Origin of the sequence: Thalassotalea sp. Y01, assembly GCF_012932945.1 — a bacterium.
GTDB lineage: Bacteria > Pseudomonadota > Gammaproteobacteria > Enterobacterales > Alteromonadaceae > Thalassotalea_A.
The window spans coordinates 224,510-282,180 of record NZ_JABBXG010000002.1 but is presented as its reverse complement, the minus strand read 5'-3'; the positions used below and the strand labels follow the sequence as shown (position 1 = coordinate 282,180).

The following is a 57,671-nucleotide window of genomic DNA, read 5'->3' as shown; positions in this document are numbered from 1 at the left end:
GGCGCCAGTAGTTACCGACGGCATACGACCGTGTACGGTATTGAATCCATGGGAGTTATTCAAAAAGTAATTTGGCGCTTTTGAAGAACAGCCAATGCCCGACATTTTGACAATATGATGCGGTTCTATAGATAATTCATGACAGGCATGAACAATGGCGGACGAAATTGAGTCATGACCACAACCAGCGCACAGTGTTGAAATAGCGCCTTCGTAATCGCGGTAAGTTAACCCCAATTCGTTTATAGGTAACGCTTTATGGTGAAATTTCGACTTGGCAAAACTCATTAGATCACCTCCTGCTGTTGTTGGTCCATTTGTGCTTGAACACCGTCAACGATGGCATCTGCTGTTACCGCTAAGCCATCAAAATTTAAAATGCTATCGAGATTACTTGGGTTAATTTCTAGTTCATTGATGAGCAAACTGCGCATTTGCCCATCGCGATTTTGCTCAATAACAAATACCTGTTCGTGATGATCGACGAAGTCTTTTATTTCATCACCAAAAGGGAAGGCCAATATACGCATTAAATCAACGGGAATGCCTTGTTGTTGCAGCATAAAACGTGCCTCGTTAATCGCTTGCGACGTCGTACCGTAGTACACCAAACCAACTTTTGTGTTTTGTAAGCCTTTAGATATTTCCGCTTTTGGTAAGTAGTGCTTGGCGGTTTCAAATTTTCGCGTCAGGCGCTCCATGTTTTCAACATAATCCGCAGATTTTTCAGAATATACGGCGTCTTGGTTACGTGACGTTCCGCGGGTAAAAAACGCGCCTTTATTAGGATGAGTACCGGCAATTGTTCGATAGCAGATACCGTCTCCGTCGACGTCGCGATAACGACCGTATTGCTTCATGTTATCGAGTTCACGAATGCTTAATACCTTACCCAAATCGTATTTCTGTTTGTCAGTCCACTGAAAGGGAGGTGACAGGTGATCGTTCATTCCTAAGTCGAGATCACTCATGATGATAATAGGCGTTTGTAGCCTATCGGCTAAATCAAACGCCATGGCCGATAATTCAAAGCATTCCGCGGGAGAGTCTGGAAATAACAAGACTTGTTTGGTGTCACCGTGTGACGCATACGCACAGGCGGTAATATCAGATTGCTGGGTTCGAGTTGGCATTCCCGTTGACGGGCCGGCACGTTGAATGTTCATCAACACCACTGGGATTTCAGCAAAATAGGCTAGACCTAAAAATTCAGCCATTAATGAAACACCAGGGCCACTGGTTGCGGTAAACGAACGAGCGCCATTAAAGCCACCACCAATAGCCATACCAATTGCGGCTAATTCGTCTTCAGCTTGGACGATGGCGTAATTCTTTTTCCCGCTGGCGGGATCAATTCGCAAACGTTGGCAATAACTGGCAAACTTTTCAATCACTGAGGTTGACGGTGTAATAGGGTACCAACCAACCACAGTTGCACCGCCATAAAGGGCGCCCAACGCACATCCGGTGTTGCCATCAACCATAATACGACTGCCAATTAAGTCGCGACGTTCGATACGATAGTTAATCGGACAATCAAAATGATTAATGGCGTATTGATGACCAAGTTCAAGCGCAAAGATATTCGGTGCTATTAATTTTTCTTTGCCTTTAAATTGGTCACGAACCAAAGTTTTAAGTACGTCAAACTCAATATTGAGCAACGCCGCTAACGCACCAACATAAATGACGTTTTTAAATAGTTGTCGCTGTCTCGGGTTTTGAAACTCTTTCAGACAAATTGACGATATTGGGATCCCTAAAAAGTGGATATTGTCTCGCAACAAGGTTTCCGGAAGCTGTTTGGAGTTATCGTATATTAGGTAACCGCCATCACATACATTATTGATATCAGCGACAAAGCTTTGTGCGTTCATTGCTACGACAATATCGGATTTTCCTGCACGACGACCAAGAAAATTATGTTCATTGATGCGTACGTCATACCAAGTTGGTGCACCTTGAATATTCGATGGGAATATATTTTTAGCGCTCACTGGGATGCCCATGCGCATTATGGCTTTGGCAAACATATTGTTGGCGCTGGCAGAGCCAGTACCATTGGTGTTCGCAAATTTGACAACAAGATCGTTTATTTTAATTTCACTCATAACTGCTTCTCACTTACTTGATTGTCGCCTCAATATTATCCAATACCAGCTTTTGCATGTCCCAAGCGCCAGTTGGGCATCGCTCAGCACATAAACCACAATGTAGACACATATCTTCGTCTTTAACCATGATGTTGCCGGTTTTGAGGTTGTCAGAAATCAGGTAATCCTGATCGCTATGCATTTTGTCGACTCGCAATTTACCCTTGAGTAATTGTTCTGGCGCGGTGTTGTCGTCTTTAATATCGGCAATAAAGTTAATGCAGTCGGTAGGGCAGATATCTTCACAAGCCGAGCATTCAATACAAGCCGGTTCACTAAAGATGGTATGGATATCGCAATTTAGACAGCGCTGTGCTTCATTAAAGGCAAGTTGTTCATCGAAACCTAATTCAACTTCAGTGGCCAACTCGGTAGCGGCTTTTTGCCAATCAATATGTGGCACAAGGTGTCTGTCTTCATGGTCGACAATATTGGTGTAGCTCCATTCGTGCATGCCCATCTTTTGACTGACAAGATTAAAATCACTGTCTGGCCTTTGACCTGGATCTTTGCCTTGGCAAAATAAATCGATTGAAATAGCGGCTTTGTGACCATGGGCCACTGCGGTGATAATATTCTCAGGGCCGTAAGCGGCGTCACCACCAAAAAACACCTTGGCAATGCTCGATTGTAAGCTCGATTGATTTAACGCTGGTTGATCCCACTCATTGAATTCAAGACCAATGTCTCGTTCAATCCAGGGGAAAGAGGTATCTTGTCCGATGGCGACCAACACCAAATCACATTCAGCTAATAAGGTTTTGCCGGAATTTCTTAATACGCGTTTGCCATTCTTATCGTAAATCGATTCAACTTCGTTAAATAACACACCTTTAAACTCACCGTCTTCAATGATGAATTTGCTAGGCGTATGATTACAAGTGATGTCGATATTCTCAGCCATGGCATCTTCTTTTTCCCATGGCGAAGCTTTCATAGCTTCATAGGTTGAGCGAACCACGACTTTGACATCAGTGGCGCCAAGTCGTTTCGCGGTACGACAGCAATCCATGGCGGTATTACCACCACCTAATACAACAACTCTTTTCGGCGCGTTATCTAGATGACCAAAACTGACGCTGGATAACCAATCAATACCAATGGCGATGTGCGAATTGGCTTCCTCTACGCCTTCAATATTTAATGCCCGACCTTTGGGCGCACCTGTACCGACAAAGATGGCGTCATAATCATCCTTTACAAGCTTTTCAAGACTGGTTATTGGCGTGCCAAAGTGAGCTTTTACGCCCATATCAATAATGTAGTCAACTTCTTCATCGAGTACGGACTCGGGTAATCTGAACGCAGGTATCTGACTGCGCATCATGCCGCCACCTTTGATGTCGCGGTCAAACATGGTGATTTCATAACCTAGTGGCACAAGATCACGTGCGACTGTAAGTGACGCCGGGCCTGCACCTATCAGTGCCACCTTTTTGCCGTTACTTTGAGCTGGCGCTTTTGGTAATCGGTCACGGATATCGTCTTTATAATCGGCGGTAACACGTTTGAGTCGACAAATTGCCACAGGCTCTTCTTCAACTCGTCCGCGACGACATGCAGGTTCACACGGCCTATCACAGACGCGACCGAGAATGCCGGGAAAGACATTTGATTGCCAATTAAGCATATAGGCATCGCTATAGCGTTTATCAGCGATAAGACGTATGTATTCGGGGACAGGCGTATGTGCTGGACACGCTTGCTGACAGTCGACAACTTTTAGGAAGTGTTGATATTGAGTTACATCAGTTTTTTTCACAGCGCCACCACAATGTTACAACAAGGTTAAATATTAATGTACACAAAATATTCGATTTGGTAAGTGCTTTTTTTCAATTAATTGAAAATTTTCATAATGACTTTCATTTTTAGTGGTGACAATATCCAGGGTTACTGGGTTAATCGCAGGATGAAATTGACGGCATTTCTCGTTAAATGCTGTTTGTTAAATGTTGATTTTTAATTGGCTGAGTACAACGAAACATCGTCGGTTTAAGCTAGTGCGCCAACAAGCACATCGCAGTATTGGCGCCAGTAAAAGCTTATTTAGGCGTAGCGTTTAAACGGTAATTGTAAAGCGTTAAGGATGATATGTAACACTGAACTTATCAAAATTGCACCAATCACACCGGTCGCTATCGCCGACGACTCTAGTGGAATACTTGGTTGAAAGTCTTGCAGTGTTGCCGTAAAGATAGAGTGTTCAATTTCACTGACAAAATAATACACTTGCTGGATATAATCACCGGTTTGCAAATGTTGCAACTTAGTGGAAAACACGCTGATGCGATCAACCAATTGGTAAACGAGGTCGCCTGCGGCGTTAATGCCAGGATCGGTATTCTTACGGTATTGTTCAATTAATAACGCAATGTTGCCTTGATAATGCTCATCGGCAATTTGTTGGTACTTGCCTAATTGGTATTGTGCTTCCGATAAATGGCCGGAAAGACGTTGTTGGTATTGCTGCATCAATGCCGGTAATTGCATTGCGGTGACACCCGCAATGGCAAACACCAATTTATCAATTAAACGGGCAAAAAACGTTAACATAGCACACCTCTTAATTATTGCTGTTGTCGACACTCGGCTCTTGTTAGAATGACCCGAAGCAGCTTTTTTATATTGTGTTGTATGTATACTGAACAGCAAATCATTGAAAACATCAAGGTCTGGATTGAAAAGATCATAATTGGTCTTAATTTTTGCCCATTCGCGAAAAAAGATTATGTTAATAATCGCGTGCGCTATCAGGTGCAGTCTGAACCGGGCATGGAACAGGCGTTAACGTCGTTACTCGCTGAATTTAAACACTTAGATAAACATGCGCATGTTGCCACAACGTTAGTGGTGTTACCGCAAGGTTTTGATGAGTTTGACGAGTATTTAGACTTACTCGATTTAGCCAATGCGCTATTGGAATCGCAAGGCTATGAAGGCGTTTACCAACTGGCCAGTTTTCACCCGAACTATTGTTTCGAAGGGGTACCGGCGGATGATGTAAGCAATTATACCAATCGTTCTCCTTGGCCAATATTGCATATCATACGAGAAGATTTGTTGACTAAGGTTGTCGAGTTGCATCCTGATCCCGAATCGATTCCACATATCAATATGGATATGTGTGATAGCAAAGGTCATGACTATTTTAGTCAATTGCTAACGTCGCTTAACAGCGCATTAAACAGCAAGCATAAAGGATAGCGAAGATGGATTTTTCCGCTTATTACAGCGAATTTTTAACCATTGCGCTTGCTCACTTATTGGCGGTTGCCAGTCCAGGGCCTGATTTTGCCATTGTTGTTAAACAAAGCCTGACTCGGGGACGGCAAGCAGCATTATTTACTAGCGCAGGCATAGGTACCGCAATACTTTTGCATGTCTTTTATTCGTTAGTGGGTATTGCCATCATTATCAAAAGCAATCCGCAACTGTTTACCTATCTTACCTATATTGCTGCAGCGTATTTGGCCTATATCGGCGTGATGGGCTTACGTGCAAAACCAGGTCAGAGTGACGATGCAAACAAGGCCATTCAAGCAAGTTCGCAAACTCGATGGAAGTCTTATGCGACGGGCTTTTTGGTCAATGGTTTAAACGTTAAAGCGACGTTGTTTTTTCTATCACTATTTTCGGTGGTTATTTCGACACAAACACCAACTCTAGTAAAATCTGCCTATGGTTTTTATATGGCGATGGCGACCTTTGCTTGGTTTTCGTTTTTATCGTGTATGCTGACGTTAGATAAGTTTCGCCATAAATTGCAGCAAAATGGTTATTGGATCGAACGCATTATGGGGGCATTGTTGATCATATTGGCGATAAATATTGTGGTAATGTAACGCGCGATAGTTAGCTGTCGTCGATATCGCTAAAACAGCCATCGGTTATGGTCTGCAGACGCTAATGGTTTGATTGCTTTACAACTTTTTATATCATTTTCAATTGTTGTTAGTGAATTGCCTGACCGTTATCAATAATTTTGTTATAATCGCGCCATAATTTCTTCTATTTCATCATTTTCGTGTCTGATAAAAAAATTATCCACATTGGCTCTACGGTAGAAAAAGCTGAGCAGGGCGATTACACACTCGATGTCGCTAGCATTTTAAAAGAAGGTTGGGCGATCACCAAGAATCATAAGACACCGATTATTTCCGGGTTGTTGTTTGTGTTTTTTATCGCGATTATCGCGGTATCTGTTATTGCCAGTTATTTAGGTGGGCCAGAAAATATGATGGCCGATCCGCAAGCGAACGTGATCGCCAACATGGTACTTACTGTGATCATTTGGCCATTTTTAGCAGGGGTTGAAATGATGGGCGTATCGCACGCTGTTGGCATTAAAACCCGTACCGGATTTGTGTTTGCGTTTTTAAAACGCAGCGCGTTTATCGCTTTAACGGCGATTATCGTTTGGTCGTTAACCTCATTAGGCTTTGCCTTGATTTTGCCAGGTATCTATATTGCTATTGCGTTGTCGTTAACGGTACCGTTGCTTATCGAAAAAAACATGACACCAATCCAGGCAATTATCTTGTCGTTTAAAGCCACTCGCTTTCAGTGGTTGCGCTTATTACAGATTTACAGTGCATTGTTCTCATTGGCGATTATGTCAATATTACCTGCGGTAATGGGGGCTCCTTTGTTGATCTCTTTACCTATCATGGTGGTTGCCTTGTTGTTGTTAGCACCGTATTACTACAACGTAAAAGGCATTTTGTATCGAGAGATATTTGGTGTTTCAATGCAAGTTGTAGATAATAACGGCCGAAAAGATACCTACTTTTCAGCCTAAAGGATGAAGTAAATTTAAGGGAATCCATGGTTAGTCCAAATCGAAAAAAGCATAAAACCATTAAAGGTATTTTGCTGATTGTTATCTTCTTTATGGCGCTATCGCCAATACTGTTTTACAGCGTTAGCGAAGTCGAAGTGAGCGATGTTGAAATAGCCAACAAGCCGCATTATAAAAAGCCTGAACAACCATTGCATGATGTTGAACTACCAGACTTTTTGTCTATTCGCCATATCCCTGATCGCAAACAAGCGTTCTTTGAGTTTTTAAAGCCTGCAATTGAAAAAGAAAATCAACGCCTGAATAAGCTAAGACACACCATTATGTTATTAGCTGAACAACATCAGCAGGGCGAAACCCTGTCAAACCAACAAGTGTTATGGCTGACAAAATTAAGTAAATCTTACCGGGTTAATCCGAAATGGAGCATTGCAGAGCAACTGAGTGCCTTATTGGTTAAAGTTGATGAGATCCCAAGACAATTGGTGCTTGTTCAAGCCGCGAATGAATCCGCATGGGGTAGCTCACGATTTGCCAAAATAGGGCTTAACTTTTTTGGTATTTGGTGCTTCAAACAGGGCTGTGGCATGGTGCCAAATGGTCGTGATGCTGGCTTAAGACACGAAGTGGCAGCTTTTGATTCGGTTGATGATGTAATCGGCCACTACTTTCTTAATATTAATTCCAATGCCGCATACAATATGCTGCGTCAGATCAGAGCGCAATTAAGAGAGCATGATGTACCATTGCAAGCGGATATCTTAGCAACCGGGCTATTGCCTTATTCTGAGCGAGGTATCGACTACGTCGTTGAAATCAATACTATGCTTAGACATAACCGTCGTTATTTATAATGAGTAAAATGAAGAAATTACTGTTAGCAACATCCATAATGCTGGGCGTTTCAGCGCCAGTCGCGGCTGTTGATCTAGAATATAAAGGCTTTTATCAGCGCCTTAATCTGATTGAAGAAAACAAGTTAGATAAAATCACTATGGCGTTTTATTTGGTTGATTCTTACACGCGCAGTCGTTGTGTTTTAACCGACGCGAAAATGCTTAATAAGAACGGTCAACATGATGCCATTGCCATCGCGGATGATGGTCAATTGTTGGTGCCGTTGTCGCAGTCATACTATGATAATTTTGCGGTATTGCGGGTAGAGCAGCAAGACCCAGGTCAAAACTGCATACTGCAAATGCAAATGCAGGTTAAAGACAAACAACAAAAAGCATTTAGTTTTAGCGAGTTGGCATTGATTACCTGGCAAATGCAGGAATTGGTCGATGAATTTGGTGGCTTACTATCGTTTATGATGCCAAATGTTCAAGGTTTGCATATTGAGATGAAAAAAGCAGATAGCTTGAAGTACATTGACTCTTCACTTCGCGACGCACTTAATTGTGACGGGACGGTGTGTAAACTGCTGATTGATATGGACGATAAGCGCGATGAAAACGCTATAGAGTTTTCATCGCCACCTGTTGTGGTTGCGCCTTGGGTTGAAGAATAGACGAAAGAAAACGACTTTCTAACCGGTGATATACAGACATAAAAAAAGCGAGCTTAGGCTCGCTTTTTATTTTCGAGTTTGGAAACTAGTCCCTTATAAATGCACCTTAACAAGGAAACTAAACGTCGATTCTGTATCTAGGCCTGGGTAATTCAAACCGAATTTGTTTTTCCAATAAGAGTATTCAAAACCTGCTTCAAATTTCTTCGGTACATCAAAGTATTTACCAACATCCAATCGAAGTTGCGGGTTAAAGTGAAAATCAGCTTTGTGGGTCTCTTCTGCAGATGACCAATCAATAAAACCGTCAAACATGAAATCAGCATTACCAACACTAAACGGGTAACCCCATACCAATGTTAATTGCTGATCATTGTCCGTTTGTTCGTTATTGGCTTGGTAGACATTGATATTGGCATAAGCAAAGCCCGGTAATTTTAAATCGGCACCTAAGCCCAATAAGTAGTTATCAAAACTATTAGAGAAGCCGTCTGAATCAAAGGTAGAGTGTTCCCAAGTGCTGGCGACAAACACATCGGTAATAATGCCGTAGCTTAACTTATTGCCGGTAACGTAGCTTAGGCTTAATCGTGGTGAAAGTTCAGAGTAGGTTTCTTTGGCCGCTTGATTGTCTGAATCTTGTTTGTAGTCTAAACGGTCAGCAAAGAAAAACAGGTCGCCCCAGTTGTGCCCTGACGCATGCTCTAAGGTGACCGTTACCACGTCTTCATGTTCGTTTACTTCGTACTCACTGGCATTTTTAAGCAATGAGATTGAATTGTCGCTCCAAAACATTTCTGCATTAGCATAGGCACAAACAAGTGCGGCACCTGCCAAAAGGGCAGATGAAAATAAAGTTTTAAAGGTGTTCATGGGATTCCCTGAAAAATAAAATAGTATTGTTGTCGAGCAAACGGACTCAGTCTATTGCTGAGATTGTTGGTTACTCGGGAGTCTTGTGGTTGCCAAAGACGTCATCTTACTGCCGCCTTTGGCTTGTTTTTATGTGCTTACATAAACATAAACTTGGCTACAAACAAGGCAGCCAAAAACCAGACGCTTGGGCTAATTTCGCCAAAACGGCCAGAGAAAATACGTACTGCAGCGTAGCTGATAAAGCCAAAGGCAATACCATCAGCAATCGAAAAAGTAAGTGGCATGGTAACTAAGATAACAACCACTGGAACCGCATCCATCAGATCGTCCCATTTTACATTAACAAGACCACCAACCATCAATACACCGACAAAAAACAACGCGCCAGCAGTCGCATAGGCTGGGATCATACCCGCAAGTGGAGAGAAGAAAAGCGCCAGTAAAAATAATACGGCAACGGTAACTGCGGTTAAACCTGTGCGGCCACCGGCAGCAACACCTGCGGTACTTTCGACATAGCTTGTGGTGGTTGACGTACCAAATAATGAACCGGCAATGGTTGCGCCAGAATCAGCGAATAATGCTTTTTTAAGGCGCGGTAAGTTACCGTTTTCATCCAGCAATTTACCACGTTGTGCAACGGCTACTAAGGTACCTGAGGTGTCAAACAAATCAACAAATAGGAAAGCAAAAATAACGCTAAGCATGCCAACTTCAAACGCACCAGCGATATCAAGTGCCATAAAGGTTGGTGCGATTGATGGTGGCATTGACATAACGCCAGTGTATTGCACATCGCCAAACATTAGGCCTAATATTGTGATCACTAAAATAGCGATCATTACTGCACCATGAACGTTTAAACTGACCAAACCAACGATTAGGAACAAGCCTAACACCGCCATCATAGGACCAAACGAGGTAATGTCACCTAAGGTTACTAAGGTTGCAGGGCTCGCGACGATGATGCCTGCGTTTTTAAGCGCAATTAACGCTAAAAACATACCAATACCTGCGGCAATACCAAAGCGTAGTGCATGTGGAATTGAATTTATAATCCATTCTCGAACTTTAAACGCACTCAAAAGAGTAAATATAACACCGGAAATAAATACACCACCAAGGGCAACATTCCAGCTATAACCTAACTCTAGAACCACGGTAAAGGTAAAAAATGCGTTGAGTCCCATGCCAGGTGCTAACGCAATAGGGTAGTTGGCATAAAAGCCCATTATGAGACAACCGATAGCCGCAGCTAAACAGGTTGCGACGAATACCGCGCCTTGGTCCATACCCGTCATTGCTAACATGCTTGGGTTTACAAAAATGATGTAACCCATGGTTAGAAAGGTAGTAAAACCCGCCAATATCTCTTGCTTTACATTTGTACCATGTTCAGCAAGTTTGAATAGTTTTTCAAACATTAGTTTGTTTCCTGAAGATGTATGCATTGTTTTTGCGTAGCCAGTCATACTGCTGTTAACATCGCTGTTACATAAGGACTGACCAGTTTTAAAAATCGCGGTATTTTACGTAATTTTGTTACAAATTGTAAGCTATTTTGTTCGTTTTTGCAGATTGACGCCTATTCTGACGAAATATAAAAACAAACGATAGATCTTGCTATGCAACTAGGATCTATCCGGCAATGCAATCGGTAATGAAACCGCCTTTAAAAACGCAATAAAAAAGCCCAAGCGCTTGCTCGGGCTGTGCTGGCTGATTCAATAGCTCTACAATCTATTAACTCAACAATGGTTAAAGATGGTTATTCGAGGAACGGAGATTGATAACCGTCTGGTTTTATCGCCATTAAATCACAATTGAGTCGATCGATAACATGCTCTGCGGTATTACCTATAAGCACAGCGGATAACCCCGTGCGGCCGACGGTACCTAAAATCACCAATTCGGCATCGATTTGGTTGGCAACTTTCTCGATCACATCTTCAGGTAAACCTTCTTCGACATGCAAATACTCAGCGCTGATATTAAATTTGTCGGCGTGTTGCTGCACTACATCAGCGTGGTGGTTTTTCATGGTTTGATTGTATTCATTAGCATCAAACTCTGGAATTTCAATGGCAATATTAATCGGAGTGCCTGGGTAAGAGTTTACCAAATGAACATCAGCTTTGACCAAGCGGCCAAGATTTTGTGCTTCTTCGGTGATTTTACGGTTCAGTGATTGATGCTCTTCTTCTTCACTGCCAGCATTGACGGCGGCAAGTATATGTCCGCCTTCTGGCCATTGATGATCTTTGACCAATAACAGAGGCACCCAACATTTTCGAATTAAGTGCCAGTCTGTTGGGGTAAAAATAACCGATTGCAATGTAGGGTGTTCATGGGTACTTTTTAATACCACATCGAATTGTTGGTCTCGTACCTGCGATAAAACGGCTTCAAACGGGCGATTATGCCAAATCACTTTAATGTCCATATCGCTTTCATACTGTTCGGTGATCTCTTTTAGCCAAACGCTGCGATCATTTACCACGGTTTCACGCATGGCTTCTCGCTCGTCTCCAGACAGCATGGTGGTCATCTCGTAAGAGAAATCATAAATAACCAATAACGCGGTAATACGGGCGCCAGTTTCCTTGGCTAGAGTACAGGCTCTTGCTAACGCCTTTTGCTCTTCTGTGGTGGGATCGACAACTGCAAGTATATTTTGATATTTTTCCATAACATGCCTCGTAACCTTAACGTGGTTCGTAGCACGCCTTGCTGGGCTATAAAGCCAGCATAGACGGCAAAGATCAGTACGCTATAGATAAGCTTAACTGGTCAATGAGGATGTTACAAATTTGTTAATGAAGTTTCCTGTAAGGTGTTGATTTAAATCAACCAATACAACACCTTACAGGTATAAAAACGGGTTATTTATTTAAGCCAGCCAATTTGAATAGGGCGTCTTTGTCGAGGATGGAGATCAACTTATTTTCAACTTTGATTAAGCCATCTTTTTGGAATCGGGTCATCAACCGAGAAATGGTTTCTATGGTAAGGCCAATGTAGTTTCCAATTTCGCTGCGGGTCATAGGCAAGTTAAATTGCGTCGGTGACAAGTGACGACTGCCTAAGCGACGACCGTAGTTCGCTAAAAATGTGGCGAGCTTCTCTTCCGCGTTTTTACGGTTTAGTAGCAGTAACATCTCATTATTACACTGAATTTCATCGCTCATTAGATTTAACATTTGCGACTTTAAGCGTGGGATCTTATTCGATAAGGTATCGAGAACCTCAAATGGGATTTCACACACCATGGATGTTTCTAATGCCTTAGCAAAGCTTGGGTGATGTCTTGACGCTAATGCATCAAAGCCCATTAAATCGCCTGCCAAGTGAAAGCCGGTGATTTGCTCTTCACCTTGTTCGGAAATAATAAAGGTTTTAAAGGTACCAGAACGAATTGCGTACAAGGTTTGCAGTTGTTCGCCAGCTTTAAAAATTTGCGTATTCTTTTGAATCGGTTTTTTACGTTGAATGATATCGTCTAATAAATTTAGTTCGTTTTCATTCAAGCTAAACGGTAAGCAAAGTTCGCTGATACTGCAGTTTTGGCACTTGATGTTTTGTGCTATAGAGATTGCCATAAATTGATATTTATCCAGTTAATGCGTCAATAACATTAGTAAACGTAAGGTTACTAAAATATTTGATTTAGAGCAATAAACAATGAATAAACACCATAGGCGATTAACAAAATGCCACTGATTTTCTTAAAAAGTAACGAACTTATAAGGTTGGTAACCGATTGAACACTGGTTGATAACACTAATAACGCTGGCAAGGTACCGATACCAAACGCCAACATGATCATCGCCCCTTGACTGGCACTGCCGGCAGCTAATGCCCATGTGAGTGTAGAATAGACTAGGCCACAGGGCAGCCAGCCCCAAATAACACCGAGTAATAGCGCTTGTTTAGCATTCTTTATCGGCAGTAAGTGTTTGGCAAATGGTTGAATATAGCGCCACAGGTATTTACCTGCAGTTTCGATATGCGTCAATACAAACCACATTCTTGCGATATACAAACCAAGTAGAATAATGAAAATGGCGGCGATGGCTTTTAACCATAAAACTTGGATACCTATCGACTTTATCGCTAGGGAGCCCGTAAAACCGGCGACAGCGCCAAAAAAGGTATAAGATGCTATACGGCCTAGGTTATAGCTTAACGCTTTACTCAGTTGATTTGAGCTATCACCTGTGGTGGTTAGCATAGACGAGATACCACCACACATGGCGATACAGTGCCCCGCACCGGCAATACCAATCAATAGGGCAGAGAGAAAATCTAAAGTCATTAATTATCGCTTGAGTTTGGTTTGTCGTCGGCGTGAGACTCGGCGTCTGGCATTTTTTGGCTTGGCTTTTGGCCTGGCGTTTGTTTTTTCTCTTCGTCAAACAAAATACTCATACCTTGCTTTTCCAGATCATCAAACTGTTCAGCTTTTACCGCCCAAAAGAATAGATAAATGGCAATGGCGGTAAATAAGATGGCGATAGGGATTAGGATGTAAATGACGCTCATGTATCAATAACCTAAAGTTAATTTATTTTAGCAATCTCAAAGAGTTGGTAACGACAATAATCGAGCTTGCTGACATACCTAATACTGCCATATATGGGGTAATAAAACCACAAACCGCCAATGGCAAGACAATGGCATTATAGGCAAATGCCCAGGCAAAGTTCTGTTTTATGATACGACCCGTTTTACTGGATATGGTCATTAAGTCGAGAACACTGCTCAGTTTATTATTGAGCAAAATTACGTCGGCACCGCTTTTTGCTATTTCGGTACCACTCCCCATGGCAATAGCAACATGCGCTTGTGCAAATACCGGCGAGTCATTAACGCCATCACCAACCATAGCCACGGTTTTACCTTGCGCTTGTTTACCTGCAAGGATTGTTAATTTATCTTGCGCAGAGCAGGTATGGTGATGCTCATCGAGTTGTAATGCTTGATTAAATTTATCCACGCCAGCCTGGTTATCGCCACTGATCAACAGAGTTTCGGTGTGCTGTTGTTGTAATGCATTAATGACGTTAACCGTGTCGTCACGCATCACGTCATCAAGGTAGAGTACCGCCACCACTTGTTGGTTTATGGTGAGTATGCATTGAGCATCTTTATATTGCTCATCGACATTAGCAAAGCTGGCAATCCAGTTAACTTTACCGATGGCCAACTGTTGTTTTTTTCGTACGGCTTTAATGCCACAACCTGGGACAATATCGACATGTTCGACATTGATGTTAAAATCACGATAGGCTGCGAAAGCTTTGGCTATAGGGTGCTCAGAATGACTTTCCATTGCGGCTATGGTGGCCAGAATCGTATTCTTATCAAGTTTGCTATCAAGATTGCCGTTCAACAGTTTGCAATCGACTAAGGTGAATTCACCATTGGTCAAGGTTCCTGTCTTATCAAACGCTATGCTATCGACTTTCGGCATTGCTTCTAATACGTGACCTGACTTGATCATTATGCCGTCTCGGTTGAGTCGGATGGTGCCACAGGTTAAGGCCGTTGGTGTTGCCAACGACAAAGCACAAGGGCAGGTAGCCACCAAGACCGACAAGGTGATCCAAAACGCTTCGGATGGCATGTGTTGTGACCAAAATATCGAGGTTCCTATGGCGGTAAGCAAGATAATACCGACAAAATATTGGGCGATACGGTCAGACAATTGCGCAATGGCGGGTTTATGAGCTTGCGCGTTTTCACTGAGTCGAATCAGGTTGGTCAAAAAACTGTCTGAATTGGTTTTATTGATTTCAATATTGATATTGCCATCACCGTTAACCGTGCCGGCAAAAACATTCGCACCTAAAGCCTTGGCTACGGGGGCATGTTCACCTGTTAGCATGGACTCATCAACACTGGAGCGGCCATGAATAACGACACCATCTCCAGGAATGGTTTCACCAGGCTTTACGATAACCTGATCGCCCACCACAAGTTGTTTTGCGCTTATAACGAGTTCCTGACCATCGAGCAATTTTGTCGCGGTCAAGGGCATAAGTTTTAACAAGTTGGCTGACACTTCCGCAGCACGTGCTCGGGCTCGAAACTCTAAAAATTTACCTATCAATAATAAGAAGGTGAACATGGCAAGTGATTCAAAATACACTTCACCGGTTTGCATGAATGTCGCCCAGGTGCTGGCACAAAAGGCGAGAATGATGGCAATCGAAACCGGCACGTCCATCGATAATCTGCGAGCACGCAGGGCACTCATGGCGCCAAGATAAAACGGTAAGGCACCATAGGTGACAATCGGCAGTGTTAATACAAAACTTGTGCCTCGTAAGTAGGTCAAGTTATGCTCGGATAAATCACTGAATGCACCAAAGTATAAGCCGACAGCGATCATCATAACCTGCATGGTCAATATGCCACTGACCCCTAATCGACGAATAAAGGCTTTGGATTGCTTGTTGTTACTTTGTTCGACTTGATTGGCTTTAAAAGGCAGAGCTTGATAGCCAATATTATTGATAGCGGTGAGAATTTCGCTCAGTTTTAAGCGGGCATTATCCCAAGCAATCGTTGCTCTTTGGGTGGTGGCATTGACTTGAATCTTGGCAATACCAGGGTTTTGCGATAACTGTTTTTCAATAAGCCAAGCACAAGCGGCGCAACTCATGCCATCAATAGACAGAATGGTTTCTTTATGATCATCGATATCAAAGGTGAACTCGCTTTGCAGATTCTCATCATCGATAAAGCGATTGTCTTTCAGCGCATCGGGTACAAGGGCATCGATTTTATTGCCTTTCTCACTGCGAAATCGGTAATAATCTTGCAGGTCATTGGCGACAATGGTTTCGGCCACCGCTTGGCAACCGATGCAACACATGTCTTCACGTTTACCGTCGATATCAACGGTTAAATCTATACCTGGCGGAATGACTTCGCCACAATGAAAGCAATCCTGATGCGCGTGCGACATAATTAGTATCTAAGCTCAAACTCTCTAAATTGCTGTTGTGGCAATCCTAACGTGGTTTGCAACTTCCACTGATTATCAAACGGTGTGACAACAATACGCCATTTGCCCGAAATATCGGTATTAATGCGTTGACGCATCCAGCCTTTGCCATCCGGTGTGAGTTTTACCGAAAAGTCGCGATCGGCAAGCGTAGAGTGATAAAAGTTGACATTAAGCATTGGAAAGCTTTTTTCGATACCGGTTGGTTTTAGCACCAATTCGTCATTGGTGACTTTAATGTCAAAGCGAACACCTAATTTTTGGGCAAGTTTAAATTTGCGAATATCTTGATTGATCGCTTTACCTTTTTTGTAATAGTCATCAACCACCACAGTGTCGGCATCAGTATTGGCGATGATCAACGTCGTTATACCGGCAACAACCGCACTTAGCGGAAGAATAAATACCAAATAAGCCCAAGGCTCTTTGTACCAAGGAGTTTTCATTACTGCTGTTTCCCTTAAAAATCTGTGCGCTATTTTAACGTAACCGAGCATTTTGCTCTATAGATGATACGAAAAGGCAATTCATATTGATTTATTCTTTTACGTTTATCGTTATAAAAGGGCAAAACAATATAAATTGGTGGCAAAATAAAACCCTGCAGAGCGATGCTTTACAGGGTTTTAGTTCTACTAGAACAGTTTATTTGTCTTGCGACAAGCTGTACACGTATGCGCTTACAACGCGGATTTTGTCTTCACCTAGAATATGTTTCCAGGCTGGCATTACACCGGCACGACCATTGCGGATTGATTCTTGAACCGCACGTTCGCTACCACCGTATAACCAAATACCGTCGTTCAAACGAGGTGCACCTAGGGCGATCCCCATTTCGTCAGAACCTTCACCGTTAGCACCGTGACATGCGGCACACATTGCGAATTTATCTTTACCGGCTGCGGCAAGATCGGCATCAACTTTATCGGCGCGTTCTGGGTTAAGGCTAAGTACATAAGCTGCAACTTCCTTAACGCCTTGCTCACCACCAACCATGGTTTCCCAAGCAATCATACCTTTGGCTGTGCGGCCATATAATAATGAGTGCTCGATATCGGCAGGGGTGCCACCGTATAACCAGTCTTTGTCGGTTAGGTTAGGGAAGCCGGTTGTACCTTTGGCGTCCGAACCGTGACATTGTGAACAGTTTTGTAAAAACAAACGCTGACCAATTTTTAATGCGTCTTTATCTTGCGCCAAGGTTGCAATATCCTGGCTGGCGTATTTCGCAAAAATTGGACCGAATCGCTCATCTGCAGCGGCAACTTCACGGTCATACTGAACCGCAAAACCTGCTTCTTTGGACGTGGCGTTTTGCATTTTTGAATCTTCAAGGCTGGTTACGTCCTGGTTTGAGCTTTTCCAGCCCAATAAACCTTGGAAGTTACCTAAACCTGGGTATAGTGCTAAATAGCCGAAACCCCAGATAATAGTTACCAAGAAGAACGTACTCCACCACTTAGGTAGTGGGTTGTTTAATTCCTGAATACCGTCAAACTCATGATCCATTGGCTCACCTTCTGGTACGCCGGCGAAGTTTGTTAAACACCAACGTAACAGAATCCAGCAACCAACCAAGGTTCCTAAGGTTAGAACGATTATCCATGCACTCCAGAAGCTAGACATTATTATTAGTCTCCTGTTTCTCTTTCACCTGATCTTTTTCGTCGTCGAATATAGAATTAGCGGCTTCATCAAATGATGATTTACGTCTCTTGTTGTATGCCCACAACACAATGATGATGAACATTACAAAAATTAAAACGGTAAATATGCCTCGAATAGTGCCTATATCCATAATTATTTCAACGCGTGACCAAGAGATTGTAAATAAGCGATAAGGGCGTCCATCTCAGTTAGACTAGCCTTACCAGTAATACTTTTCGTCGTGGCAAACTCTTTACCTGCATTTTGGATGTCCTCAGCCGAGTAAAGTGGGATGGCGTTACCATTCTCATCTTTGTGGCTGCGGTTTTTGGTTAAGTTGTTAAACAACTTCATCTTATCTGCAGACAGTTTATTGCTGATTGGTGTTTCAGCTAACCATTTGTACGACGGCATGTTTGACTCAGGTACCACTGAACGTGGATCCATTAAGTGCGCATAATGCCAGTCATCAGAGTAACGACCACCAACACGAGCTAAGTCAGGACCGGTACGCTTAGAACCCCATAGGAACGGATGTTCCCATACAGATTCACCGGCGACAGAGTAGTGACCGTAACGTTCAGTTTCAGCACGGAATGGTCGAATCATTTGTGAGTGACAGTTATTACAACCTTCACGGATGTAAATATCACGACCTTCCATTTCAAGCGCGGTATAAGGGCGCAAACTTTCTACTGGTTGAGTCGTCTCTTTTTGGAAGAAAAGAGGGGTGATTTCAACCAAGCCACCAATACTGATAGCAGCGATTGTTGCGGTGAAGAACCAGCCAATGTGCTTTTCTACTTTTTCATGTTTATTTTGCATCATTAACTCCTTAGGCAATCGCTTCTTTCTGTAAACTACCGTCTTTGGCGCCGATAGTTTTGAACATGTTGTAAGCCATCAATAAGAAACCAATTACTACGAAACAACCACCAACAAAACGGATGAAGTAGAATGGGTAAGAGGCTTGTAGCGACTCAACAAAGCTGTACGTTAATGTACCGTCGGTATTAACCGCACGCCACATTAGACCTTGCATTACACCTGAAATCCACATGGCAACGATGTATAAAACGATACCGGTGGTGTGTAACCAGAAGTGCACATTGATAAGTTTGATGCTGTACATACGGCCTTGGCCAAACAGTACCGGAATAAGGTGATACATAGCACCAATTGATACCATAGCTACCCAACCTAGCGCACCAGAATGTACGTGACCAACGGTCCAGTCAGTGTAGTGAGATAATGCGTTTACTGATTTGATTGCCATCATTGGGCCTTCGAAGGTAGACATACCGTAGAAAGACAATGAAACAATCAAGAAACGAAGAATTGGATCGTGGCGAAGTTTATGCCATGCACCAGATAACGTCATGATACCGTTGATCATACCACCCCAAGAAGGTAGGAATAGAACAACAGACATAACCATACCTAAGCTTTGAGTCCAGTCAGGAAGCGCTGTGTAGTGCAAGTGGTGAGGACCAGCCCATATATAAAGAGATACAAGTGCCCAGAAGTGAACGATAGACAAACGGTATGAGTAAACCGGACGTTCAGCTTGCTTTGGAACAAAGTAGTACATCATACCCAGGAAGCCAGCAGTCAGTAGGAAACCTACGGCATTATGACCATACCACCACTGCATCATCGCATCGATAGCACCTGAGTAAATTGAATAAGATTTGGTTAACGTCAATGGAATCGCCATTGAGTTACCGATATGCAAAACAGCAACGGTTAGAATGAATCCACCGAAGAACCAGTTTGCAACATAAATGTGGGACGTTTTACGTTTATACAAAGTACCGAAGAAGACAATGATATACGCAACCCAAACCAGGGTTATAAGAATATCGATTGGCCACTCCAGCTCAGCATACTCTTTAGACGAGGTAATACCCAGTGGTAAGGTGATAGCGGCAGCAACAATGATGGCTTGCCAACCCCAAAAGGTAAACGGTATTAAGGCACCGCCGAAAAGGGCAGTTTTACAGGTACGTTGTACAACATAGTACGACGTAGCGAAGAGCGCACTGGTACCAAATGCAAAAATTACCGCATTGGTATGTAATGGACGTAAACGAGAATAAGTCAGCCAAGGCGTATCGAAGTTTAGAGCTGGCCAGATTAACTGAGCCGCGATCAAAACACCGACCAAAGTGCCGACAATACCCCAAATAACAGTCATTACAGTAAATTGGCGCACAACTTTGTAGTTGTAATCCATTTCTGTGAGATTACTTTGACTCATATTAAAGGTTCCACACTTATAGTTATTAAGTTGATGTGAGCGTTTAAGGTCACTAAAATCTGTGAAAACTAACGCTTTTTACCGATTTTCGTTAACCTATAGTTATAGTTCAAAAAAACAACACACGCATATAGTTATTTTTCGCTGGCGATAATATACATCTCTGAGGTAGATGTCACGTGAAGTTGTATTAAATTATGACCTAGATCAAGAAAATGTATTAATTTGTAATTTGAACGTAAGAACTGATTAATTTTTAACACTTTTTTATCAGTTCAATGGAGTAAAATTTGCGCACTATATTTGTATCCTTAGCCATAATTGTTGTTGGCTTCGTAGTGATTTATTTACAATCACCAAATTTAACAACTCAAATCTCGCAACAAGTTGAATCTGTTTGTGATTTCCAACAAAGTCCCTGCAAAATCAGCCGTTCTAACATTGACTACGTGTTAGACGCTGACCCCAAGGTCATTAAATCTGAAACCGAGGTTCAATTTCGACTGTCATCAGCGGCTTTTGCAGATGATATGTCGATAACCGGGCACCTCGAAGGTAAAGCCATGTATATGGGCAAAATCCCACTGTTTTTCAATTATCAAAATGGTGCTTTTGTCGCCGAAACCATGATCGGTGCCTGTACCGAAGACAGTATGGTTTGGATGATGATCGTCAAAGTTGATGACGGCCAAGGAAATGTCACAGCCTTTAGTTTCGATTTCACCAGTTATCAATAAGTTATTATTTCTTGCCTGTCTAACACGGGTTAAATGTTGCTGAAAAAAAGCCTGTAGTCGGGTTTTTTTATTGTCATGTTAGTGACTAACCCATAGCGATATTGGTATCTGCACATTGTTCTGCAACAACTTTACAGCAGGTTTAATAAAGCGTTACGTTTTCCATTCGATGACAAGCCGTTCGTTTAATCTGTATATAAGTATTAGCCCAATGAATACAAGGCATAAGTAGAGATGATGTACGTTAACGGTGAAAACATTTTGCCAACACAATGAAACAGTAATGTGCCAATGTGTCGTTTATCTTAACCGAATCCAACATAAATTATACAGACAATAGCAAGTTGAGTAGGGTGATATACGAACCATGAAGAAACTAATAACAACATCAGTAACAATTGCCGCATTATCTGGTTGTGTAAGTACAGATAACGAATCAGTAACACGAGATGTAGCGGGTAATTCGGACTTAGTTGAAATACAAAATACTGGCACCCAGATTCAAGCCGGTACTGTGATATGCGCATACGGTTACAAAGGCACCACATTTTATAAACCGTCACGTAATTCACATTGCGATAAGTGGATGGAAGTTAGACGAGATGCGCATTAGCCGCGCACTACTTTGTTTTTGAATGTGTTGTGTACATAGAGAACAATGGCATGATGGCAATTATATAGATAAAACCAACAAGAGAGCGCGACGCTCTCTTTTTTTATCCTGCGTATTGAAGTACTCTACGCAGCAACTTTAAGGTATATGGTTTAACTAATGGCTGACTACGCTTTATTAGCGGTATTTATTCCGACATTTTTCTTTGTCTCGATCACTCCTGGTATGTGTATGACCCTAGCACTTGTGCTTGGTATGTCTGTTGGTGTGCGCAGAACCTTATGGATGATGATGGGAGAGCTGATAGGTGTGGCAACAGTTGCTATCGCTGCTGTGGTAGGGGTTGCGTCCGTTATGCTTAAATACCCTGATGTTTTCAACATCTTCAAATATGTTGGTGGTGCGTATCTTATTTATCTTGGTTCACAGATGTGGCTATCAAAAGGAAAGATGGCAATCGATACCAATGCCGATACTGATGTCAGCAGGGCTGCCTTGTTTACTCAAGGGTTACTTACTGCCATATCAAATCCTAAAGGCTGGGGATTTATGGTTGCGTTGTTACCGCCTTTTATCAATACCGAATATGATATGGCACCACAAATGGTGATGTTGATTTCAATCATCTTGGTATCAGAGTTTATCTGTATGATGATATATGCAACAGGTGGTAAAGCACTAAGTACCTTTTTATCAAAAGGCAGCAATGTGCGGATGATGAATAAAGTATCTGGCACGCTTATGGCGGCGGTAGGGGGATGGTTAGCTCTAGGCTAATTGTTCTCTTATTCGTTCTCTTATGAGTTCTCTTGATGGTTAAAGCATACCGTTAACCCAAGCAGTTAATCCAAAGAGTTACCTTATTTATATAGCTAAATCACACAGCCAAATTACACCGCCAAATTACACCGCCAAATTACACCGCCAAATTACACCGCCAAATTACACCGCCAAATTACACCGCCTTGTATTAAAGTCATGCCCTAACGCAGATCTCTACAATCAGCCTCGGCAGACATCATACCATCACAGTACAGGTCGAGTTTCGCCGATTGCCATCGAGGTAAAGTTAATGTCTTCGCCTTTATTGGTGAGCTTTTCTAAAGTTTGCATCGGCTCTAATAATGGCTCTGCCGTTAGCGGGTAGGTGCCCCAATGCATGCCAATGCTGTATTTGGCACCTATATCATGATGAATTTGTACCGCTTCTTCCACATTGACATGATATAGCTGCATAAAGTCACGCGGTGCGTATGCGCCGATTGGGATCAAAGCAAGATCGATATCACCACTGCGAGCACCAATCTCCTTAAAGTCTTTGTCGTTGTAGCCGGTATCGCCGGCAAACCATACGGTATAACCATCAATCTCAATCAACCAACTGGCCCAATGGGTTTTGTTACGATCAAACAAGCTGCGGCTCGACCAATGTTGACTTGGCGTGGCGGTAATATTGGTTTGCTCGTTAAAGCGGTGTTCTTGCCACCAAGCCATTTCCGTCACCTTGTTGTCTTCAATGCCTAAATCAACAAACCAAGCTTTAAGACCTTTGGGAACAAAATAATGTGGTTTAGAGCCAAGCTGAACGATGCTGCCTTCATCTAAATGGTCGTAATGGTTATGAGAAATGATGACAAAATCAACGTTAGGCAGCTGATCTATTGCTAACGGCGCTTTGCTTAGACGTTTGGGGCCGGCAAATGAGACAGGGGAGGCTCGGTCTGAAAAAATAGGGTCCGTTAAAATCGTGGTTCCATTTGCTTGAATAAGAAATGTCGAATGACCTAACCAGGTAACCTGATTGTGTTGAGCGTTGTTGATTTGCTGTTTATTTGGCTCTTGGCTTGGCACCTTGTCTTTATAAGGCATTGGATCATTCCATTCTTCGTCACCAAAAAAACGCATGGAGACAAAATCCCAAAATGACTTATTCGAATGAGCGACATGATTATTGGTATAAATCACATCGCTTTCGTCAGAACTGCTCATGCTTGCACATGCGGCGATACAGACAATAACAGCGAGTAAAATGATCTTTTTCATAACTAAGCGGACAACGAAACTTTCTGCTAAATACGGCGTTAATGGATTGTTAGATTTTACGAGATTTTACTAAGTTATGCATTAGATAGACGCGCCAAAGTAAAGCAACAAGGCGCGACAGAGCTACTCTTTATTTGTTGCGGGTTTTGAGTTGTCATCGTCAAGGATGCTGTAAATACCCACGCCAATCAGGACTCCGGCAAGTGGGTTTAACAAATACGCTGCGGTTGCCCCACCAGCTATCGACAGTGTTTCAGGGGATGTCATATCTATTTCGTTGGTTTCGCTTTCGCTAACGGACGTTGATTTTTGCTTGTTCGATGCGCAACCTGAAACAACGACAGCAAGCAATACATAAACAAATGATCGTTATGTACTTAGTCAGATATCAACTCGCTATCAGCTAGCTATGCCGTTAAAAATAAGGTGGAAGTAATCGCTCGCGTCTGTTTTTGCATCATATTTTTTCATGCTTGCGGTCATATCTGGTATCGACTCTATCGCGCCCGCACAAATATTCTGCGTAACAAATGGGTCTACCCCTCTAATCGAATTGTCATTAACCCCCTGACTGATTAACTCACCAAACAGACGTCTTATAGCACTGGTGGCTACTTGCATTTCTTTGCGTTTGTCTAATGATAGGGACCACATCGTTGCGTATCGAATTAACGGTCCTTGATCGCCAATTTGAATGGCAAATAAATGTTGCATCGCCGATGCTAATTTATCAATGCCTGAAGATTCGCTCGCTAATGCATTTTGCAAAACATTTTCTTCAATCATTAATGTTCTTTCAAAACACTTAATGAGTAAATCATCTTTATTCTTAATATGGTAATAAAAAGCACCTTTAGTAACACCCAATGATTGTGCTAACTCATCTAATGACGTGCCTTTAAAGCCTTTTTGATTAAAAAACATGGTGCCAACTTTAAAAAACGCTTCTTGTTTTTTACGGTTTTGCTCTTTTCGGTCGAAACCTGTCGGCGCCAACTTGTCGTCTTGTAAATCTGTCCAGGTGAATGAGAAGGGCGTCTTTGAGCTTTTGATGCCGTATTTAATTACGGATACCCATTGCTCAAATGCGTCATTGCGTTTGTCTTGGTCAACGGACTCTAGCCAGACTGGCAACCAAAACAGCGTACCGATAATCGCGTTGGCGGTTTTACCGGCACTGACTTGCGCTTGAATAGTGTTATCTAATTGGCCAGCGTTGATTAACTCTATCACCTGTCTTACCAACCAGCGATAATATTCGGATATTTCCTGCTGGTGCTTGCTGGATAACGAGGCAATTTCAGTTAAACCTGCTAAGTGACCGCGGTTGCCATTGCTTATATCATTCCAGCAATCAAAATTAAGCTTTAATAACAGCTCAATTTTAGTCAACGCTGAGCCATCTGATTCTATCGCTGTATTTACCATGTCTTGCATTTCAATACAGGTATTTAGATAACATTGGTGCACCAATTCTTGTTTGGTTTTGACGTAATAATAAAGGCTTGTTTTAGTAAGCTCTAAACGCTGTGCAATTTGCGCCAGCGTGGTTCCTCGCGTGCCATGAATATTAAATAGCTCGGACGCAGCAGATATGATGGTTTTATATTTTTCATCATGCTGATTTGTCTTGCTAAATGGTGAGGTAATTTTTTTATTATTAAAACTTGGCATTTGTAATCACTTTATCAGAGTCAAAAAGCATACTTAATGTTCAAAATCCATTCTAAGTTATCCGCAAGCTTTGTTCAATAACAATAAAAAGTTAGCACGTTTGTTCTTCATTAAATTCTCTGGTGTTACTGTTCGAGACCTTAAGTGACTGTCAACAATAGAAAAAAGATAACTAGAAAATATATTCAAATACAAATGTGAGCAACTTTTAGCGTTGAAATACTTGCGCGCAATTAAAACATACTGTAAGTTCAAATTAGTTAAATTATAAATAAATTGTAAAGCTTAATGGCAACTCGATGTTATCGGTTGCTGTTTTAGGTGGCTTTGCGGGATAAAAATATGAGCTTGAAAAATCAAGATATTACAATTGATCAAGTATCGGCAGACAAAGTTGTTGACGAAATAATGAAAATTACTGCAGCAGGTCAGCCTTTTGCAGTAACCAAAAAAAACAGAAACAATATTGACTATACGGCATTTGAAAATCTTCCTAATAGCTTAGGTGATATGTACAAAACGGCGGCAAATACGTTTGAGCATGGCGAATTTATTATTTATAAAGATGAGAGAATTAGCTTTGCAAATATATATCAACAAGCCACGGCTTTTGGTCATGCATTAGAAAAAGAATTTAATGTACAAAAAGGCGATAGAATCGCTATTGCTATGCGTAATTATCCAGATTGGATAGTGGCGTTTATGGGCATTACCTTAATTGGCGCGGTAGCAGTACCTTTAAATGCATGGTGGCAGTGCGAAGAATTTACTCAAGTGATTGAACACAGTCAAGCTGTATTGGTTATCACTGATGACAAACGTTACAGCTTATTAGCTAACTGGCTAGACGATAAGAGTTTACCTTTTGTTATTGCCAGACCCAATCAAGAGCAAAGCGATTTGCATAATATTGAGCAACTCTGCGCTCAATATGCCGAGAATGGTGAAATCACTAACGGCGTTAAAACTACTGATATTGCGACGATATTTTATACTTCCGGCTCAACGGGAACACCAAAAGGTGCAGTATCTTCTCACGAAAGTATCTTAACCGCGGTCAACACGTGGTTGATGTTAGGAAACGCAGCAGCGATTGCTAATGCCGATATCAGCACGCCGTCTCCATACCCTGCAGCCGCATTAATGACGGTTCCGCTATTTCATGTTACTGGTTGTCATACTTTATTTTTACTGTCGATGATCGCTGGTCGCAAAACGGTGATGATGCCTTATTGGGACGCGGAACATGCACTGAAACTTATCGAGCAAGAACGTATTACCTATTTTAATGGGGTACCGACTATGTCAATGGAGCTAATGGATCACCCGATGCGTGATCACTATGATTTAAGCTCATTACTTGATGTGTGTGCAGGAGGTGCGGCAAGGCCGGCAGAGCATGTAAGAAAAATATATGATTCATTCAGCAGCGGCAATCCAAGTTGTGGCTATGGTTTAACGGAAACCAATGCCTTAGGTGCCGTTAATGGCCCTGCAGATTATCTTCTTAAGCCAAACAGTGCCGGTTTACCAACGCCACCAATTGTTGAAATTCAGATTCTAGATGACAACAATCAACCTATAGAAATCGGCGATATCGGTGAAATTGTTATTAAATCCATCTCCAATATAAACCAATATTGGCGCGATGATAACGCCACAAAAGAGGCGTTTGTAAACGGATATTTTCGTACCGGAGATATTGGTTATCTTGATGCAGATGGCTTTGTTTTTATTGTCGATCGAGCCAAGGATATCATTATCAGAGGCGGCGAAAATATTTCTTGCTTTGAGGTTGAATCAACCCTTTATAAACATGCACAAGTTATTGAAGCTGCAGTTTTTTCTGTAGCAGATGAACGGCTTGGTGAGGCCGTAGGTGCCGTGGTTTATGTTGCCGATAGTGGGGCAGTAAACGAAATTCAGGTAAAAGATTTTGTTGGCCAACATTTAGCGCAATTTAAAGTGCCACAGCAGATTTGGCTAGTCGAAGAGAAACTACCTCGATTAGGCTCGGGAAAAATAGATAAACGAACATTGGTTAGCATGTTTGGCCAATAATTTGGCCTCACTTTATGAGTAAAAACGATGACAATTGAAATAAACGCAAAAGAGCTTCCGAACTACATTGGTCAACAAACCGGTGTTTCTCGTTGGTTTACGATATCTCAGCAACAAATTAATCAATTTGGCGAAGCGACTCATGATATGCAGTACATTCATGTCGACCCCGAAAAGGCTAAAAGTTCACCTTTTGGTGGCACCATTGCGCATGGGTTTTTATCTTTATCGCTATTTTCTGCTATTGCCTATGACGCTGCGATTAACCTTGAGAATACGGTTATGGGGTTAAATTACGGATTCGAAAAAATTCGTTTTTTACAACCGGTAAAAGTCGATAGTCGTGTTCGCGGTCAGATGGTTTTAACCGACGTGATCGAAAAACGTCCAGGTCAATTTTTATATACCTGGGATGTAACGGTTGAAATCGAAGGCGAAGCGAAACCGGCATTAACGGCGCAGTGGCTGACTATGACGATTATCGAAACAGAGTAGAAAATCAAAAGCAAACTAAAACAAAATAAAACCAATTCAAAAAATAACCATTAAAACCATTAATTATTAACGGTTTATAAGATAGATAGAGGATTTTATGTCAGTAAGATATGACGGCCAAGTGGCCATAGTAACGGGCGCTGGTGCAGGGCTAGGTCGATCACACGCGTTAATGTTGGCTGCACGTGGTGCAAAAGTTGTTGTTAATGATTTAGCAGGTCCAGACGGCGCAATGTCTGAAGGCGCCTTAGCTACGGTACTTGAGATAGAAGCAGCAGGTGGCGAAGCCATGGCTCATGGCGCTAATGTTGCTAACATTGAGCAAGTCCAGGATCTGGTAGCGCAAACAATGGCAAAGTGGGGGCGCGTTGATATTCTGGTCAATAATGCCGGTATTTTACGTGATAAATCGTTTGGTAATATGGATATCGCTGATTTTAAATTGGTGTTGGATGTTCATGTTATGGGCTCGGTAAACTGTACCAAAGCGGTATGGGACATTATGAAGGCGCAACAGTACGGTCGAATTGTGATGACCACATCTTCATCGGGGTTGTACGGTAACTTTGGCCAGGCGAATTATGGTGCGGCAAAAATGGCTGTTGTTGGCTTTATGAACACCTTATGTATTGAAGGTGCAAAATACAACATCAATGTAAATTGTCTTTCGCCGACGGCTCGTACCGCGATGACGGAAGAATTAATTGACGATAAACGGGTGTTAGAACTGATGACAGTTGAATCAGTAACTAATGGCTTATTGGCTCTTGTATGTGAAAACTCTCCTAATCGAACCATTTTAGGCTGTGGCGCTGGCGGTTATGCTCGTGCAGTAATTAAAGAAACCGACGGAATCTATCTTACACCTGAAGAGCAAACACCTGAAAACATTCTCGCTATGTGGAATAACATTGACGACGAAAATAATGCCCAGGAAATTACTGCCGGTTGGATGCAAACAAACAAATACGTTGGTAAAGCTGCGGCTTCACTTGGCGTTGACTTAACAGCGAAATAGGAGCGAATCATGAGAGATGCAGTAATCGTTTCAACCGCACGCACGCCTATCGGTAAAGCTTATCGAGGCGCGTTTAATATGACGACGGCACCTACACTAGGTGGCCATGCCATCAAGCATGCGGTTGAGCGCGCAGGCATCGAAGGTGGGGAAGTCGAAGATGTAATCATGGGGTGTGCCATGCAGCAAGGCACAACCAGTATGAACATCGGTCGACAAGCCGCCTTAGCGGGTGGCTTGCCGGTGAGTGTCAGTGGGATGACATTAGATCGTCAATGTTCGTCAGGTTTAATGGCTATTGCAACTGCCGCAAAACAAATCATTCATGATGGTATGGACGTGGCAATTGGGGCTGGTATTGAGTCGATTTCTCTTGTTCAAAATGAACATATGAATACACATATGGCGGTCGATAAGCAATTAGTTGGTATGCATAATGATATATACATGCCAATGCTACAAACAGCTGAAATTGTTGCACAGCGTTATAATATAAGCCGTGAACGCCAAGATGAATACGGCTTATTGAGCCAGCAGCGCACGGCGGCGGCTGCACAAGCTGGCCATTACGATTCTGAGATTGTGCCGATGACCACCACCAAAGCGGTCATGGATAAAGAAACCAAAGAAGTGTCTTTTCATGAGGTGACGCTATCTGCTGACGAAGGTATACGCGCGACGACAGCGGACAGTTTAGCTGGTCTGAGAACTGTCATTGAAGGGGGGTGTATTACCGCAGGTAATGCCAGTCAATTATCAGATGGTGCGTCTGCATCCGTACTGATGGAAGCGACCCTGGCTGAACAAAGAGGCTTGCAGCCACTAGGCCGCTATATGGGTATCGCCGTTGCCGGTTGTGAACCGGATGAAATGGGGATAGGCCCGATATATGCGGTACCTAAATTACTCAAACAACACGGCCTAACGGTCGATGATATTGGTCTGTTTGAACTTAACGAAGCGTTTGCTGTGCAAGTCTTGTATTGCGCTGATACGTTAAAAATTCCAATGGAAAAACTAAATGTAAGCGGTGGCGCGATATCAATTGGTCACCCTTACGGTATGAGTGGGGCTCGAATGGTCGGTCACGCGCTAATTGAGGGTAAGCGCCGCGGTGCAAAATATGTTGTTGTCACCATGTGTGTCGGTGGCGGTATGGGCGCGGCAGGGCTGTTTGAAGTGCTTTAAATAACTATAAATAACGACGAAAATCAGCCCGGTGGAGCTTACTCATACCTCATCTATTGATGTATATAGTTAGCTGTATCGCGCTTTTTAGTTGCCAAAATAGACCGCTATTACGGTCAACAGTTAAGGATTATTATGCCTATCAATACTCATCTTAGACGTCGCTCAATAGCGTTTATTAGTGCAACGTTTGCGATGCTTTTTTTTAATCTTGCCATGGCATCGACTACCGAGCCATTGCCATCATGGCAAGATGGCAAAAGTAAACAAGCAATTATTGATTTTGTTACTCGCGTTACTAATAAAGACAGTGCAGACTTTGTCGAAGTGAATGAACGCATCGTTACCTTTGATAATGACGGTACGTTATGGGCAGAACAACCCATTTACGCGCAGCTGTTATTTGCAATTGAGCGTATCCATAGCTTGGCGTCACAGCACCCTGAGTGGCAAACGAAGCCGCCGTTTTCCCTTATATTGAAAGGGGATGTTAAAGCAGCATTTAGCAGTTCCGCATCTGCGGTTAATGATATCGTCATGGCAGCAAATACCGGCATGAGTGACCTTGAATATCAAACGATTGTCGCTGCTTGGATCGCTACCGCGAAACACCCTGTCACACAAAAACCGATTACCAGTATGGTTTATCAACCTATGTTGGAATTGCTCGAATACTTCAGAGCCAACGAATTTAAAACATACATTGTTTCAGGCGGTGGTATCGAGTTTATACGAGCTTGGTCATCACAGGTGTATGGCATTCCCCCTGAACAGGTAATAGGGAGTGTCATGGCGCAAGAACTAGCCACGGAGTCTAACAAAACTATTATAAAAAGACTGCCAACGATGGCTTTTTATAATAACAAAGAAAACAAAGTTATTGCGATTAACAACCACATTGGTCGACGTCCGCTTGCCGCTTTTGGTAATTCAGATGGTGACTTACCAATGTTAAAATACGTGAGCGAAGGTGATGGCTTGCGATTAGCGATGCTTATACATCATACGGATGAAAATCGAGAGTGGGCGTATGATGCGAAGTCACAAATAGGTCAACTTGATAAAGGTTTACAACAGGCGCAATCACAAGGTTGGCTGATAGTGGATATGAAACAAGATTGGAATCGCATATATCCAGGCCAATAATAACTCTAAAATGTTCAACTTAAGCTAAATTAATGATTGCAAATCAGAATCATAAAGAATGCTCTGAAGTATCACACGCCAAGGTATTATCTAGCGGTAATACCTACGCTATTGTCGGTCGCACTCAATCGGTCATTAATCGAGAAAGCCAGAATACTCTCCATAACCGCTGCTGGCGATGACACCGCCATCTAAAACCAGAGTATGACCTGTCATCCAGTTTGAGGCTTTTGAACACAAATAGATGACACTGCCAGCGATATCATCACCATTACCTAAACGCTCTTTGGGCACCATTTGTTTAACAAATTGCTCCGTTTGTTTGTTCTCTACAGCATACTTTGTCATTTTGCTTAAAAAGAACCCTGGTGCAATGGCATTAATATTAATGTGTTTTTTTACCAGATCGGCGGCTAAATGACGGGTCATTTGCACAACCGCCGCTTTGCTAGCTGAATATGAATAATTGCTCATTCTTGGGTTGTTAAATGCATTAATTGAGGCAATGTTGACCACTCGGGAAGGATGCTCAGCATGGGCACTGTGAGATAACAATGGTAATAACTTTTGTGTTAAGAAAAATGGTGACTTTGCATTTAAATTCATTACCTTATCCCAGCCAACCTCAGGGAACTCAGTAAAGCTTGCCCCCCATGTTGCACCAGCATTGTTGATTAAAATGTCAATCTTTTCTTCGCTTTGTTTTATGGTTTCAACAAAAGCATTAATGCCTTCTAAACTAGATAAGTCAGCGACAATAGGAATGCATAGACTGTCGTCAACCAGATTTGATAGCTCGATAGCTGTGGCCTGCAATTGGGCTTCATTTCGAGCCGTTATGTAGGTTTTTACGCCGTGTTCCACCAACCCTTTGCTGATCATTTTTCCAATACTTCGAGAACCACCAGTGACAATGGCTGTCTTGCCTTTAACAGAAAATAAATTACTCATATTGTGCCTTTATAGTGTTATTTATTGGCTAAATCATTACGCCATTGTTGCAATATTGGTGCGATTTTTGTGTCAAGCATGACATAGGCCTGCTCTGTTAAATGCAAACCATCATCGACAAACCACTTGGGGTCATTAGTGATAAAATCATTAAACTCAAAATAACGATATTGATTACCACAAAAATCTTTAATTCGGCTATTAATCTCGTCAATTACGCCAAGTTGATTCGCCGCTTGCTTTTGCGGACATTTAATAATGGAAAAATACCCTATATGAGTCGCAGGAAAGGTGGTTTTTAGTTGCTTTAACAACAGCTGTACGTTGTTAATTATGTGCAAGCTATCATTGCCAAAGACCAAATCATTACTACCGCAATAGACGATAATGTGTCTTGCCTCTGGTAGTTTGGTTAAATCGGCTTGTAACCAATCAGCACTAGCTGTACTGCGAATGGCGTTGTTTGAAACCGCTAAGCTAGACCACTTTGGTGTGCCCCAAAATTCAAAAATACTACTGCCGATCATCACAATATCTAGCATGTTTACCTCTATTGGCTCGTTATATATCTGCTGCCAACCATGCTGCTTGATTGATGGCGCGTTTGGCGTCTAACTCTGCGGCTACATCTGCGCCGCCAATCACGTGAATGGGCCTTTCATAGCCCACATCGAGTAACGCGCTGTGTAGTGGTTTAAATGACACTTGGCCTGCACAAATAACCACATGGTCAACCTCGAGTAGTTGAATCTCGCCGTCGATACTAATTTCTAGGCCACGATCGCTAATTTCTCGGTATTGGACATTAGATAACATTGCGACATGCTTGTTCTTTAAACTTGCTCTGTGGATCCAGCCGGTTGTTTTACCAAGATTTTTACCTACCTTACTGGCTTTACGTTGTAATAAATAAATATCTCTCGGGCTTGGCGTTATATGTTTTGGCTGCAAACCTCCGCGCTGGCGATTATTTAAGTCGATACCCCATTCTTTGGTATAAAGCTGTTTGTCTAGTGCTGGCGATGTGCCTTGGTGGCTTAGATACTCGGCAACATCAAAACCAATGCCACCGGCGCCAATGATTGCCACACGCTTACCGATAGCAACTGTTTTATTGAGCACTTCGGTATAACTGACAACCTTGCTGTGATTAATACCTTTTATATCTGGTGTCCGTGGTGCAATGCCGGTTGCCAGTACGACTTCATCAAAATCAACCAACATGGTCGCTCTCACCTCGCAGCCTAAATGCATGCTGATATTCTCGTGAGCTAATTGTTTACCGAAATAACGGATTGTTTCATGGAACTCTTCTTTACCCGGAATTTGTTTTGCTAAGTTGAATTGGCCGCCTATATCTTCATGCTTATCAAATAAACTGACTTTATGACCGCGCTGTGCTGCATAGGTGGCGAATGCCATACCCGCAGGACCTGCGCCAACAACAGCGATATGTTTCGCATTTGTGGTTGTTAAAAAATTCAGTAAGGTTTCATTGGCCGCGCGAGGGTTGACCAAGCAAGACGATATTTTATTGTCAAAGGTATGATCCAGGCATGCTTGGTTACAGGCGATACAGGTATTAATGTTATCACTTTTATCCGCTTTGGCTTTGTTGATAAATTCGGGATCAGCAAGAAGAGGGCGCGCCATAGACACCATATCGGCATAACCATCAGTGAGTATTTGTTCAGCAACCTCTGGTGTGTTGATGCGATTACTGGTGATCACCGGGATATCGACAATGTCTTTAACCTGCTTGCTGATTTTCGCAAATAACGCTCTTGGAACCGATGTCGCAATGGTTGGCACTCGAGCTTCATGCCAGCCTATGCCAGTGTTAATTACCGTCGCCCCAGCTTTTTCGACTTCTTTAGCAAGCTGAAGTACTTCTTGTTGTGAACTGCCGTTTTCTATTAAGTCCAACATTGATAGGCGGTAGATAATAATAAAGTCATCGCCGATGCATTGGCGAGTTCGCTTGATAATTTCCAGTGGAAAACGAATGCGGTTTTTATACTCGCCACCCCATTGGTCCGTCCGTTTATTAGTATGCTCGACAATAAATTGATTTATTAGATAGCCTTCAGAGCCCATGATCTCGACACCATCGTAACCAGCCTGCTTTGCTAACTTTGCACAACGGACAAAATCTTCAATTTGTTGTTCTACATCATCGCTAGTTAATTCGCGAGGCATAAACGGGTTGATAGGGGCTTGAATTGCGCTAGGTGCAACCAACTCGGGATTATAGGCGTAACGCCCTGCATGCAGGATTTGCATGCAAATTTTACCGCCATGTTGATGTACCGTACGGGTAATGACTTCGTGGTTTTTGGCATCGTCTGCTGTGACCATTAAGGCAGCTCCTTTGGCTACCGCTCCTTCCTCGTTAGGGCCAATGCCGCCGGTTACAATAAGGCCTACACCACCAACAACTCGTTCTTTATAAAATGCTGCCATTCTCTGGAAACCATGTTCGACTTCTTCGAGGTTGGTATGCATAGAGCCCATTAATGAGCGATTTTTTATTGTTGTAGAGCCCAACGTTATTGGGCTGAGTAATTTTTCAAAAGGCATGTAAATGTAGCCATAAAGTAACAAGTTTTATCACTATATAATATTTTTAAGTAAATAAACATACTAAAAGTTCAAATTGGTTTTATACGATTATATGCTGCACTCTTGATTGTCGGTTTTGTCAAAATGACGCAAGTTGCTGATCGCTTATTTTTTGCCAAAAGGCGATTGTCTCATCATTGACTTGTTGTTGTTTCGTTTGGTCATGACCAAAGTGCAACACCATAACCGTGCCGTTATCTTTGTAGCTAGGCCAATTTTTTAGATACGGTGATATTGGATCAAGGTAAGCAATTGCTGCCCAATAAGACTGCATTTGCCAACTTAGCTCAGTCACTCTCGGTTCGCTACCATAAAAAGCTTTATCTAAATTACCAAACACCAAACCTATATCGGCAATGTGGGGGCAACCCAAACTTGGTATCACTGACCGACGAGACAGTTTATAGCCATAGCCGTGACCACCTGCAGATATGTGCTTATCAAGTAAACGATGACTTGGCTGGCCAAACCAATACTCAGATAACACTTCATTAAGTCGATCTTGTGGTGTGATAGCTACCTGGTGTTGCCTATGGCTAATTTGTTGATCTGTTAATGCTAAGCATTGTTCGATGTTTTGCTCGCCAACGAGCGATGTTATTGACGCGAGCAAGGCTTTGTCAGTGGTTATGTTTTGTCCTAACAGGGCGGCAAAATATGCCCATTCATCAGTGTTAGTACCGCTTATTAGTGTGATGTGTTTTGCGTTGCCTTGTGCGATTGCTTCATGGGGCGCAATAGGCAGGGTGTTGCCATCAATGACCGGTTTAAATGGCAAAATGCCAAATTGTTTGTAAACAGATAGGTCGGTTAAAAATCCTTGTTGCAAGCTCATTATTTGTTCGCTTGGTATCGTTGTCAAATCATCCAACGAGTAACCTTGCTGCTCAGCATAGCAAACAAAACGTTGAGCAATGCGGTTAGCTTGCTCTTTGGTCGCGTAGGTATGAGCTGCGCCACTTTGCAATATAGCTTTGTGAAAAAAGGTGTTTGCTAATGGCGAGGCAAGTAAGCAAGCAATGCTCATTGCACCGGCAGATTCACCGAATACTGTCACGTTATTCGCATCCCCAGAAAACGCATGGATATGCTTTTTAACCCATTTCAACGCGGTGATCTGATCACCAAGTCCTTCATTTCCGGTTGATTGAATCTTATTATTGCTAACATCGCACAGCCGTAAATAACCAAGCACTCCCAGTCTATAATTAATGGTAACGACCACAACATTGGCGTTAGCGGCGAGGGTCTTCGCATCATAAATAGGTTGCGAACCGGCACCGTTTAGAAAACCGCCACCATGTATCCAGACCATAACAGGCAGTTTTTTGTCTGACTGAGGCGCATAGATATTGAGGTTCAAACAATCTTCGCTTTGCGCTAAATCATTTGCGTATTGTAATAGTGGATTATGGTCGAAGGTTTGCGGCGCAATATTGCCAAATGATTGGCTAGTTTGTTCTATGGTTGACCGTACCTGACTCGAGCTCCAACGAGGCGTGTTGGTTTTAAGCACAGCATATGCGATACCATGGTGGGTTGTGATCGCCGTGTCATTTTGAGGTTGATTGTTCAGCAGCTGACGTTTTTGCGTTGCTGATGGCTTTATCTGCTGTTCAATTTTTGAATTGGTGCTCATGCGCGTACTTGCCGTAATACTGTCTGGTATAAATACATACCACTTGTTCGATTTATTGGCAAATTGTTTATCTTTTTAGCGATTTGCAAGGCCGTTTTGCTCTTTATTATTGTTTAATTTTTTGTTAAATAATTCTTGTAAGTTATATTTACATACTGTAAGTTCAAATCATAAAGATTAATTATTATTACCAATGTGCCCATTTTTTAATGGCATAAATAGGGTAGGAATTAGATGTTAAAACTTACTTTCTTTACCAAGTTTTCATATGGTGTAGGTCAGATCTCTCAAGGCGTTAAAGACACGGCGTTTCAATCATTTGTAGTCTTTTATTTTAGTCAGGTCTTAGGAATGCCCGCCATTATGGCTGGTTTTGCTGCACTAATAGCCCTCCTTGTTGATGCGATTACCGATCCATTAATGGGCGATGTTTCCGATAATTGGCACTCTAAATGGGGTCGTAGACATCCATTTATGATTGCAGCAGTGATACCGTTTCCGCTGTCATTGTTTATGCTGTTTTCACCGCCTGCAGGTCTCGATCAGCAAGGCTTGTTTTTATGGCTAGTGTGTTGGTCAATCATTGTACGTGTGATGTTGACGCTATTTAATGTACCACACAACGCGCTTGGTGCTGAGTTGAGTAAAGATTACCAAGAGCGCACTAAAATTGTCAGCTATCGAACGTTTTTAGGCTATGTAGGTGGCATCTCACTATCGGTCATTGCCTTAAACACCTTTTTTAAAGTGACCGAGCAAAACCCATATGGCATGTTGAATGCTCAAGGCTATAGCCAGTTGGGGCTACTTGCGGCTGTAATCGCCTTTGTTGCCATGGTGTTTTGTATCTTGGGTACTAAAAATACCATTGCGCATTTACCAAAGGCGCCCAAGGACCAAAAGAAAGTCGATTTTAAGCGAAGTTTTCGTGCGTTTGCTGAAGCGTTAAAGTTACGTCCATTTCGCCTTATATTTATCGTTCAAGTATTGACTATGGTCGCCGGTGGGGCGGGTGCAACGTTTATGCTCTATATTGGCAGCTACTTTTTTGCCTTATCGCCAGCTGAAATTTCCTTACTGACATTAACCATTGTTGTTGGATTAGTACCCGCAACGATCATTGCCCCGGTATTATCGAAAAAAATCGATAAAATGCCGAGCTTAGTGCTTTGTCTATTGGTCGCGACAGTATTTAGTTTTAGTCCAATCATATTGCGTTTATTAACCGTGTTACCTGAAAACGGTTCGCCAATGATTATGCCTATTTTGTTCTCTACCTACGTTGTGGGCTATAGCTTTTTCATTGCTGCGGGAATCATTATTGGCTCAATGTTAGCCGATGTTGCTGACCTACACGCCACCACTACTCGTAAACGCCAAGAAGGAATATTCTTTGCTGCCAATTCGTTTGCCCAAAAAGCGACGTTTGGCTTAGGAACGTTAATTGCCGGTATTGGCCTAGACGTTATTGCTTTTCCAAAGCAAGTCGATGTATCCCAAGTGAGTGCTGAGGCATTGTTTGATTTGGGGATGATTGCAGGTCCAGTACCTATGCTTATTTACCTAATTTCGGCGTATATCGCCACTAAATACGATCTAAATAAAACCAAACATACAGAAATTTGTATACAACTTAACGAACAAAAAAACTAACTCATCTAAGGCCATTAAAAGCATGCGTCGATATGCGGCTCTTTGATACATAAAAATAAAACAAAAACATCAAGAATAACGAGGATACTTATGAGGGAAATCACCAACAAGGCTTTGCGATTTAAATTATCGCCTTTGGCCTGCGCTATGTTAGTTACTGGCTTTAGTGCATCGGGTTACGCACAAGAAGATGCTGTTGATACAGACGAAGCTGGTATTGAAGTGATTCAGGTTACATCAACCAAACGGGCAACATCGTTGATGGAAACCGGTCAAGCGGTTAGTGCATTTAATGCGGATTCAATGGAAGATTTGGGCATTGATGATGCACAAGGCTTAGTTCAATATTCACCGTCACTGGTTATTACCTCAAATCGTGTCTCTATTCGTGGTGTTGGTCGTCCAACAACATCGTTAGGTTCAGATCCGGGTGTTGGTATTTATACTGACGGCGTTTATAACACTGAAAATGGTGTATTTAGCTATTGTAACTTTTGTGACGTTGACCGTATTGAGGTACTTCGTGGGCCGCAAGGGACATTGTATGGTCGCAATGCCGTCGGTGGTGCAATTAACTTTATCAGTACCGAGCCGCAAAAAGACTTTGGTGGATACATAAACCTAGAAGCAGGTAACGATGGCTATTTGTTAACGCAAGGCCAAGTAACCGGTGGTTTAGGTGATATTTTCTCCGCTATCGTAACGGTATCTAAAAAAGAACGTGACGCACTGCAAGAGAACATTGCTGAAGGTGTCGCTGACTTAGACGATGAAGACCGCACCTATTTTTCGGCGACATTGAAAGCGGATTGGAGTGAAAACTGGACCAGTTCATTACGTTATATGAACACCGATCGTGACGAAAATCCATCTCCTGGTTATCTGTTAGACGAATACCCAACGGATTACATTAATATAGGCCCAGCCAATTTACCCGGCATGTATCCAAACTCCGTCGCATTGAATCATTTATCGGGTTACACCATGGCTAACCCAGCGGTTGATGACGAAAATAAAATCAATGTCGATACCGTCGGCCACTTAAGCTCTGAAACCGAGCGTTTTATCTTTACCAATGTCATCACTGTCGGCGACATTGATGTTAAATATATCTACGGTGATTACACCTTAGATTACGATTCATTGGCGGATGGTGATGTAACCAACGCCGCCTATGGTGCAATGGACTTCTCCATGATGTTCGCTGAAACAACCGGTGCATTTATTCCTGGTGGTCCGTTCTACCTACCGAACCCTATCACTGGCGAACCTATCACCTTAGCATCAGATATGACGACAAGTATCAAACAAGACGTTGATACCAGTTCTCATGAATTGCAATTCATCTCGAATTTCGATGGTAACTTTAATTTTATTGCCGGTCTTTACTATTACAACAGTGAAGAGAGTCAATACAATGACTTTGTTGAACGTGGCTTTGGCTTAATGCAAGGCGATGCAATCAATGCGTACTATGGTTCTTTCCCACCTGAATTTGGTCTGCCATCAGACACCGGTACATTCTTAGGTTTACCCGGTGTGCAATTGAGCTTGTATCAGTTTAATGCTGCATTGTTAGGTGGTGCACCATTTAAAGCTACGCCAGAAGGTGACGGAGGCTATCTATATTCAACTCAAAATGAATTAGAAACCACATCGAAAGCAGTTTACGGTCAAATTGAATATGACATGACAAATGAGCTGACATTAACCGCTGGTCTGCGCTATTCGGAAGACGAAAAAGAGGGTTCTGATGATGTCTTCACTTACTTGTTTGTGCCGCAAACACAACACAAAGTAAAAGATGATTGGAGTAAAGTAACTTGGCGCCTACAAGCCGATTGGCAGATGAACCAAGACACTTTGTTATACGGTTATGTCGCAACAGGTTATCGTTCAGGTGGTTTCAACTTAGGTGCTGCGGCGACCGACGATCCTGACTTGGTTGATCCAGAAGAGCTTACAGCGTTTGAAGTTGGTTATAAAAAATCGATGTTTGATAATCGCGCGAATCTGTCATTAGCCGCTTATTACTATGATTACACTGACTTACAGGTGCAGTCTGATAAGTTGGAATCCGGTGTTATCACATCGTCATTTGATAATGCCGCTGAAGCCTCCGTGCTTGGCCTTGAAGCTGAATTACAGTTTTTACTTACTGATGATTTAGTGATCAATACCACCTATTCATATAACGAATCTGAATACGATGATTTTACCGCTATCGACTCTATCGCCTGTGCTTTTTATGGTGAATGTGAGATTCAAGACTTGTCGGGTAATCAGCTAAATATGGCACCTGAAAACAAGTTTAGTATCGCTGGTACGCAATACTTCGATTTGAACGACAAGGGTTCTATTGCTTTAACCGCAAGCTACTCCTATGTTGGCGAACAGTATTCTCGTGAATTTAACCGTGATGATATTGATAAAGTGGACAGTTATGACAGCATCGATGCCCGTTTAAGTTGGACATCGCCAGAAGAGGCCTTTGTGATTGCCGCGTTTGTGAAAAACGCTGGAGATGAGCGTAATGTACTTCGCTACAGCGCACCGTCAACACAAACCCGAATGCAAGCGGCTGAATTATCCGATCCAATTACCTACGGATTGCAGTTGCGTTATAGCTTTTACTAACGAGAAAGTAGGTAGGGGCCACTAGTTAAGTGGCTTCTACCTGAACTGCTCTTATGTTTAGGTCGATATAATGAAACAAATTGAGCAAGTATTGAAAGAGTGTAGTTGGTTTCAAGGGCTTCCTGACAATGGGTTAGCTGAATTAACCAAGTCTGCACGCATAAAACACTACAAAGACAAAACATACCTATATCGATTGGAAGATACGTCAAATTATGTTTATTGCGTTTTGTCGGGCTTTGTTCGGGTCAAAATTAGCAGTATTCAAGGACAAGAATTTGCCATTACCGAGTTTTCTACCGGGGCTTGGTTTGGTGAGTTTGCTTTAACCGATAAACCCATTCGTATGTTTGAAGCACAGGCATTAGAAGATTCTCAACTACTAGAAATTCCCAAGCACGTTGTACAAAACCTGGCTGATAAACATCCAGTTATTTATAAAAACTTATTTCTCGAGCAAACAGACCGTACCGCAAAAATGTGTGAATTACTTGCAGGAATGTTGTTCTACCCACTTAGTGCCAGAGTAGCCGGACGACTGCTTTGGTTTGCACATCATTATGGTCAGCAAACAGAGATAGGTGTGCAGATTAACAAAAAGATGAGCCAACAAGAGATAGCCGATCTCACGCTAGGCTCTAGACAGCGAGTAAATAAAGTTATTAAAACCTTGGAAAGTGACGGCGTGATTGCCATCAAAGGCTTGCGGTATTTGGTTAAAGATATGGCGGCATTAAAAGAACATACTCGGCTTAAAAATGATTAACCGACAGAGGTTAATCAACCTTTTAAAAGGTGTCACCTTAGTGACAAAAATACTAAAGCGACCGCGTTACACTCAAGCAACATAGAGAGACTAGGACATGTAATGTCCTGATGATTGAATTAGGAAAATTATGAATTCAGCAGTTAATTCAGGCAATGAACATTTTGATGTGTTGATTATAGGGGCCGGCATTTCAGGCATCGGATCGGCATATCATTTGCAGCAACAACATCCAGATAAACGCTTTTGTATATTGGATGGTTTGGAAAGTTTTGGCGGTACCTGGTTAACACATAAATACCCAGGGATCCGTTCCGACAGTGACTTATTTACCTTTGGCTATCGCTTTAAACCATGGACAGGTAAGCCGATAGCGTCTGGTGAAGAGATTTTAAACTACATGAATGAAGTGATCAGTGATAATCATTTAGATGATCACATTCGTTATAACCATAATGTGTTAACCGCAAATTGGTGCAACCAAAGCCAGTTATGGACAATTACCGCCTTTGACAAAGCAACACAGCAAAACAAGCGATTTACGGCAAATTTTTTGTGGATGTGCCAAGGCTATTACAAACACGATAAAGGTTATACCCCTAAATGGGATGGCATGGATGAATTTTCTGGCGAGTTGGTTCACCCGCAAAACTGGCCTGAAAATCTAGATTATCAAGACAAAAAGGTCGTTATTATTGGTTCTGGTGCAACCGCTGCGACGTTGGCACCAAATATAGCAGGGCAGAGTAAACACGTCACATTGCTGCAGCGCTCACCAACCTATTTTTTCCCACGTAAAAATGAAAATGAATTAGTCGAACAGTTACGCAAACTTAATATTGATGAATCTTGGATTCATGAAATTGCACGCCAACAAATCCTGCAAGAGCAAGCAGGCTTTATTAAATTAGCTCAGGATTACCCTGGGGAAGTCAAAAAAGCTTTGATCGACGGTGTTAAGGCGCATCTAGAGCCCGATTTTGATGTAGAAAAACATTTTACGCCGCAATACAACCCTTGGCGACAACGAATTGCTGTAGTCCCTGAAGGAGATATTTTTGCCGGTATTCGTAGCGGTAAGGCAAGTATCAAAACAGACGAAATAGAGTGTTTTAATGCGCAAGGCATCCAACTCAAGTCCGGTGAACAGCTTGACGCGGATATCATTATTTCTGCCACCGGATTCAATCTATCGGTACTTGGTGGAATTGAATTTTCGGTTGATAAGCAAGCGATTAATTTTGCCGAAAAAGTTGGCTACAGAGGATTAATGTTTACCGATGTGCCAAATATGGCATGGGTTATGGGCTATTTTCGAGCAAGTTGGACACTGCGTGTCGATTTGATCGGTGACTTTATTTGTCGATTGTTAAAACACATGGATGACAAACAGGTTAAACAAGTCACTATGACGTTGCGTGAAGAAGACAAAGAGATGGAGTTATTGCCATGGATTAATACCGACGAGTTTAATCCCGGTTATATGCTGCGTTCGTTGCATCTAATGCCAAAGCGTGGCAATAAACCTGAGTGGCAACACACACAAGATTACTGGTCAGAAAAAGACGTACTACCCAATGTCAATCTTGATGATGAACTGTTCGTGTACAGATAAGTCACTATGAAAGCATTCGTTTTTGAAACCACAAAATCAATCGTCAGCGAAATAGGCGCAATCAAACACATTGCTACTATTTGTAACAAGCTTAACATCGAAAAGCCGCTGATTGTGACCGATCAGGGGATTGTTGATTGCGGCTTACTTACGTCAATAATGAGCAGTCTAAATGATGCCAATATCAGCGCTCAGATCTTCTCTGACGTTAGCGCTGATCCACAAGATGCGTTGATCGAACGAGTGGTTGAATATGCGCAACAACATGCTGTCGATGGGGTCATTGGCTTTGGTGGTGGCAGTTCTATGGACACCGCCAAATTAGTCGCGCTGTTAGCCTCTAGTGACGAGCAACTGCAGGATATATACGGCATAGAGCAGATTAAGGGTGAACGTTTTCCTCTAGTACTGATACCAACCACAGCAGGTACAGGTTCTGAAGTGACCCCTATTGCCATTGTCACCACAGGCGAGACTACCAAAGCTGGTGTCGTTTCTGCAAAATTGCTTCCGGATGTCGCGTTACTTGATGCCGAATTGACCTTGAAGTTACCAGCTCATGTAACAGCTGCGACTGGGATAGACGCTATGGTTCATGCCATTGAAGCCTACACCAGTGCAATTAAAAAGAACCCTTATTCGGATCTATTGGCAAAACAAGCGTTGCAATTGCTGTCTGAAAATATTGTTGAGGCGACGTTTAATGGCAAAAATTTGGCAGCCAGACAAGCGATGTTGTTAGGTGCATGTCTAGCAGGCCAAGCATTTGCAAATGCACCCGTCGCGGCAGTGCACGCCTTGGCGTATCCATTGGGGGGACACTTTCATATTCCGCACGGCTTGAGTAACTCGCTAGTATTGCCGCATGTCCTACGTTTTAACGTCAGTGCAGCCAGTGAATTGTATGCTCAGCTTGCGCCTTTCATCGACAGCACCATCTGTATGTCGCAAAGCCAGCAACAGATAACACATGCTCTGATTGATTATATTGCCAAGTTAATTAAGCAACTGAATTTACCGACCAGCCTTAAAGACCTAGGTGTTAAATACGCTGATTTAGGTACCTTAGCGAACGACGCTATGTTGCAAACTCGTTTATTGGTTAATAACCCAAAACCTGTGAACTTAGCCGATGCAAAAGAGATTTATTTATTGGCCTATAAAGGCTTTTAATTCGTTTGAGAATGAAACCAAACAATGACAAACACAACACAACCACTTGAAGACAAAGATAAAGACAGTTATCGATACTTTTTTCCAATCACCACGCGGTGGATGGATAATGACATGTTTGGTCATGTCAACAATGTTAACTATTATTCATTTTTCGATACGGTTATTAATCAATTTTTAATTGAATATGCCGGCTTTGAGCCCAATAACAGCCAACAAATAGGATTTATTGTGTCATCACAATGCCAATATTTTCACTCGCTTTGTTACCCAGAAAAGTTGATTGGTGCAGTAAGAATTAATCGTATTGGTAATAGCTCAGTAGAGTATGGTGTGGCCATATTTAAAGAACACAGCAATTGTGCGGCGGCGACAGGGCAATTAACCCACGTGTTTGTCAATCGCACAACACAAACGCCTGAGTCAATTAATGAGCAAATGCGTGCGGCTATGCAGCGTGCTATGAGCAATAAGGATGTTTACGGTGAGTGATCTGAATGCCAACAAACAATGCCAAGAAGCAATCGTTAATGTCAACGGTATAGATATCGCTTATCAACTTTACGGTAATAGTGACCATCCTACGTTAGTGTTAATCCATGGCCTTGGTGCGCCACTGACCGCGTGGCCCATGGCTATGGTTGAGCAATTTGTTGAACGGGGCTTTCAGGTTTTATTGTTTGATAACCGAGATATCGGTTATTCGCAACAACTTGAGCATCTTAAAATACCAAATCTGGCATGGCTGGTGGTTAAATCGAAACTTGGTTTACCGATTAATGTACCCTATAAGCTCGAAGACATGATGCTAGATACCATAGCCTTAGTTGATCATCTTAATATCAAGAACTTCCATCTAATCGGTGCATCAATGGGGGGGATGATCGCGCAATTACTCGCCATTTATTATCCGCATCGGGTTAAGACGTTAACGTCGATCATGTCGACAACCGGCAATAAAACGTTGCCGAAGATGAGCGATGAGGTGAAACACATTTTCAGTGCTAAGCCAGACTCTAATAGTGAACAAGATATCGTTAAATTTAATGTACAAAAGTGGCGAATTATCGGCAGTCCAGACTATCCCGCACAAGAACATTACCTAAACAACTACGTTAAAGGGCTTGTGCGTCGAGGTCTTTATGGTAAAGGAACGTTGCGACAGATGCTGGCGGTCATGGCAGGAAAAAACCGCGAGAAACAGCTTGCTGAGATTAACGTGCCTACCTTAGTGTTGCATGGCGGTGCAGACCCGCTTATTCGCGTCGCATGCGGTGAAGCGACTGCCCAGTCAATTCGCAACGCAACATTAAAAATATACCCTGGAATGGGACATGATTTTCCCGTTGAACTGCTACCATCTATCGTCTCCGATATCAGCGGTCATATCCAAACCCATATAAAAACAAAAAAGGACCAATGTGATGAATCAGTATGAAAATTCGGTTGCGGTTATTACCGGCGCGGCATCAGGCATTGGCTTAGCATTGGCAAGCAGATTAGCCGAACAAGGATGTCATCTTGCCTTGGCTGATCGTGATATCAACGGCTTAGAAGCGGCGAAGCAACATATCGAAGCGCTAGGGGTTAGATGCTTGATTGAAGATCTAGATGTGGCTGATAACAGCGCATTTCTAGCATTTGCAGCAAACGTTGAAAAGGAGTTTACTGAGATCAATTACCTTTTCAATAATGCTGGGGTCAGTTTAATCGACTCGGTAGAGAATCAGTCGCTTGACGACTTTCATTGGTTAATGAACATCAATTTTTGGGGCGTTGTACATGGTACAAATGCGTTTTTGCCCGCTCTTAAACGTGCACCAAAAGCACACATTATTAATGTATCAAGCTTGTTTGGCTTGTTATCGTTGCCATTAACCAGTGCTTATAATGCTTCCAAATTTGCCGTTAGAGGTTTCTCTGAATCATTGAAAATGGAAATGGCTGGCACGAATGTCTCGGTACATTGTGTGCACCCGGGCGGTATAAAAACCAATATAACCAATAACGCAAAAGTCACCGCAAAATCGGTCACTAAAAGTGAGATCCTTGAGGGTTTTAACAAACAAGCGATCACCACGCCTGAGCAGGCTGCTGATGCTATTTTAGCTGGCGTTGAACACAAAAACAGACGTATTTTAGTTGGCAAGGATGCCAAACTGTTAGATAAAATTGTTCGTTGGTTTCCAAACAGTTATGAAAAACTATTGGGTTTTGAAAAGGGCGTGTTAAAGAGTAGGAAGGGCAATAGTTAACCACTCTGGACTCACTTTATTGGATAAACTAAACCGTAGATGTTCGATTATTCAAACATCTGCGGTTGTTCTGCACAAATGACCTGAAACATTGGCATAAAACTAAAAAAACCGGCCAACTCACTGCCCACCACTTGATGTGCAGATTGCGCAGCTTCATTGGTAATGATTGTTGGTGTACCTGCGGCTTCTGCCAATAATTGCGCCTGACAGCTTCTTTCCATCGTTATAAACCACCATGCGGCTGCTTCAACCGTAAGACCAACCGTAAGTAAACCGTGGTTCTGTAAAATCGCCGCTTTATTATTTGTGATCGCATCGGCAATTCGTTTACCTTCACTTTGCTCCAAAACTACGCCGGTAAAATCATCAAATAGCACATGGTCTTGATAAAATGCGCAAGCATCTTGGGTAATAGGGTCAAGAGTTTTCGCTAACGACGACCACGCTTTACCATAAAGAGAGTGAGCGTGGGCAGCGGCGTTAATATTAGGATGAGCTTGGTGAATCTGCGAATGGATGGCAAACGCTGCGCCATTTAATAAACCGTCACCTTCGACCACGTCCCCTTGATGATTAACTAACAATAATTTCGACAGGGTCATTTGTTTAAACGACACCGCCATAGGATTTACCCAAAAATGGTCGAGTTTTTCAGGATCGCGAACGGTAATATGTCCAGCTAAGCCTTCATCAAAACCAAATTTACCAAATAGTCGAAATGCCGCCACTAAGGCTCTTTTTCGATGCTCGCGAATCTCTGCAATAGTATCGCCCTCATGAATGCTAGGTGCATTGCCTTTGGTATTCATGACCGCATCGTTGGTTGATTTGTTCATGGTGATCCTTTCACTATTAAGTTGATAAAAATTATAACGTCAGGCCGCTATCTAAACGAATGACTTGTCCTGTCATGTTATCCGATCCGATTAAAATAGCCAAAATACTGGCGGCAACATCACTGGACTGACTAATACGTTTTATTGCTGAATGCGCTAGGGTGTAATCTTTAGCTGCCTGCCAATTATCACCCCAGCCACTTTTTGCCCATTTATCATCTATAAGGCCAGGGCAAATGGCATTGACGCGAATGTTTTGCGGCCCTAAAGTTTTCGCCAACGTTTTGGTTAGACTGTTTAATCCCGATTTTGACGCGCAATATGCAATCGAACTGCCATGTGCTGTTAAACCAGCGATACTTGATGTCATGACGATTTCACCACCGCTAATGGCTAGGTGGGGAACAGCAGCACGACTAATATAAAACGGCCCAAGCAGATTGGTCGCTAAGGTCTGTTGCCATACATCGTCGCTTAAAAGGTCTAGTTCATGATGCGGCACAAATTGAGTATAACCGGCGTTATTAATAACGATGTCTAAGCGTTGATAGGTTGCTACAGCAAATTCAACTAAGTCTGTACATTGTTGCTGGTCACGAACATCAGCCTGATAAATCTCTGCTTGACCACCCAGGGATGTAATGTGTTGTTGGGTTTTTAGCGCGCCTTGTTTGTTGTTGGCATAATTTATAACGACGCGAACACCATTTTGTGCAAGCTGTATCGCCGTTTGTGCTCCTACGCCGGAACTCGCACCGGTTACTAACGCAACTTTATTCTTCAACTCCACTTTGACCGCCTTTTAAAGTTAAACACCGGATAATGGTTTTCCGGCTATGGTTATTCGATGCAATACGCGTTCTTCACCTTGATAATCATTGTTTGCAAAGTGCCAGGTGCAGCGATTATCCCAAATAGCGATGGATCCGGGCTGCCAATTAAATTCACAAATATATTCTGCTTTGCTGCCGTGTTCGTATAGGTAATTCAGCAAGGCAAATGCTTCGTCAGTATGCCAGTGTTCAAATCCAACGGTATGGCCTTTGTTGACATACAGAACTTTACGTTTACTTTCAGGGTGGACAATGATAACTGGGTGTTTCGCAGTGCTGACTTCGACATTGTCAGCGAGCTTATCGGCTAAATCGGTGCCAGCAAAATAGCCGCCTTTGCCGTATAAATGATCATTGGCATGCAATGCATTAATGCTTGCTAGAGTGTGTTGTAAACCCGGCGATAAACCATCATAGGCAGCATACATGTTGGCAAACTTAGTTGCTCCCCCTTGGGATGGTAATTTCCGAGCGACTAATATTGATGCCATAGCCGGTTCATCATCGTAGGAATGATCAGTATGCCAGCCACCGCCAATATTGGTTGTTTGATTCTTATCTTTGCTCACTACTGCTATGTCAGGATAACCAGGCAATGATTTAAATATCTTATTTTTGACAATGCTGCCAAAGCGCAATGCCAGTTGTTTATGTTGTTCTGGAGATATATCTTGATTTCGGAAAAAGACCAAGCCATGTTCGATAAACGCTTGCTTAATGACTAAAAACTCACGGTCGGTAAGGCTGGCCAAATTTACATTGTCAATTGTAACGCCACATTTAGGGCTAAAGCGGGTAATTTTCATGGCTATTGTTATTCCAAATTATTAGCATCTTGCTAGCAATGCATCGATTTAAGTTCGATAAATTCATTTAAACCAGCCGCACCCCATTCGCGACCATTGCCGGATTGTTTGAATCCACCAAAGGGTGCATTGTAGTTAAAGTTGCCACCGTTAATGGTAATTTGACCAGCGCGAATATGCTTGGCGATATCGACGGCTTGATCTTGTGTTTCTGCCCATACTTTTGCCGCCAAACCATATTGACTATCGTTGGCGAGGCTGATGGCATGCTCTATATCTTGATAAGCAATAAAACACACGACGGGGCCAAAAATTTCTTGCTGTGCTATCACCATATCGTTCTCGACATCGGCAAACACCGTTGGTTTAACATAAAAACCTTTATCTAAGCCATCAGGTTTTTCTAACCCGCCAGTAATGAGCGTGGCGCCTTCGTTTATACCTGTTTGAATATAGTTGAGCACGGATTGTTGTTGTTTCGCCGAGCAAAGAGGGCCGATAAAGCTTTGTTCGTTGTCTGGTTCGCCAACGATCAACGTCTCTGTCACGGCTTTGGCTATATCAACCGCTTGCTGATATTGACTTTGATGGACCAAAACTCGTGTTGCGGCTACACAGGTTTGGCCACTATTAAACATCACTGATATGATGGCGTCGCTAATCGCTTGCTCAAGCGGTGCTGTTGGGCTGATAATATTTGCTGACTTACCACCGAGTTCTTGGCACACACGTTTTACCGTTGGTGCGGCATTCAGCGCAACGTTTATTCCTGCCGATGTTGAGCCAGTAAAGCTGACTAAGTCGACATCTGGGTGTTTTGTCAGCGCATTACCGGTTGTTTCGCCATCGCCAGTGACCAGATTAAACACACCAGCGGGTAGGCCAACTTGTTGTAGTATTTCGGCAAACATAATGGCGTTTAACGGTGTCTCTTCACTCGGCTTAACGACCATAGTACAACCCGCAGCCAATGCAGGCGCAACTTTTGCGATCAGTTGATGCAATGGAAAGTTCCAAGGCGTTATCAAGGCGCAAACACCAATGGCTTCTTTAATAACGATTGAATTATCTATGTGCTCTTGAGTATCCATGCTTTTAGCTAGCGCAGCATATGGCAACATACCCGCTAAAGGGCCGCCGGTTTGAACCATGTCAGATAACACGATGGGCATGCCTAGCTCAGAACTGATGGTGGCTGCCATATCTGCACGTTTTTGGCTCAGCTTTGTGACAATAGCCTCTATGTATCTGCCACGTTCATCACTGCTGACATATTGCCAAGTCTTAAACGCCTCTTTTGCAGCGTCTACTGCATCATTGACATCTTGCTCGTTAGCGATGGCAATCGACGCAATGGTTTTTTCTGTCGCTGGGTTTACTACGTCCAGTTGAGTTTTGCTATGGGCCTCAACCCAACGGCCATTTATCAATAGTTTTTGACAGCTTGCCATTTTAACCTCTTCTATAACGCAAAAAAGCTCGAAATTTACACGAGCTTTACGATTTGTTTTCCGAAATTTTTACCGCTAAGCATGCCGATAAATGCTTGTGGCGCATTGGCAATCCCATGCGCAGTACTTTCTTTAAATTTTAATGAACCATCGATGACACCTTGGGCGAGTGCCATGGTTGCAGTTGGGTATTCGTCTAGCCAATCACTGACTAGGAAAAATCCGTGTTCGGGAGTTGGTTTGAGTTTTGCTAATACTTGAAAAGGCGTTTCGGCTGCAACGCTTGTATCGTTGTAATTGGAGATGAAGCCACAAATAGGCACTCTAGCGCCTTCATTTAAGAGAGGTGCCACAGCATTTAAGGTGCGCCCACCAACGCCTTCCCAATATATATCAATACCATTGGCACAGGTTGTTGTTAATGCCTGCTCAAAATCATCCGCTTGATAATTGAGGCATTCATCAAAGCCTAATTGTTGTTTTACGTATTGGCATTTTTGCGCACTGCCAGTAACACCAATGACTCGCAACCCATGTTGTTTTGCTAATTGACCAACAACAGAACCTACAGCACCCGAAGCAGCGGAGACGACAATAGTTTCTCCTGGTTGTGGTTTGGCCTTGTGCTTAAAGCCCAAATAGGCTGTTCTGCCAGGCATGCCAATGACACCGAGATAAGCGGATAAAGCGATTTGATCATTAAATACAGGGTAAAGTGCCGATGATCTTTGGTGGCTAACAAAGTGGGTTTGCCAACCAGACATAGAACAAACAAACGTGCCAATATGGTATTTATCACTTTTCGACGCAATGACCTCGCCAACCGCTTCGCCGGTGATTATCTCACCTTCTTGCAATGGCTCGGCGTATGATTTTTTTAAGCTCATACGGCCTCTCATATAGGGATCTAGCGATAAATAGTGGTTCTTTATCAAGACCTGACCATCAGTTAAATCATCGCTATCAATGTTGTGTGATTGTAAGCAAAAGTCAGCAAGTTTAGGCATACCCACAGGACGCGTGCTCATAACTATGGCTTTATTAATGATCTGTGTCATGGTTGGCATTTCTTGTTAAAAGCTAAAGTGTTCGCTTGGTAATGTCATTAAACTTTTTGCACCATTGCCTATGCAGGCAAGATGACCATGAGCTTTTGGCAAAATTCGGTCAAAGTAAAACTCAGCAGTGTGTAATTTTGCCTTGTAAAAATCCGCATCTTGAGGGTTAACGGCTAGCATGGTATCCGCGGTTTTTGCCATTTTAAGCCACATATAAGCTAAGGTTATGTAGCCAGATAACATTAAGTAATCAACAGAAGCTGCGCCAATTTCATCAGGATTTTTTGCCGCTTTCATAGCGATGTCTTGTGTCACTTCTTGCCATAATTCAATGTATTCTCGTAATGTTGCGCAAAAGTCAGCAAACTTTCCGGATTGGTGTGCCTGACAAAACTCTAGGATTTCATCGGTGAAATTGCTGAGTAGGTTGCCGTTACTGCCAATCACTTTTCGACCTATGAGATCCAACGCTTGAATGCCTGTGGTACCTTCATAGATACAGCAAATTTTGGTATCTCTTAACAGTTGTTCCATACCCCATTCTTTAATAAAACCATGTCCGCCGAGGACTTGGATACCATAACTTGTGGCATCAACCGCGGTTTCAGTTAAGAACGCTTTGGCGATTGGCGTTAGCAACGCGAGACGATCATCGGCGAGTTTTTTGTCCATATCAGTGCTGCCCGCGTGAGAGGTATCAACCAAATGAGCTAAATACGTCACTAAGGCACGGCCGCCTTCTGCAAACACTTTTTGGGTTAAAAGCATACGTCTAACATCAGGATGCACTATGATTGGATCAGCGACACCATCCGGGTTTTTAATGCCAGTCATCGACCGCATTTGTAAACGCTCTTGTGCGTAAGATAGAGCACCTTGAAATGAAGCTTCTGTTGCTGCAACACCTTCATTGGCAACACCTAATCTGGCGCCATTCATAAAGGTAAACATGCAATGCAGACCGCGGTTTTGTTCCCCGATCATATAACCTTTGGCATTATCAAAATTGATCACGCAGGTAGCGTTACCATTGATGCCCATTTTATGTTCAATCGACCCGCAACTTACGCCATTTTCGTCGGCTATTGTGCCATCGTCGTTGACGTTGAATTTGGGAACCACGAACAATGAGATACCTTTGGTGCCTGCAGGGGAGCCAGACACTCTGGCAATAACTAAGTGAACGATATTTTCAGACAAGTCGTGTTCACCGGCTGAAATAAATATTTTACTGCCGTTTAGAGAGTAAGTACCGTCTTCGTTAAGGTCAGCTTTGGTGCGTAACAAGCCTAAATCTGTACCACAATGCGACTCAGTTAAACACATGGTACCTGTCCATGAACCATCCACTAATTTAGGCATAAACATATTCTTTAATTGATCACTGCCGTGGTGTTCCAATGTAGACATACAGCCATGGCTAAGGCCTGGATACATGGCGAAACTATGATTTGCGGCTGAAAGCATTTCGCTGATCACACTGTTAATGGAATGCGGTAGCCCTTGACCACCAAAGTCTAAGGATTGCGATAACGTCGGCCAGCCACCTTCGATGTATTGTTGATAGGCATCTTTAAAGCCATCAGGAGTGGTTACCTTGCCATCATGCCATTGACAACCTTGTTGGTCACCAATTTGGTTAATTGGTGCGATGACTTGCTCGGTAAATTTCGCTGCTTCAGATAGAATGGCATCTACCATGTCAGTACTGGCATCTTCATAACCAAGAGATTGGTAATGCTTTTCGCAATCAAACAGTTCTTGCATGACAAATTTGTAATCGCGTAATGGGGCTTTGTATTCAAACATTTTATTCTCTCTTATAACCAGTCTGGTTTGGTGTCAAAACAGGTGCTGTCGATATTTTTAACTAAATTTCCCCAGTGGTAGGTCAATGGTAATTCACTGTGGAAAAAGTACTTCATTGCTTGCATTTTGCCTTGATAAAATTGTTGGTCATCAATATGTGGTTGGTTTGCTAATGCGACGTTGGCGATGACTGCTTGTTTTAGCCATAACCAAGCAATAGTAATATGGCCAAACATGGTTAAGTAACTTACCGAATTGGAAAATACTAGGTCAATTTGTTGTTGCTTCGATTGCGCTAATACTTCAGTGGTTACCTGTTGTAGGTTGTCTATAGCGGCAGCAAGCTGCGCTGCATATTGGGCTAACTCTTCTTGTTGCAAGGCGTCATCAATAGTCGATTTCATCACTTCAAGAAAGGCGTTATAGCCTTTACCGTTGTTCATTGGTACTTTACGACACATTAAATCAAGCGATTGCACACCCGTAGTACCTTCATGGATAGGATTTAGTCGGTTATCACGATAAAACAATTCAACAGGGTGTTCATTGATATAACCGTGGCCGCCCATTACTTGAATGGCTAAATCATTGGATTTAGGGCCATATTCTGACGGCCAACTTTTAATGATGGGCGTAAGAAAATCCAAAACCAGTGAAGCCTGTTGGCGTTCTTGCTCTGATGGCGCTGTTTTTTCATCGTCGGCAAGTTGATGACCATACAAGCACAATGCATAAGCGCCTTCTGAATAGGCTTTTTGTGTGAGCAACATACGACGAACATCTGGGTGCTCTATGATGTTGACTGGCGGCGAGTATGGGTCTTTACATGACAATAGACGGCCTTGTGGTCTTTCTTTAGCGTAGTGCAGTGAATACTGATACCCAGTTAAGGCGGTAAGTGCAGCACCGGTTCCAACAAGGATCCTAGCTTCATTCATCATATGAAACATATAAAGTAAGCCTTTATTTTCTTCGCCAACCAAATACGCTGTAGCCCCGTCTTTCTCACCAAAACTTAGTGCGGTAGAGGTATGGCCTCGACCACCCATTTTATGAAATAGACCGGCAAGGGCGACTTCGTTACGTTCGCCTAAACTACCATCGTCATTGACAAGGTATTTAGGAACGATAAACAACGAGATACCTTTAACACCTTTGGGCGCGCCTTTCACTCGGGCTAACACCAAATGCACGATATTTTCATTTAGTTCATGATCACCACCGGAAATAAAAATTTTATTGCCGCTAAGCTTGTAATTACCGTGATCATCTTTAATCGCCGTGGTGGTTAGGTCGGCTAAACCTGAACCTGCGCCTGGCTCCGTCATCGCCATAGTACCGGCAAAGCGACCGTCTCGCATTGGCACAACCCACTTTTCGATTTGCTCATTGCTGCCATGTGCTTCAATTAAATTACAGTTTGCGTGAGTCAGGGAAATATAACCTAAGGTGGTACTCGCAACCGCGGATAAATAAGCAAAGGCACCACTGGCAGCGACCAAAGGCATTTGCATACCACCCATATCAAAATCAGCGGTCGGAGCCATTAATCCTGCGTCTGTTACGGCATCGAGGGCGACTTTTATTTCTGGCAACATGTGTATTTTTTCGCCGTCAAAGGTTGGTTCGTTGGCGTCAACTTTTTGTCGAATAGGAAGAAAATACTTTTCAGCGATTGCTTGCGCGGTGTCTATCGCGCCGTTAAACGTCGAACGGTCGTGATCTTGGTAACGTTCACGTTGGGTTAGCGCCTCAACATTGAACATTTCATAAAGATAAAACTCAATATCACGACGATTAAGTATTGGTGCAGACATATCTATAGCCTCAAATAAAACAACTATTGTCACTGTAACAATATTGCATTCTCGATCTGTCACCTAGGTGACAATATGGTGACGCAGTGGCAATTAATTTATAGAACGAGGGTGATGGGTTGCGCTTAACTGCGATTACTGGACAACTAAATCGTCACTGTTTGGCGCAACCAATATCTTATCTATGTTGGCTTTTAGCCAATTAACTCGAGGTTGATATCCTTGTTGGTATAACAACGACATAACGATTTTTTCCATTTGAATGGTGTGCCAGTTATTATTTCTAATATTGGTATACAGTGAAAAGCTCTGTAATACCCGTAATTTAAACGCAGGATCTTGTTTGGCTTTTTCAAAGTCGACCTTTGATACGATGATTTGGCCATTTTTAAAGAAGTCTTTATCGCTGAGCATTTCATAGCTGACAATTGCTGGTGAGAATGGCGCAGCCGTTATTTGTTTTATCTCTTTTTGAAAATAGAGTTGTCGTTGTTTGTATTGCGAACTGACTTCACTTAATGCGGATCGTAAATCACCTCGTTTAATCAGTTGCATGGCGCCGGTGGCTTGCATTTCTAATAATATTTCGCGCTTATCGGGGAAGTTCGGTGGTGACGAGGCATTCGTCAGTGCAAAGTAGATTTGCTGCAATTCGTCACTATTTGGCTGGTGACCCTCTAAAGTGGATAATGTTAATTGCAAACCTTGGCGCACATTATTTTGCCAAACGACATGACTTTGTTTCATATCAATAGAATTTTGTACTTCGGTAGCCAAGTCTTGAAGGTAGGCTTTTAGCTCATTATTTGCTTGTCGCTCGATATTTAAATTGTTGACTTGTAGACCTAGAAAAATCCCGACCACTACGATCAATAAATCCAACATAACGGCAAGCCAATTTTGCTGTTTAATATGTGTTACAAAACGATGTGCGATCATTGCAAATACCTTAGCCCCTGTTTTTATTGAAAATAGCATAAATTTTAACTGGGCGTAGGTTTTAAAGTGTTTGTAGGGTTTTGTATGTGTACGATTTAGTGTTTAAACCGTAGCACCTAACCATATTTACCTAGAAAGCGCTTACATTTGTTGTCGGTTAGTGTAGTTTATAGGCAATAACACGTTACAAACTATCATCTTTTAAGAATCTAGCACCTTTAAGAGTCAAACCGTATGTCAGTGAATACACCGTTACGTTATGAGAACATAGATGCACTGCGAGGCTTTGCTTTGATGGGCCTATTTATTGTGCATATGGTCGAGTATTTTGAGCTTTATTGGTATCAACCCAAGCCGGGTTGGGTGCATGATGTGGTGTTTGGGTTGTTTGGCGGTAAAGCCTACGCCATGTTTGCCATGTTATTTGGGGTTAGCTTTTATATCTTGCAGCATAGCAAAAGCATGTCAGGGCAACATTTCAGTCGACTATTTACACGTCGTTTAGCACTTTTGTGTTTGTTGGGCTATTTGCATGGTCTGATTTATAGTGGTGATATCTTATTGGTCCTAGGTGTGTGTGGCTTTTTGCTGGTAGTTTTGCAAGGCTTATCGACACGCATGTTGGCGGTTGTGGCATTGCTGTTTATTTTACAATTGCCATTAATAGTCCACGTTGCCTGGCTTGTTGGTCACGGTATGAGTAATGGTGAGCCTTTACATTATTCAGTAATGGGACAAACGTTTGAGGCATTGGCACATGGCTCGTTATGGGACGTTGTTATCAACAACAGCGCAAATGGGCAATTAGGAAAGTGGTTGTTTTTTATCGAGAGCGGACGTTTATATACCTTGATTGGTTTGTTTATTGCAGGCTATGCGATTGCTCGTACAGGTTGGTTATTTAAGAAAAATATACCATATCAAGAGCTAGCGCTTATTGCGTTGATGGCTATTGGTATTGTTGTGCTGTGTGATGTCTTATCGCATCGTATTCAAGCATGGCAATTAGCGCAAGCAGAGTTACGAAGTCTACAAGGGGTGATTGCCAATTATCACAATACGGCAATTATGGTATTGGAAGTTTGCGTATTGTTGGCATTGTATAACTTGCCAGTGTGTAGACGCCTGTTAAATAGCCAATCAGCAGCGGGGCGGATGAGCTTGACACTTTATGTTGGGCAATCCATTGTCGGGGTCATGCTATTTTATGGTTATGCTGGTGGGCTGTATGATTCAATGCCACAAACTACGGCGTTAGGGGTGGCGGTCATTTGTTGGCTCGGTCAGTTAACGTTGGCACAATATTGGCTAGCACGACATCAATATGGCCCGTTAGAATGGTTATGGCGATCATTAACCTATGGGCGCAAGGTCAGCTAAAAGTATTAAAAGAACTTACGTATTGAAAAGTCATAGTTCATTAAGAGCAATAATAGCAGATAGCAAAAAGCCCGCAAAATGCGGGCTTTTCTAAAGTGGCTCCTCAACCTGGACTTGAACCAGGGACAAACGGATTAACAGTCCGTTGCTCTACCAACTGAGCTATTGAGGAATTGTACTTTTCGATTTTA

The 57,671-nt window shown here is 42.6% G+C and carries 53 protein-coding genes and 1 tRNA gene (1 of these 54 cut by a window edge); 22 read left to right on the top strand and 32 right to left on the bottom strand.

The annotated features are described in order from the left end of the window. The 4 genes from HII16_RS04135 to HII16_RS04120 form a co-directional block, all read right to left on the bottom strand. Window positions 1-288 carry the 5' portion of a 2-oxoacid:ferredoxin oxidoreductase subunit beta gene (locus tag HII16_RS04135; protein WP_169127730.1) on the bottom strand. The gene continues 765 nt to the left of window position 1, outside the view, so the window shows 288 of its 1,053 coding nt (coding positions 1-288); it begins with the start codon at window positions 286-288; the stop codon falls past the left edge of the window. Then, complete coding sequence (locus HII16_RS04130; RefSeq protein ID WP_169127728.1) at window positions 288-2,111, bottom strand: 2-oxoacid:acceptor oxidoreductase subunit alpha; 1,824 nt, start codon at window positions 2,109-2,111, stop codon at window positions 288-290. The genes HII16_RS04135 and HII16_RS04130 overlap by 1 nt, the downstream gene beginning before the upstream one ends. Window positions 2,112-2,124: 13 nt before the next feature. Continuing rightward, window positions 2,125-3,915, bottom strand: a complete 1,791-nt coding sequence (locus HII16_RS17110) for an FAD-dependent oxidoreductase (RefSeq protein WP_169127726.1) — start codon at window positions 3,913-3,915, stop codon at window positions 2,125-2,127. 287 nt (window positions 3,916-4,202) lie between these two features. Beyond that, entirely contained in the window at window positions 4,203-4,709 is a 507-nt protein-coding gene (locus HII16_RS04120) for a DUF2937 family protein (protein WP_169127724.1), read from the bottom strand. A gap of 81 nt (window positions 4,710-4,790) precedes the next feature. Here HII16_RS04120 and HII16_RS04115 point away from each other — a divergent pair, with 81 nt between their 5' ends. The 5 genes from HII16_RS04115 (at window position 4,791) to HII16_RS04095 (ending at window position 8,467) form a co-directional block, all read left to right on the top strand. Continuing rightward, on the top strand, window positions 4,791-5,360 hold the full coding sequence (locus HII16_RS04115; RefSeq protein WP_169127722.1) for a DUF1415 domain-containing protein: 570 nt from the start codon (window positions 4,791-4,793) through the stop codon (window positions 5,358-5,360). A 5-nt stretch (window positions 5,361-5,365) separates the two neighbouring features. Beyond that, the gene (locus tag HII16_RS04110; RefSeq protein WP_169127719.1) at window positions 5,366-5,998 is read left to right on the top strand and encodes a LysE family transporter; all 633 of its coding nucleotides are present in this window, start codon (window positions 5,366-5,368) and stop codon (window positions 5,996-5,998) included. 182 nt (window positions 5,999-6,180) lie between these two features. Continuing rightward, window positions 6,181-6,954 (top strand): hypothetical protein, encoded by a 774-nt coding sequence (locus HII16_RS04105; protein WP_169127717.1) that lies wholly within the window; start codon window positions 6,181-6,183, stop codon window positions 6,952-6,954. A 26-nt stretch (window positions 6,955-6,980) separates the two neighbouring features. After that, the gene (locus HII16_RS04100) at window positions 6,981-7,808 is read left to right on the top strand and encodes a glucosaminidase domain-containing protein (protein ID WP_169127715.1); all 828 of its coding nucleotides are present in this window, start codon (window positions 6,981-6,983) and stop codon (window positions 7,806-7,808) included. A gap of 8 nt (window positions 7,809-7,816) precedes the next feature. Beyond that, window positions 7,817-8,467, top strand: a complete 651-nt coding sequence (locus HII16_RS04095) for a DUF2987 domain-containing protein (RefSeq protein WP_169127713.1) — start codon at window positions 7,817-7,819, stop codon at window positions 8,465-8,467. A gap of 93 nt (window positions 8,468-8,560) precedes the next feature. Here HII16_RS04095 and HII16_RS04090 read toward each other — a convergent pair whose 3' ends face one another. The 12 genes from HII16_RS04090 to ccoN all read right to left on the bottom strand — a co-directional run bounded on the left by HII16_RS04090 (window position 8,561) and on the right by ccoN (window position 20,262). Continuing rightward, window positions 8,561-9,340, bottom strand: coding sequence for an outer membrane protein OmpK (locus HII16_RS04090; protein ID WP_169127711.1), 780 nt, complete (start codon window positions 9,338-9,340; stop codon window positions 8,561-8,563). A 137-nt stretch (window positions 9,341-9,477) separates the two neighbouring features. Further along, window positions 9,478-10,767: an NCS2 family permease gene (locus HII16_RS04085; RefSeq protein ID WP_169127709.1), complete on the bottom strand. Its 1,290-nt coding sequence runs from the start codon at window positions 10,765-10,767 to the stop codon at window positions 9,478-9,480. 344 nt (window positions 10,768-11,111) lie between these two features. Then, window positions 11,112-12,032, bottom strand: coding sequence for a universal stress protein UspE (gene uspE, locus HII16_RS04080; RefSeq protein WP_169127707.1), 921 nt, complete (start codon window positions 12,030-12,032; stop codon window positions 11,112-11,114). Window positions 12,033-12,225: 193 nt separating this feature from the next. Further along, a complete protein-coding gene (gene fnr / locus HII16_RS04075; RefSeq protein WP_169127705.1) occupies window positions 12,226-12,942 on the bottom strand; it encodes a fumarate/nitrate reduction transcriptional regulator Fnr in 717 nt (238 codons plus the stop codon). 53 nt (window positions 12,943-12,995) lie between these two features. Next, window positions 12,996-13,658: a sulfite exporter TauE/SafE family protein gene (locus HII16_RS04070; RefSeq protein ID WP_169127703.1), complete on the bottom strand. Its 663-nt coding sequence runs from the start codon at window positions 13,656-13,658 to the stop codon at window positions 12,996-12,998. Further along, a complete protein-coding gene (gene ccoS / locus HII16_RS04065; RefSeq protein ID WP_169127701.1) occupies window positions 13,658-13,885 on the bottom strand; it encodes a cbb3-type cytochrome oxidase assembly protein CcoS in 228 nt (75 codons plus the stop codon). The genes HII16_RS04070 and ccoS overlap by 1 nt, the downstream gene beginning before the upstream one ends. 22 nt (window positions 13,886-13,907) lie before the next feature. Next, window positions 13,908-16,316 carry a heavy metal translocating P-type ATPase gene (locus HII16_RS04060; protein ID WP_169127699.1) on the bottom strand — a complete coding sequence of 803 codons (2,409 nt, stop codon included), beginning with the start codon at window positions 16,314-16,316 and terminating at the stop codon, window positions 13,908-13,910. Between the two features lie 2 nt (window positions 16,317-16,318). Further along, the gene (locus tag HII16_RS04055) at window positions 16,319-16,801 is read right to left on the bottom strand and encodes a FixH family protein (protein ID WP_169127697.1); all 483 of its coding nucleotides are present in this window, start codon (window positions 16,799-16,801) and stop codon (window positions 16,319-16,321) included. Window positions 16,802-17,000: 199 nt separating this feature from the next. Then, the gene (gene ccoP, locus HII16_RS04050) at window positions 17,001-17,981 is read right to left on the bottom strand and encodes a cytochrome-c oxidase, cbb3-type subunit III (RefSeq protein ID WP_169127695.1); all 981 of its coding nucleotides are present in this window, start codon (window positions 17,979-17,981) and stop codon (window positions 17,001-17,003) included. Then, window positions 17,974-18,153 carry a CcoQ/FixQ family Cbb3-type cytochrome c oxidase assembly chaperone gene (locus HII16_RS04045; RefSeq protein WP_135440133.1) on the bottom strand — a complete coding sequence of 60 codons (180 nt, stop codon included), beginning with the start codon at window positions 18,151-18,153 and terminating at the stop codon, window positions 17,974-17,976. Before HII16_RS04045 ends, ccoP begins: the two co-directional genes overlap by 8 nt. A gap of 2 nt (window positions 18,154-18,155) precedes the next feature. Beyond that, window positions 18,156-18,827: a cytochrome-c oxidase, cbb3-type subunit II gene (gene ccoO, locus HII16_RS04040; protein WP_135440134.1), complete on the bottom strand. Its 672-nt coding sequence runs from the start codon at window positions 18,825-18,827 to the stop codon at window positions 18,156-18,158. Between the two features lie 10 nt (window positions 18,828-18,837). Continuing rightward, complete coding sequence (ccoN, locus tag HII16_RS04035; protein ID WP_169127693.1) at window positions 18,838-20,262, bottom strand: cytochrome-c oxidase, cbb3-type subunit I; 1,425 nt, start codon at window positions 20,260-20,262, stop codon at window positions 18,838-18,840. Between the two features lie 290 nt (window positions 20,263-20,552). Here ccoN and HII16_RS04030 point away from each other — a divergent pair, with 290 nt between their 5' ends. From HII16_RS04030 to HII16_RS04020, 3 genes are all read left to right on the top strand, one after another. Continuing rightward, entirely contained in the window at window positions 20,553-20,999 is a 447-nt protein-coding gene (locus tag HII16_RS04030; RefSeq protein ID WP_169127691.1) for a hypothetical protein, read from the top strand. A 367-nt stretch (window positions 21,000-21,366) separates the two neighbouring features. Then, a complete protein-coding gene (locus HII16_RS04025; protein ID WP_169127689.1) occupies window positions 21,367-21,612 on the top strand; it encodes a hypothetical protein in 246 nt (81 codons plus the stop codon). Between the two features lie 159 nt (window positions 21,613-21,771). After that, window positions 21,772-22,389 carry a LysE family translocator gene (locus HII16_RS04020; RefSeq protein WP_169127687.1) on the top strand — a complete coding sequence of 206 codons (618 nt, stop codon included), beginning with the start codon at window positions 21,772-21,774 and terminating at the stop codon, window positions 22,387-22,389. A 249-nt stretch (window positions 22,390-22,638) separates the two neighbouring features. Here HII16_RS04020 and HII16_RS04015 read toward each other — a convergent pair whose 3' ends face one another. The 3 genes from HII16_RS04015 to HII16_RS17020 form a co-directional block, all read right to left on the bottom strand. Next, window positions 22,639-23,655 carry an MBL fold metallo-hydrolase gene (locus HII16_RS04015; protein WP_169127685.1) on the bottom strand — a complete coding sequence of 339 codons (1,017 nt, stop codon included), beginning with the start codon at window positions 23,653-23,655 and terminating at the stop codon, window positions 22,639-22,641. A gap of 123 nt (window positions 23,656-23,778) precedes the next feature. Next, complete coding sequence (locus HII16_RS04010; RefSeq protein WP_169127683.1) at window positions 23,779-23,922, bottom strand: hypothetical protein; 144 nt, start codon at window positions 23,920-23,922, stop codon at window positions 23,779-23,781. A gap of 132 nt (window positions 23,923-24,054) precedes the next feature. Next, on the bottom strand, window positions 24,055-25,329 hold the full coding sequence (locus HII16_RS17020) for a TetR/AcrR family transcriptional regulator (RefSeq protein ID WP_169127681.1): 1,275 nt from the start codon (window positions 25,327-25,329) through the stop codon (window positions 24,055-24,057). Window positions 25,330-25,671: 342 nt separating this feature from the next. Here HII16_RS17020 and HII16_RS04000 point away from each other — a divergent pair, with 342 nt between their 5' ends. From HII16_RS04000 to HII16_RS03980, 5 genes are all read left to right on the top strand, one after another. Then, window positions 25,672-27,390 carry a class I adenylate-forming enzyme family protein gene (locus HII16_RS04000; protein WP_169127679.1) on the top strand — a complete coding sequence of 573 codons (1,719 nt, stop codon included), beginning with the start codon at window positions 25,672-25,674 and terminating at the stop codon, window positions 27,388-27,390. Window positions 27,391-27,417: 27 nt separating this feature from the next. Beyond that, complete coding sequence (locus tag HII16_RS03995) at window positions 27,418-27,885, top strand: MaoC family dehydratase (RefSeq protein WP_169127677.1); 468 nt, start codon at window positions 27,418-27,420, stop codon at window positions 27,883-27,885. A 97-nt stretch (window positions 27,886-27,982) separates the two neighbouring features. Continuing rightward, a complete protein-coding gene (locus HII16_RS03990; RefSeq protein WP_169127675.1) occupies window positions 27,983-28,903 on the top strand; it encodes an SDR family NAD(P)-dependent oxidoreductase in 921 nt (306 codons plus the stop codon). Window positions 28,904-28,912: 9 nt separating this feature from the next. Then, on the top strand, window positions 28,913-30,091 hold the full coding sequence (locus HII16_RS03985; protein ID WP_169127672.1) for an acetyl-CoA C-acyltransferase: 1,179 nt from the start codon (window positions 28,913-28,915) through the stop codon (window positions 30,089-30,091). 135 nt (window positions 30,092-30,226) lie between these two features. Then, the gene (locus HII16_RS03980; RefSeq protein ID WP_169127670.1) at window positions 30,227-31,237 is read left to right on the top strand and encodes an HAD family hydrolase; all 1,011 of its coding nucleotides are present in this window, start codon (window positions 30,227-30,229) and stop codon (window positions 31,235-31,237) included. A gap of 135 nt (window positions 31,238-31,372) precedes the next feature. On the opposite strand, the gene HII16_RS03975 is transcribed toward HII16_RS03980, so the two are convergent. From HII16_RS03975 to HII16_RS03960, 4 genes are all read right to left on the bottom strand, one after another. Next, window positions 31,373-32,188, bottom strand: coding sequence for an SDR family oxidoreductase (locus HII16_RS03975; protein ID WP_169127668.1), 816 nt, complete (start codon window positions 32,186-32,188; stop codon window positions 31,373-31,375). Between the two features lie 17 nt (window positions 32,189-32,205). Then, a complete protein-coding gene (locus tag HII16_RS03970) occupies window positions 32,206-32,730 on the bottom strand; it encodes a GDSL-type esterase/lipase family protein (protein ID WP_248289488.1) in 525 nt (174 codons plus the stop codon). A 19-nt stretch (window positions 32,731-32,749) separates the two neighbouring features. Next, entirely contained in the window at window positions 32,750-34,768 is a 2,019-nt protein-coding gene (locus HII16_RS03965; protein ID WP_169127666.1) for an NADPH-dependent 2,4-dienoyl-CoA reductase, read from the bottom strand. A 121-nt stretch (window positions 34,769-34,889) separates the two neighbouring features. Continuing rightward, complete coding sequence (locus HII16_RS03960; RefSeq protein WP_169127664.1) at window positions 34,890-36,449, bottom strand: carboxylesterase family protein; 1,560 nt, start codon at window positions 36,447-36,449, stop codon at window positions 34,890-34,892. Window positions 36,450-36,683: 234 nt separating this feature from the next. Between HII16_RS03960 and HII16_RS03955 the strand changes: the two genes are divergently transcribed. The 8 genes from HII16_RS03955 (at window position 36,684) to HII16_RS03920 (ending at window position 46,548) form a co-directional block, all read left to right on the top strand. Next, window positions 36,684-38,102 (top strand): MFS transporter, encoded by a 1,419-nt coding sequence (locus HII16_RS03955; protein ID WP_169127662.1) that lies wholly within the window; start codon window positions 36,684-36,686, stop codon window positions 38,100-38,102. Between the two features lie 90 nt (window positions 38,103-38,192). Next, on the top strand, window positions 38,193-40,739 hold the full coding sequence (locus tag HII16_RS03950) for a TonB-dependent receptor (protein ID WP_169127660.1): 2,547 nt from the start codon (window positions 38,193-38,195) through the stop codon (window positions 40,737-40,739). A gap of 70 nt (window positions 40,740-40,809) precedes the next feature. Further along, window positions 40,810-41,505 carry a Crp/Fnr family transcriptional regulator gene (locus HII16_RS03945; protein ID WP_169127659.1) on the top strand — a complete coding sequence of 232 codons (696 nt, stop codon included), beginning with the start codon at window positions 40,810-40,812 and terminating at the stop codon, window positions 41,503-41,505. Window positions 41,506-41,635: 130 nt separating this feature from the next. Further along, window positions 41,636-43,120, top strand: coding sequence for an NAD(P)/FAD-dependent oxidoreductase (locus HII16_RS03940; RefSeq protein ID WP_169127658.1), 1,485 nt, complete (start codon window positions 41,636-41,638; stop codon window positions 43,118-43,120). 6 nt (window positions 43,121-43,126) lie between these two features. After that, the gene (locus HII16_RS03935) at window positions 43,127-44,293 is read left to right on the top strand and encodes an iron-containing alcohol dehydrogenase (RefSeq protein ID WP_169127657.1); all 1,167 of its coding nucleotides are present in this window, start codon (window positions 43,127-43,129) and stop codon (window positions 44,291-44,293) included. A 24-nt stretch (window positions 44,294-44,317) separates the two neighbouring features. Next, window positions 44,318-44,785, top strand: a complete 468-nt coding sequence (locus HII16_RS03930) for a thioesterase family protein (RefSeq protein WP_169127656.1) — start codon at window positions 44,318-44,320, stop codon at window positions 44,783-44,785. Then, window positions 44,778-45,731 carry an alpha/beta hydrolase gene (locus tag HII16_RS03925; protein WP_348981384.1) on the top strand — a complete coding sequence of 318 codons (954 nt, stop codon included), beginning with the start codon at window positions 44,778-44,780 and terminating at the stop codon, window positions 45,729-45,731. Before HII16_RS03930 ends, HII16_RS03925 begins: the two co-directional genes overlap by 8 nt. Continuing rightward, a complete protein-coding gene (locus tag HII16_RS03920) occupies window positions 45,718-46,548 on the top strand; it encodes an SDR family NAD(P)-dependent oxidoreductase (RefSeq protein WP_169127654.1) in 831 nt (276 codons plus the stop codon). The genes HII16_RS03925 and HII16_RS03920 overlap by 14 nt, the downstream gene beginning before the upstream one ends. 47 nt (window positions 46,549-46,595) lie before the next feature. On the opposite strand, the gene HII16_RS03915 is transcribed toward HII16_RS03920, so the two are convergent. The 8 genes from HII16_RS03915 to HII16_RS03880 form a co-directional block, all read right to left on the bottom strand. Then, on the bottom strand, window positions 46,596-47,387 hold the full coding sequence (locus HII16_RS03915) for a class II aldolase/adducin family protein (protein WP_169127653.1): 792 nt from the start codon (window positions 47,385-47,387) through the stop codon (window positions 46,596-46,598). Window positions 47,388-47,418: 31 nt separating this feature from the next. Beyond that, on the bottom strand, window positions 47,419-48,177 hold the full coding sequence (locus HII16_RS03910) for an SDR family oxidoreductase (protein WP_169127652.1): 759 nt from the start codon (window positions 48,175-48,177) through the stop codon (window positions 47,419-47,421). Between the two features lie 18 nt (window positions 48,178-48,195). Next, window positions 48,196-49,026 carry a TauD/TfdA family dioxygenase gene (locus tag HII16_RS03905; protein WP_169127650.1) on the bottom strand — a complete coding sequence of 277 codons (831 nt, stop codon included), beginning with the start codon at window positions 49,024-49,026 and terminating at the stop codon, window positions 48,196-48,198. A 32-nt stretch (window positions 49,027-49,058) separates the two neighbouring features. Next, on the bottom strand, window positions 49,059-50,477 hold the full coding sequence (locus tag HII16_RS03900; RefSeq protein WP_169127647.1) for an aldehyde dehydrogenase family protein: 1,419 nt from the start codon (window positions 50,475-50,477) through the stop codon (window positions 49,059-49,061). Between the two features lie 35 nt (window positions 50,478-50,512). Further along, window positions 50,513-51,535, bottom strand: coding sequence for an NADP-dependent oxidoreductase (locus HII16_RS03895; RefSeq protein WP_169127645.1), 1,023 nt, complete (start codon window positions 51,533-51,535; stop codon window positions 50,513-50,515). A gap of 15 nt (window positions 51,536-51,550) precedes the next feature. Continuing rightward, complete coding sequence (locus HII16_RS03890; RefSeq protein WP_169127643.1) at window positions 51,551-53,344, bottom strand: acyl-CoA dehydrogenase C-terminal domain-containing protein; 1,794 nt, start codon at window positions 53,342-53,344, stop codon at window positions 51,551-51,553. An 11-nt stretch (window positions 53,345-53,355) separates the two neighbouring features. After that, complete coding sequence (locus tag HII16_RS03885; RefSeq protein ID WP_169127641.1) at window positions 53,356-55,161, bottom strand: acyl-CoA dehydrogenase; 1,806 nt, start codon at window positions 55,159-55,161, stop codon at window positions 53,356-53,358. 135 nt (window positions 55,162-55,296) lie between these two features. Further along, entirely contained in the window at window positions 55,297-56,100 is an 804-nt protein-coding gene (locus HII16_RS03880) for a hypothetical protein (RefSeq protein WP_169127639.1), read from the bottom strand. A gap of 234 nt (window positions 56,101-56,334) precedes the next feature. Here HII16_RS03880 and HII16_RS03875 point away from each other — a divergent pair, with 234 nt between their 5' ends. Beyond that, a complete protein-coding gene (locus HII16_RS03875) occupies window positions 56,335-57,480 on the top strand; it encodes a DUF418 domain-containing protein (protein ID WP_169127637.1) in 1,146 nt (381 codons plus the stop codon). Between the two features lie 96 nt (window positions 57,481-57,576). Here the strand turns inward: HII16_RS03875 and HII16_RS03870 are convergent. Beyond that, a tRNA-Asn gene (locus tag HII16_RS03870) sits at window positions 57,577-57,652 on the bottom strand. Between the last annotated feature and the right edge of the window lie 19 nt (window positions 57,653-57,671).

Excerpts from the sequence above, each read along its gene's own strand:
- HII16_RS04130 (WP_169127728.1), bottom strand. The coding sequence starts at position 2,111 with ATGAGTGAAATTAAAATAAACGATCTTGTTGTCAAATTTGCGAACACC.
- HII16_RS04120 (WP_169127724.1), bottom strand. The coding sequence starts at position 4,709 with ATGTTAACGTTTTTTGCCCGTTTAATTGATAAATTGGTGTTTGCCATT.
- HII16_RS04115 (WP_169127722.1), top strand. The coding sequence starts at position 4,791 with ATGTATACTGAACAGCAAATCATTGAAAACATCAAGGTCTGGATTGAA.
- HII16_RS04110 (WP_169127719.1), top strand. The coding sequence starts at position 5,366 with ATGGATTTTTCCGCTTATTACAGCGAATTTTTAACCATTGCGCTTGCT.
- HII16_RS04100 (WP_169127715.1), top strand. The coding sequence starts at position 6,981 with ATGGTTAGTCCAAATCGAAAAAAGCATAAAACCATTAAAGGTATTTTG.
- HII16_RS04095 (WP_169127713.1), top strand. The coding sequence starts at position 7,817 with ATGAAGAAATTACTGTTAGCAACATCCATAATGCTGGGCGTTTCAGCG.
- HII16_RS04090 (WP_169127711.1), bottom strand. The coding sequence starts at position 9,340 with ATGAACACCTTTAAAACTTTATTTTCATCTGCCCTTTTGGCAGGTGCC.
- HII16_RS04085 (WP_169127709.1), bottom strand. The coding sequence starts at position 10,767 with ATGTTTGAAAAACTATTCAAACTTGCTGAACATGGTACAAATGTAAAG.
- uspE (WP_169127707.1), bottom strand. The coding sequence starts at position 12,032 with ATGGAAAAATATCAAAATATACTTGCAGTTGTCGATCCCACCACAGAA.
- fnr (WP_169127705.1), bottom strand. The coding sequence starts at position 12,942 with ATGGCAATCTCTATAGCACAAAACATCAAGTGCCAAAACTGCAGTATC.
- HII16_RS04070 (WP_169127703.1), bottom strand. The coding sequence starts at position 13,658 with ATGACTTTAGATTTTCTCTCTGCCCTATTGATTGGTATTGCCGGTGCG.
- ccoS (WP_169127701.1), bottom strand. The coding sequence starts at position 13,885 with ATGAGCGTCATTTACATCCTAATCCCTATCGCCATCTTATTTACCGCC.
- HII16_RS04060 (WP_169127699.1), bottom strand. The coding sequence starts at position 16,316 with ATGTCGCACGCGCATCAGGATTGCTTTCATTGTGGCGAAGTCATTCCG.
- HII16_RS04055 (WP_169127697.1), bottom strand. The coding sequence starts at position 16,801 with ATGAAAACTCCTTGGTACAAAGAGCCTTGGGCTTATTTGGTATTTATT.
- ccoP (WP_169127695.1), bottom strand. The coding sequence starts at position 17,981 with ATGTCTAGCTTCTGGAGTGCATGGATAATCGTTCTAACCTTAGGAACC.
- HII16_RS04045 (WP_135440133.1), bottom strand. The coding sequence starts at position 18,153 with ATGGATATAGGCACTATTCGAGGCATATTTACCGTTTTAATTTTTGTA.
- ccoO (WP_135440134.1), bottom strand. The coding sequence starts at position 18,827 with ATGCAAAATAAACATGAAAAAGTAGAAAAGCACATTGGCTGGTTCTTC.
- ccoN (WP_169127693.1), bottom strand. The coding sequence starts at position 20,262 with ATGAGTCAAAGTAATCTCACAGAAATGGATTACAACTACAAAGTTGTG.
- HII16_RS04025 (WP_169127689.1), top strand. The coding sequence starts at position 21,367 with ATGAAGAAACTAATAACAACATCAGTAACAATTGCCGCATTATCTGGT.
- HII16_RS04020 (WP_169127687.1), top strand. The coding sequence starts at position 21,772 with ATGGCTGACTACGCTTTATTAGCGGTATTTATTCCGACATTTTTCTTT.
- HII16_RS04015 (WP_169127685.1), bottom strand. The coding sequence starts at position 23,655 with ATGAAAAAGATCATTTTACTCGCTGTTATTGTCTGTATCGCCGCATGT.
- HII16_RS04010 (WP_169127683.1), bottom strand. The coding sequence starts at position 23,922 with ATGACATCCCCTGAAACACTGTCGATAGCTGGTGGGGCAACCGCAGCG.
- HII16_RS17020 (WP_169127681.1), bottom strand. The coding sequence starts at position 25,329 with ATGCCAAGTTTTAATAATAAAAAAATTACCTCACCATTTAGCAAGACA.
- HII16_RS04000 (WP_169127679.1), top strand. The coding sequence starts at position 25,672 with ATGAGCTTGAAAAATCAAGATATTACAATTGATCAAGTATCGGCAGAC.
- HII16_RS03995 (WP_169127677.1), top strand. The coding sequence starts at position 27,418 with ATGACAATTGAAATAAACGCAAAAGAGCTTCCGAACTACATTGGTCAA.
- HII16_RS03990 (WP_169127675.1), top strand. The coding sequence starts at position 27,983 with ATGTCAGTAAGATATGACGGCCAAGTGGCCATAGTAACGGGCGCTGGT.
- HII16_RS03985 (WP_169127672.1), top strand. The coding sequence starts at position 28,913 with ATGAGAGATGCAGTAATCGTTTCAACCGCACGCACGCCTATCGGTAAA.
- HII16_RS03980 (WP_169127670.1), top strand. The coding sequence starts at position 30,227 with ATGCCTATCAATACTCATCTTAGACGTCGCTCAATAGCGTTTATTAGT.
- HII16_RS03975 (WP_169127668.1), bottom strand. The coding sequence starts at position 32,188 with ATGAGTAATTTATTTTCTGTTAAAGGCAAGACAGCCATTGTCACTGGT.
- HII16_RS03970 (WP_248289488.1), bottom strand. The coding sequence starts at position 32,730 with ATGCTAGATATTGTGATGATCGGCAGTAGTATTTTTGAATTTTGGGGC.
- HII16_RS03965 (WP_169127666.1), bottom strand. The coding sequence starts at position 34,768 with ATGCCTTTTGAAAAATTACTCAGCCCAATAACGTTGGGCTCTACAACA.
- HII16_RS03960 (WP_169127664.1), bottom strand. The coding sequence starts at position 36,449 with ATGAGCACCAATTCAAAAATTGAACAGCAGATAAAGCCATCAGCAACG.
- HII16_RS03955 (WP_169127662.1), top strand. The coding sequence starts at position 36,684 with ATGTTAAAACTTACTTTCTTTACCAAGTTTTCATATGGTGTAGGTCAG.
- HII16_RS03950 (WP_169127660.1), top strand. The coding sequence starts at position 38,193 with ATGAGGGAAATCACCAACAAGGCTTTGCGATTTAAATTATCGCCTTTG.
- HII16_RS03945 (WP_169127659.1), top strand. The coding sequence starts at position 40,810 with ATGAAACAAATTGAGCAAGTATTGAAAGAGTGTAGTTGGTTTCAAGGG.
- HII16_RS03940 (WP_169127658.1), top strand. The coding sequence starts at position 41,636 with ATGAATTCAGCAGTTAATTCAGGCAATGAACATTTTGATGTGTTGATT.
- HII16_RS03935 (WP_169127657.1), top strand. The coding sequence starts at position 43,127 with ATGAAAGCATTCGTTTTTGAAACCACAAAATCAATCGTCAGCGAAATA.
- HII16_RS03930 (WP_169127656.1), top strand. The coding sequence starts at position 44,318 with ATGACAAACACAACACAACCACTTGAAGACAAAGATAAAGACAGTTAT.
- HII16_RS03920 (WP_169127654.1), top strand. The coding sequence starts at position 45,718 with ATGAATCAGTATGAAAATTCGGTTGCGGTTATTACCGGCGCGGCATCA.
- HII16_RS03915 (WP_169127653.1), bottom strand. The coding sequence starts at position 47,387 with ATGAACAAATCAACCAACGATGCGGTCATGAATACCAAAGGCAATGCA.
- HII16_RS03905 (WP_169127650.1), bottom strand. The coding sequence starts at position 49,026 with ATGAAAATTACCCGCTTTAGCCCTAAATGTGGCGTTACAATTGACAAT.
- HII16_RS03900 (WP_169127647.1), bottom strand. The coding sequence starts at position 50,477 with ATGGCAAGCTGTCAAAAACTATTGATAAATGGCCGTTGGGTTGAGGCC.
- HII16_RS03895 (WP_169127645.1), bottom strand. The coding sequence starts at position 51,535 with ATGACACAGATCATTAATAAAGCCATAGTTATGAGCACGCGTCCTGTG.
- HII16_RS03890 (WP_169127643.1), bottom strand. The coding sequence starts at position 53,344 with ATGTTTGAATACAAAGCCCCATTACGCGATTACAAATTTGTCATGCAA.
- HII16_RS03885 (WP_169127641.1), bottom strand. The coding sequence starts at position 55,161 with ATGTCTGCACCAATACTTAATCGTCGTGATATTGAGTTTTATCTTTAT.
- HII16_RS03880 (WP_169127639.1), bottom strand. The coding sequence starts at position 56,100 with ATGATCGCACATCGTTTTGTAACACATATTAAACAGCAAAATTGGCTT.
- HII16_RS03875 (WP_169127637.1), top strand. The coding sequence starts at position 56,335 with ATGTCAGTGAATACACCGTTACGTTATGAGAACATAGATGCACTGCGA.